Source organism: Enterococcus canintestini (assembly GCF_001885735.1).
GTDB classification, from domain to species: domain Bacteria; phylum Bacillota; class Bacilli; order Lactobacillales; family Enterococcaceae; genus Enterococcus_C; species Enterococcus_C canintestini.
Window position 1 is genome coordinate 1 of the sequence record NZ_JXKG01000008.1, and the last position, 57,671, is coordinate 57,671.

General features: G+C 36.1%; 57 protein-coding genes and 1 riboswitch (1 of these 58 running past the window's edge). Of the genes, 9 read left to right on the plus strand and 48 right to left on the minus strand.

Going from position 1 to position 57,671, the window contains the following annotated elements:
* Positions 1-549: 549 nt before the first annotated feature.
* The 12 genes from RU96_RS06185 to RU96_RS06240 all read right to left on the minus strand — a co-directional run bounded on the left by RU96_RS06185 (position 550) and on the right by RU96_RS06240 (position 13,012).
* Positions 550-732: a hypothetical protein gene (locus tag RU96_RS06185; protein ID WP_071864671.1), complete on the minus strand. Its 183-nt coding sequence runs from the start codon at positions 730-732 to the stop codon at positions 550-552.
* A gap of 93 nt (positions 733-825) precedes the next feature.
* Entirely contained in the window at positions 826-1,479 is a 654-nt protein-coding gene (locus RU96_RS06190; RefSeq protein ID WP_071864672.1) for an HAD family hydrolase, read from the minus strand.
* Between the two features lie 12 nt (positions 1,480-1,491).
* A complete protein-coding gene (locus tag RU96_RS06195; protein ID WP_071864673.1) occupies positions 1,492-4,221 on the minus strand; it encodes a sigma 54-interacting transcriptional regulator in 2,730 nt (909 codons plus the stop codon).
* Positions 4,222-4,328: 107 nt separating this feature from the next.
* Positions 4,329-5,306: an SIS domain-containing protein gene (locus tag RU96_RS06200; protein WP_071864674.1), complete on the minus strand. Its 978-nt coding sequence runs from the start codon at positions 5,304-5,306 to the stop codon at positions 4,329-4,331.
* Positions 5,307-5,360: 54 nt separating this feature from the next.
* On the minus strand, positions 5,361-6,173 hold the full coding sequence (locus RU96_RS06205; RefSeq protein ID WP_071864675.1) for a PTS system mannose/fructose/sorbose family transporter subunit IID: 813 nt from the start codon (positions 6,171-6,173) through the stop codon (positions 5,361-5,363).
* Positions 6,174-6,188: 15 nt separating this feature from the next.
* Complete coding sequence (locus RU96_RS06210; protein ID WP_071864676.1) at positions 6,189-6,971, minus strand: PTS mannose/fructose/sorbose/N-acetylgalactosamine transporter subunit IIC; 783 nt, start codon at positions 6,969-6,971, stop codon at positions 6,189-6,191.
* 18 nt (positions 6,972-6,989) lie between these two features.
* A complete protein-coding gene (locus RU96_RS06215; RefSeq protein WP_071864677.1) occupies positions 6,990-7,460 on the minus strand; it encodes a PTS sugar transporter subunit IIB in 471 nt (156 codons plus the stop codon).
* Positions 7,457-7,873, minus strand: a complete 417-nt coding sequence (locus tag RU96_RS06220) for a PTS sugar transporter subunit IIA (protein ID WP_071864678.1) — start codon at positions 7,871-7,873, stop codon at positions 7,457-7,459. The genes RU96_RS06215 and RU96_RS06220 overlap by 4 nt, the downstream gene beginning before the upstream one ends.
* Positions 7,874-8,123: 250 nt before the next feature.
* Positions 8,124-10,589 (minus strand): glucosaminidase domain-containing protein, encoded by a 2,466-nt coding sequence (locus RU96_RS06225; protein WP_071864679.1) that lies wholly within the window; start codon positions 10,587-10,589, stop codon positions 8,124-8,126.
* Positions 10,590-10,833: 244 nt separating this feature from the next.
* Complete coding sequence (locus RU96_RS06230) at positions 10,834-11,349, minus strand: GNAT family N-acetyltransferase (RefSeq protein WP_071864680.1); 516 nt, start codon at positions 11,347-11,349, stop codon at positions 10,834-10,836.
* Positions 11,350-11,363: 14 nt separating this feature from the next.
* The gene (lepB, locus tag RU96_RS06235; RefSeq protein WP_071864681.1) at positions 11,364-11,873 is read right to left on the minus strand and encodes a signal peptidase I; all 510 of its coding nucleotides are present in this window, start codon (positions 11,871-11,873) and stop codon (positions 11,364-11,366) included.
* 206 nt (positions 11,874-12,079) lie between these two features.
* A complete protein-coding gene (locus RU96_RS06240) occupies positions 12,080-13,012 on the minus strand; it encodes a dihydroorotate oxidase (protein WP_071864682.1) in 933 nt (310 codons plus the stop codon).
* A 189-nt stretch (positions 13,013-13,201) separates the two neighbouring features.
* Here RU96_RS06240 and RU96_RS06245 point away from each other — a divergent pair, with 189 nt between their 5' ends.
* Positions 13,202-13,537, plus strand: coding sequence for a metal-sulfur cluster assembly factor (locus RU96_RS06245; RefSeq protein ID WP_071864683.1), 336 nt, complete (start codon positions 13,202-13,204; stop codon positions 13,535-13,537).
* Between the two features lie 69 nt (positions 13,538-13,606).
* Here RU96_RS06245 and RU96_RS06250 read toward each other — a convergent pair whose 3' ends face one another.
* The 4 genes from RU96_RS06250 to RU96_RS06265 form a co-directional block, all read right to left on the minus strand.
* On the minus strand, positions 13,607-14,515 hold the full coding sequence (locus RU96_RS06250) for a YitT family protein (protein WP_379924002.1): 909 nt from the start codon (positions 14,513-14,515) through the stop codon (positions 13,607-13,609).
* 129 nt (positions 14,516-14,644) lie between these two features.
* Complete coding sequence (locus tag RU96_RS06255) at positions 14,645-16,993, minus strand: helicase C-terminal domain-containing protein (RefSeq protein ID WP_071864685.1); 2,349 nt, start codon at positions 16,991-16,993, stop codon at positions 14,645-14,647.
* Positions 16,994-17,201: 208 nt separating this feature from the next.
* Positions 17,202-17,573 (minus strand): phage holin family protein, encoded by a 372-nt coding sequence (locus tag RU96_RS06260; RefSeq protein ID WP_071864686.1) that lies wholly within the window; start codon positions 17,571-17,573, stop codon positions 17,202-17,204.
* 52 nt (positions 17,574-17,625) lie between these two features.
* Complete coding sequence (locus RU96_RS06265; RefSeq protein ID WP_071864687.1) at positions 17,626-18,321, minus strand: B3/B4 domain-containing protein; 696 nt, start codon at positions 18,319-18,321, stop codon at positions 17,626-17,628.
* A gap of 133 nt (positions 18,322-18,454) precedes the next feature.
* Here RU96_RS06265 and RU96_RS06270 point away from each other — a divergent pair, with 133 nt between their 5' ends.
* From RU96_RS06270 to RU96_RS06280, 3 genes are all read left to right on the plus strand, one after another.
* Positions 18,455-19,087 carry an MBL fold metallo-hydrolase gene (locus RU96_RS06270; protein ID WP_071864688.1) on the plus strand — a complete coding sequence of 211 codons (633 nt, stop codon included), beginning with the start codon at positions 18,455-18,457 and terminating at the stop codon, positions 19,085-19,087.
* Between the two features lie 47 nt (positions 19,088-19,134).
* Entirely contained in the window at positions 19,135-19,842 is a 708-nt protein-coding gene (locus RU96_RS06275) for a histidine phosphatase family protein (protein ID WP_071864689.1), read from the plus strand.
* 198 nt (positions 19,843-20,040) lie between these two features.
* Positions 20,041-20,874, plus strand: coding sequence for an undecaprenyl-diphosphate phosphatase (locus RU96_RS06280; RefSeq protein WP_071864690.1), 834 nt, complete (start codon positions 20,041-20,043; stop codon positions 20,872-20,874).
* A gap of 54 nt (positions 20,875-20,928) precedes the next feature.
* Here the strand turns inward: RU96_RS06280 and RU96_RS06285 are convergent, their stop codons facing one another.
* Positions 20,929-21,552, minus strand: a complete 624-nt coding sequence (locus RU96_RS06285; RefSeq protein ID WP_071864691.1) for a DUF47 domain-containing protein — start codon at positions 21,550-21,552, stop codon at positions 20,929-20,931.
* Between the two features lie 20 nt (positions 21,553-21,572).
* Positions 21,573-22,556 carry an inorganic phosphate transporter gene (locus RU96_RS06290; RefSeq protein WP_071864774.1) on the minus strand — a complete coding sequence of 328 codons (984 nt, stop codon included), beginning with the start codon at positions 22,554-22,556 and terminating at the stop codon, positions 21,573-21,575.
* A gap of 242 nt (positions 22,557-22,798) precedes the next feature.
* On the opposite strand from RU96_RS06290, the gene rpsT reads away from it, so the two are divergent.
* Complete coding sequence (gene rpsT / locus RU96_RS06295) at positions 22,799-23,053, plus strand: 30S ribosomal protein S20 (protein WP_071864692.1); 255 nt, start codon at positions 22,799-22,801, stop codon at positions 23,051-23,053.
* Positions 23,054-23,118: 65 nt separating this feature from the next.
* Here rpsT and holA read toward each other — a convergent pair whose 3' ends face one another.
* The 8 genes from holA to RU96_RS06335 form a co-directional block, all read right to left on the minus strand.
* On the minus strand, positions 23,119-24,141 hold the full coding sequence (holA, locus tag RU96_RS06300) for a DNA polymerase III subunit delta (protein WP_071864693.1): 1,023 nt from the start codon (positions 24,139-24,141) through the stop codon (positions 23,119-23,121).
* A 45-nt stretch (positions 24,142-24,186) separates the two neighbouring features.
* Positions 24,187-26,280, minus strand: a complete 2,094-nt coding sequence (locus tag RU96_RS06305; protein WP_249024156.1) for a DNA internalization-related competence protein ComEC/Rec2 — start codon at positions 26,278-26,280, stop codon at positions 24,187-24,189.
* Between the two features lie 145 nt (positions 26,281-26,425).
* Positions 26,426-26,911, minus strand: a complete 486-nt coding sequence (locus RU96_RS06310; RefSeq protein ID WP_071864695.1) for a ComE operon protein 2 — start codon at positions 26,909-26,911, stop codon at positions 26,426-26,428.
* Between the two features lie 24 nt (positions 26,912-26,935).
* Positions 26,936-27,559, minus strand: a complete 624-nt coding sequence (locus RU96_RS06315) for a helix-hairpin-helix domain-containing protein (protein ID WP_071864696.1) — start codon at positions 27,557-27,559, stop codon at positions 26,936-26,938.
* 161 nt (positions 27,560-27,720) lie between these two features.
* Positions 27,721-28,335: an HAD-IA family hydrolase gene (locus RU96_RS06320; RefSeq protein ID WP_071864697.1), complete on the minus strand. Its 615-nt coding sequence runs from the start codon at positions 28,333-28,335 to the stop codon at positions 27,721-27,723.
* Positions 28,336-28,347: 12 nt separating this feature from the next.
* Positions 28,348-29,691, minus strand: a complete 1,344-nt coding sequence (locus RU96_RS06325) for a PFL family protein (protein WP_071864698.1) — start codon at positions 29,689-29,691, stop codon at positions 28,348-28,350.
* 16 nt (positions 29,692-29,707) lie between these two features.
* A complete protein-coding gene (locus tag RU96_RS06330; protein ID WP_071864699.1) occupies positions 29,708-29,974 on the minus strand; it encodes an ACT domain-containing protein in 267 nt (88 codons plus the stop codon).
* A 99-nt stretch (positions 29,975-30,073) separates the two neighbouring features.
* Positions 30,074-30,742, minus strand: coding sequence for a 2,3-bisphosphoglycerate-dependent phosphoglycerate mutase (locus RU96_RS06335; protein WP_071864700.1), 669 nt, complete (start codon positions 30,740-30,742; stop codon positions 30,074-30,076).
* 177 nt (positions 30,743-30,919) lie between these two features.
* On the opposite strand from RU96_RS06335, the gene RU96_RS06340 reads away from it, so the two are divergent.
* Positions 30,920-32,275 carry an MATE family efflux transporter gene (locus RU96_RS06340; RefSeq protein ID WP_071864701.1) on the plus strand — a complete coding sequence of 452 codons (1,356 nt, stop codon included), beginning with the start codon at positions 30,920-30,922 and terminating at the stop codon, positions 32,273-32,275.
* An 83-nt stretch (positions 32,276-32,358) separates the two neighbouring features.
* Here the strand turns inward: RU96_RS06340 and RU96_RS06345 are convergent, their stop codons facing one another.
* The 6 genes from RU96_RS06345 to RU96_RS06365 form a co-directional block, all read right to left on the minus strand.
* Positions 32,359-32,727, minus strand: coding sequence for a P-II family nitrogen regulator (locus tag RU96_RS06345; RefSeq protein ID WP_071864702.1), 369 nt, complete (start codon positions 32,725-32,727; stop codon positions 32,359-32,361).
* Positions 32,724-33,479 carry a DUF1538 domain-containing protein gene (locus tag RU96_RS06350; protein WP_071864703.1) on the minus strand — a complete coding sequence of 252 codons (756 nt, stop codon included), beginning with the start codon at positions 33,477-33,479 and terminating at the stop codon, positions 32,724-32,726. Before RU96_RS06350 ends, RU96_RS06345 begins: the two co-directional genes overlap by 4 nt.
* Positions 33,476-34,159 carry a DUF1538 domain-containing protein gene (locus tag RU96_RS06355; protein ID WP_071864704.1) on the minus strand — a complete coding sequence of 228 codons (684 nt, stop codon included), beginning with the start codon at positions 34,157-34,159 and terminating at the stop codon, positions 33,476-33,478. Before RU96_RS06355 ends, RU96_RS06350 begins: the two co-directional genes overlap by 4 nt.
* Positions 34,160-34,429: 270 nt before the next feature.
* Entirely contained in the window at positions 34,430-35,062 is a 633-nt protein-coding gene (locus RU96_RS06360) for a 3D domain-containing protein (RefSeq protein ID WP_071864705.1), read from the minus strand.
* Positions 35,063-35,410: 348 nt separating this feature from the next.
* The gene (locus RU96_RS13040; RefSeq protein WP_169818345.1) at positions 35,411-35,548 is read right to left on the minus strand and encodes a hypothetical protein; all 138 of its coding nucleotides are present in this window, start codon (positions 35,546-35,548) and stop codon (positions 35,411-35,413) included.
* An 85-nt stretch (positions 35,549-35,633) separates the two neighbouring features.
* Positions 35,634-36,593: an L-lactate dehydrogenase gene (locus RU96_RS06365; protein ID WP_071864706.1), complete on the minus strand. Its 960-nt coding sequence runs from the start codon at positions 36,591-36,593 to the stop codon at positions 35,634-35,636.
* Between the two features lie 145 nt (positions 36,594-36,738).
* A riboswitch (Fluoride riboswitch) is annotated at positions 36,739-36,811 on the plus strand.
* Between the two features lie 102 nt (positions 36,812-36,913).
* Here RU96_RS06365 and RU96_RS06370 point away from each other — a divergent pair.
* Together RU96_RS06370 and RU96_RS06375 are read left to right on the plus strand one after the other, a co-directional pair.
* On the plus strand, positions 36,914-38,200 hold the full coding sequence (locus RU96_RS06370) for a chloride channel protein (RefSeq protein WP_071864707.1): 1,287 nt from the start codon (positions 36,914-36,916) through the stop codon (positions 38,198-38,200).
* Complete coding sequence (locus RU96_RS06375) at positions 38,184-38,528, plus strand: hypothetical protein (protein ID WP_071864708.1); 345 nt, start codon at positions 38,184-38,186, stop codon at positions 38,526-38,528. Before RU96_RS06370 ends, RU96_RS06375 begins: the two co-directional genes overlap by 17 nt.
* A 98-nt stretch (positions 38,529-38,626) precedes the next feature.
* Here the strand turns inward: RU96_RS06375 and nifJ are convergent, their stop codons facing one another.
* The 16 genes from nifJ to RU96_RS06455 all read right to left on the minus strand — a co-directional run bounded on the left by nifJ (position 38,627) and on the right by RU96_RS06455 (position 56,970).
* A complete protein-coding gene (nifJ, locus tag RU96_RS06380) occupies positions 38,627-42,169 on the minus strand; it encodes a pyruvate:ferredoxin (flavodoxin) oxidoreductase (protein ID WP_071864709.1) in 3,543 nt (1,180 codons plus the stop codon).
* A 372-nt stretch (positions 42,170-42,541) separates the two neighbouring features.
* The gene (locus RU96_RS06385; RefSeq protein ID WP_071864710.1) at positions 42,542-42,985 is read right to left on the minus strand and encodes a flavodoxin; all 444 of its coding nucleotides are present in this window, start codon (positions 42,983-42,985) and stop codon (positions 42,542-42,544) included.
* Between the two features lie 313 nt (positions 42,986-43,298).
* Positions 43,299-44,237, minus strand: a complete 939-nt coding sequence (ribF, locus tag RU96_RS06390) for a riboflavin biosynthesis protein RibF (protein WP_071864711.1) — start codon at positions 44,235-44,237, stop codon at positions 43,299-43,301.
* Between the two features lie 4 nt (positions 44,238-44,241).
* Entirely contained in the window at positions 44,242-45,165 is a 924-nt protein-coding gene (truB, locus tag RU96_RS06395; protein ID WP_071864712.1) for a tRNA pseudouridine(55) synthase TruB, read from the minus strand.
* Positions 45,166-45,264: 99 nt separating this feature from the next.
* The gene (gene rbfA, locus RU96_RS06400) at positions 45,265-45,612 is read right to left on the minus strand and encodes a 30S ribosome-binding factor RbfA (protein ID WP_071864713.1); all 348 of its coding nucleotides are present in this window, start codon (positions 45,610-45,612) and stop codon (positions 45,265-45,267) included.
* Between the two features lie 19 nt (positions 45,613-45,631).
* On the minus strand, positions 45,632-48,268 hold the full coding sequence (gene infB, locus RU96_RS06405) for a translation initiation factor IF-2 (RefSeq protein ID WP_071864714.1): 2,637 nt from the start codon (positions 48,266-48,268) through the stop codon (positions 45,632-45,634).
* A gap of 12 nt (positions 48,269-48,280) precedes the next feature.
* The gene (locus RU96_RS06410; protein WP_071864715.1) at positions 48,281-48,583 is read right to left on the minus strand and encodes a YlxQ-related RNA-binding protein; all 303 of its coding nucleotides are present in this window, start codon (positions 48,581-48,583) and stop codon (positions 48,281-48,283) included.
* On the minus strand, positions 48,576-48,872 hold the full coding sequence (rnpM, locus tag RU96_RS06415; RefSeq protein ID WP_071864716.1) for an RNase P modulator RnpM: 297 nt from the start codon (positions 48,870-48,872) through the stop codon (positions 48,576-48,578). The genes RU96_RS06410 and rnpM overlap by 8 nt, the downstream gene beginning before the upstream one ends.
* 15 nt (positions 48,873-48,887) lie before the next feature.
* Positions 48,888-50,093: a transcription termination factor NusA gene (gene nusA, locus RU96_RS06420; RefSeq protein WP_071864717.1), complete on the minus strand. Its 1,206-nt coding sequence runs from the start codon at positions 50,091-50,093 to the stop codon at positions 48,888-48,890.
* Positions 50,094-50,111: 18 nt separating this feature from the next.
* A complete protein-coding gene (rimP, locus tag RU96_RS06425; protein WP_071864775.1) occupies positions 50,112-50,585 on the minus strand; it encodes a ribosome maturation factor RimP in 474 nt (157 codons plus the stop codon).
* A gap of 138 nt (positions 50,586-50,723) precedes the next feature.
* Complete coding sequence (locus RU96_RS06430) at positions 50,724-51,071, minus strand: DUF2752 domain-containing protein (protein WP_071864718.1); 348 nt, start codon at positions 51,069-51,071, stop codon at positions 50,724-50,726.
* On the minus strand, positions 51,056-51,472 hold the full coding sequence (locus RU96_RS06435) for a DUF4234 domain-containing protein (protein ID WP_071864719.1): 417 nt from the start codon (positions 51,470-51,472) through the stop codon (positions 51,056-51,058). The genes RU96_RS06430 and RU96_RS06435 overlap by 16 nt, the downstream gene beginning before the upstream one ends.
* 155 nt (positions 51,473-51,627) lie before the next feature.
* Complete coding sequence (gene thrS, locus RU96_RS06440; RefSeq protein WP_071864720.1) at positions 51,628-53,568, minus strand: threonine--tRNA ligase; 1,941 nt, start codon at positions 53,566-53,568, stop codon at positions 51,628-51,630.
* 287 nt (positions 53,569-53,855) lie between these two features.
* Complete coding sequence (locus RU96_RS06445) at positions 53,856-54,032, minus strand: 2-hydroxymuconate tautomerase (RefSeq protein ID WP_071864721.1); 177 nt, start codon at positions 54,030-54,032, stop codon at positions 53,856-53,858.
* Positions 54,033-54,170: 138 nt separating this feature from the next.
* On the minus strand, positions 54,171-55,994 hold the full coding sequence (locus RU96_RS06450; protein WP_071864722.1) for a heavy metal translocating P-type ATPase: 1,824 nt from the start codon (positions 55,992-55,994) through the stop codon (positions 54,171-54,173).
* A 112-nt stretch (positions 55,995-56,106) separates the two neighbouring features.
* Complete coding sequence (locus RU96_RS06455) at positions 56,107-56,970, minus strand: aminoglycoside 6-adenylyltransferase (RefSeq protein ID WP_071864723.1); 864 nt, start codon at positions 56,968-56,970, stop codon at positions 56,107-56,109.
* A gap of 133 nt (positions 56,971-57,103) precedes the next feature.
* Between RU96_RS06455 and helD the strand changes: the two genes are divergently transcribed.
* Positions 57,104-57,671: the start of an RNA polymerase recycling motor HelD gene (helD, locus tag RU96_RS06460; protein ID WP_071864724.1), read on the plus strand. The gene runs 1,712 nt beyond the window's last position; only the first 568 of its 2,280 coding nucleotides appear in the window; the start codon lies at positions 57,104-57,106; its stop codon lies off the right edge, out of view.

The window sequence follows — 57,671 nt, forward strand, 5'->3', positions numbered from 1 at the left end:
TTCAGTTTTCAAAGGTCTACATCAGCTGTTAAAAGAATGTGTTTAGAAATCAACTTACTGTCGTTTCTCATTTATTTAACCGCTTGATCGTTGCTTTTTAAATGTTTCAGCAACTCTTATATCTTATCAGCTGACATTTTGTTTGTCAACTGTTTTTTTCAAAAAGCTTTGAAAACTTTTTGAAATGATATTTCATAAAAGTGCTACTCATTAAGCAACTTCGTTAGTTTAGCAATCATTGTTACAATTGTCAACAACTTTTTTCAAAAATATTTCAAGTTGTTTTCAACTGTGTGACTGATTCGTCAACGTTGATTAATTTACCACTTCTCCGGCTTTGGGTCAATGATTTTATTTGCTCAATACATCGAAAAAAAATCAAACTGAAAATCATTTTTTTGTTTCATTCGCTTTTTTTGCGCTTTCATACTTATAAAATCCAGTTATCCGAGACTTAATAGTCTCAAAACATTCATTTTGTTCTTTATTTAGCTATTATAATTCGTTAATTTTTTTCACAAAAAAAGGAGACTCTCATCTCCTTAAGACTTATTTATCTCGTGTTAAAAAGCGTATACGTTTGTCTTCATCGCGATAAATAATTGTTTCTTCATTCAAATACGAAAAAGTCAATTGCTCTAATTCCGGTTCACTGATCATTTTTTCGTATCCGGTAAAAATATCATGAATATATTTTTTATAAGCATGCTTTTTCTTCAATCTTTTTTTCATGAGGCACCTTCCTTTTTCAAATCATTGTCATCTTACCAAATGTAGAGTTGATTGGACAAGTGATTTTCGCAAATTGCAATTATCTTATGAAGGTTATGTGTTCCTCGTAATTTTATACTTACTACAATTTTCCACCACTTTAATCACATCAGACAGATTATCTATAATTAAATCTGCCTCATTTTGGTTAATTGGAAAATCTTGTTTTAATGCTATCGTATATAGTTGGGCAGCTTTGGCCGAAGCTATTCCTACTGGTGAATCTTCCACCGCAATATACTTATCACACTGTAAAGCTTCTTTTGAAAGCAGGTAAATTTCAGGATGTGGTTTACTTTTTGTCAAACTTTCACCTGAAATGATAAAATCAAAAAAAGATTCTAAATTATTTTGATTTAACATCGCTTTGATTTCGTTTTCTGGAGAAGAGGAGGCTAACGCTATTTTTATTTGATTGTACTTTAAGTAAGCTAAAACTTCCTTTACATCACATCTTAGAGCTTTCACAAAATCAAGCGGATGTGCTTTGCGATACTTTTGATATTCTTTTTTTAAAATTGCCCGATTTTCTACGTCTGGAACTAATACTTGCCAAATCCCATCTTCTGTTAATCCAACAAAGTCAAGTTTATCTTTTGAGCCCGGAGTTAGTTTTTTTTCCTTAAAAAAATTCATTCGGCGTTCAAAATAAAAACTTTCTGAATCGATTAAAACCCCATCCATGTCAAAAATTACACCTAAAGTCATTGTAACCTCTCCTTAACCATTAATAATTTCGTGAATTAGACGCAATTCTAAATCAGAAATCTTAATGGTATATTCGTTTTCAACGTTTCGAAAAGCGCGATGGATCAGTTCCATCTCAGAACCCGCCTGTTCCATATAAGGTATTAAGTCTGTTTGTTCATCTACGCTTTCTTTCCTTAAAATTCGTTCAATCATACAGCAGCAATGTAAATAAAGTAAGAATAATTTGCTGTTTGACAATGTAATTCCTAAATTTTCTTCTGCTAAAGAAACAGCACTTTGCACTAGTCGCAAAAGCTTAGTCGCATCTAAAATGGTTAAATTCTCTATAATTTTATTAATTGAAAAACTAAACATCAACTGTTCTTTCAACGCTTTATCACTAATATCAAAATAGTCTTTTAAAATTGAGACAAATTTTTCGATGTCTGTGCCATTAATTAAGTGGTCCAACCCAATATAAGGAATTTGTTGAATTTTCGGATTTTCTGTTCCTACAATCATTACGACTTCATACATTTGAAAAGGATCTTCGTAAAGTTTATTTTTTTCTAGTTTATGATAGTCATATGGAATAATCGCCAATTCCTCACAATAATCTTCCAAACAATGTTCTAAAATTTCTTGAATTTGGATAGCTGATCCCATTCCGGTATAACAACAGGTTAAAATAGCTTGCTTTTTTTCTTGTTTTGGTAAAATTAATTGCTTTTGAACTTTATTTTCAATTTCAATTTTTTGACTAATTTCAGAAATTGATAACTGACTTTGAAGCAAATGACCAATTTCCAAGACTAACGGTGTCGAAACATAATCGATAATTAGTAAAGGACCTCTTAGCTTATTTTGTAATCGTTCTCCCAGTTGATTTAAAGAACCCATATCCACTAACAAAATTAAGCCCGCATCGGTCCGATAATCGTTAATAAAACGAATAACTTGTTCTTCTACTTTATCTAATGTGATATTTATTGGCATATCATAAGCATGAAAAATATTTTGTTTTAACATCCTGTTACCAACATTTGCCATGCTGCTAGCAGTGGAATAGCCATGAGCTAAGATAATGCTTTTAATTTCCTTTTCTCGTGGTGTTATTTGCAAACCGTGAAAGTAAAAAGAAACAAATATTAAGTCTTCATCTTTAAAATCCTGATCCAATTGTCTTGAGATATGCCCTAAAACTTTTTTAGCATACCAATATGAGGTATCCATTGAACTAGAAATAAGGTGTAAAAGTTTATCTTTAATGGTTTGCCACTGGTGATTTTCAGCGATAGCATCTGTATTATTTTTCCGATAGAGGTATTGAGCCAATGCAATAACACGGTTTCCATCTTGATCAAAGCCATAATTTTCATGCATCCAATCAAAAGTTTCACGAATTTGGTAGGTCAAAACTGAATAAAAAGATTCTTCACTTGCATAATTATCTTTAAAAATAAATTCATCCATTAAGTTATTCACACGATTTACCATTGTTTCAATAAAATCTTTAATAGTTAAATCTTGTGTTTCTACTTTTTGATAAAGTTGACGCATCTGCTCAAATAACTGTCGAATTTGCTTAGCTTCAAAAGATTCTAAAAAGACTTGATTGGTCGTATGCGGTAAATATTGTCGATCCGGCAAAGCTTTAATCGTCTTTTTTAGTTGTCCCTTTAAACGCAATGCATTTTCAGAGGGTAAATCTTTTAAACGGACACGAATAGCCTTATTGTTTTGATTTTTGGCAAATGCACTGCCGCAAACGTATTTGACAATATTCTTAATTTTCCCAACATTACCTTCTAAATCGCTATTTAACAAAAAATCGATAAGCTGATAACTGACATCCACTCTTTTAGATAAAATATTGGCTTCATTAATAAAAAAAGTATCAATTAATTGCATTCTTTCAGACTGTGGGCGTTGTTCATAGTTAGGTAATGAGACAATAACTGGCAAACGACGTATAAAGGTCGGTAAAAAAGTCTGATACACGTTTTCAGTCGTAGCAAAAATTAAACGGACATTGGCTTTTCGTTTGATAGCATTATCCCCCATTGGCGAAAATTCACCAGTATCCATAAAAGTAAACAACTTTTCTTGTCCTTCATCTGATAAGCGATGGACTTCATCTAAAAATAAAATACCGTTATTAGCTTTTTCAATCAGACCAACGTGTTCCTTTTCTGCCCCAGTAAACGCACCTTTAACGTGGCCGAATAAGGCCGAAGACAACAGTTCTGGATTATTAAAGTACTGTGCACAGTTATATGCAATAAAAGGAGCGTCTTTTAAAATGACTTTTTCTGAAATAGCATATTCGTGAATTTTTTCAGCTAGAAAAGTTTTTCCCGAACCACTACTACCGGATAAAAGAATAGGTAATCCATTATCAGGATATAAAATAGCTGTTTTTACTTGGTCGATAGCTTCTTTTAAACTCCCCCTAGCTCCAATCACTGTTTCTAAAACATTTTGTTTTTCTAATTCAAATAATTCTTCCCAACTTTCATATTCTGATCCTTTCACTACAATTCCAACTTCAGCGAGGACTGCAATGTGTAAAAAAGAAACTGGATAGCCTTTAACTTTTACAAGTATCCCTTCTTTTAAACCTTGGTTTAAATAAGAACTAGTTGTACTGCGGTTTAAGCCAATATTTTCACTAATAACAGAAGCTGAAAAGTCAGCTTTATCATGGTTTGGATAATCCCGAGTTATTTTTTTGATATATTCTTCTACTTTTTGATTCATGATAAACACCGCCTAAGTTCTTTTCTTAAAATAATTGTAAGAGATTTCACAATAGCTTTCAAGCTAATGAAAGAAAAGCCGAGGCAAATGCCCCAGCTTATGAAAGTTTAATACTCTAGTTTCCACATATAACGACGTTTAGTTAACGGATGTTGTCGTGCTTTTGCAAGCTCTTCGGCATAGACACGAAAAACTGCGGTAATAACAAATGGATTAAAGTAATCCAAAACTTCCTTATCAATTTCAGCAGACAATCCCCAGTCTAACGCATCCACAACTTCTGTTTTCGCATCAAAACGATCTAAGAAAGTTAAGGCGCGTGCATCGATTGCGCGTGTACGTCCATCGTTCATCAATAAGATGAATGGAACGTTCTTATCTGTAATTTCAAAAGGACCGTGGAAAAATTCTCCAGCATGAAATGTCCCTGAATTAATCCACTGCATTTCCATTAATAGACAGATTGAGCTAGAATATGCTACTTCATGTGTGGCACCTGAACTCATCACATAGATAACTTTTTCATCTTTAAAACGTTCAGCAAATTGCTTCGCTTGAAGACGCGCATTTTCAGCACTTACTTGTGATAAATCATAAATCTTACTAAAACCAGCCATCATTTTATCATAGTCTGCATAACCTTCGATTTGGTTTAATAACTCGACTGCCAGTTGCAAACAAAAACCTGTTTTTTCAAGTTTTGCAGCATAATTTTCAGAAAAGCGATGATAAATGACGTAATCTGCATCTTTTGTTAGCGGTGAGTCAACGCTACGTGTTAAACTAATAACTGTGGCACCTTTTTCTTTGGCTACTGCGTTAGCTTGGACAGTTTCAGGAGTGGTACCTCCTAATGAAGCTGAAATAACAACAGTATGCTCGTCGACAGAACGAGGTGTCGCATAATTGAATTCATTGGCGGTAAAATGACTTACACGTAATTGATTGGCATTTTGATCTAAAAAGTATTTGGCTGGGTACAAATCAGCTTTTGAAGCACCACACCCTACAAATACAATTGATTTCACTTCTTTATTGCTGACAATCTCTTTTACAATCTCTTTTGGACTTAACTTTGAATTCATGTTTGAATTCCTCCTCATAGCTTTATTATTTTTAACCTGAATCAGGTTTGTCCCTTAACTAAAAATTCCGCAGACACTTAGTAAGATCCCACCCACAATACAAATGGCTAACATCACCCCAGTACGGACTTTCTTTTGCAATAACCAATACATAAGAAACGTTAACCCTAATGGAATCAATTGTGGCATAATATTATCTAAAACATCTTGTAAGACAAAAGCTTTCCCAAATTTCAAAGGGGTAGTAATGCCAATCATACTGGCAATCATCGCACCAATTACCATTAAACCGACAATCGTACAAACATACATAACTTTATCCATCAAACCTTCTTGATAAAGTTTGGCAAGATATTTATTACCAGTGTTATATCCAATTTTCCCGCCATAATAAGTCACCAAAAACGATGGCACAAACGAGATAATCATTGCCAAAATTGGCCCTAAAATACTACCTTGTTGCGCTAAATTAATCCCAAAACCAAAAGCCAACACCCGCACTGTTCCTTGGAAAAAGGAGTCCCCGATGCCAGATAACGGTCCCATTAAAGAAGTCTTCAATGCACCAATTGCTTCAGGGTTGAAGTTTTCTTGGTCTTCAGCATATTGCTCTTCCATTGAAGCGGCTAATCCTAGTACAAATGCGCTGGTTTGCGGCGTACAATTGTAATAAGCCATGTGTCGTTCGTATGCTTCCATTTTTTTGTGAGCATCTTCTGGTTTAGCGTAAATTTTGTCAATAATTGGTGCAATCCCATACATAAAACCCATATTCATTTGACGTTCATAATTCCACGAAGCTTGAATTGCCCATGAGCGCCAGAAGAACTGCCAATACTTCCAACTATTTGGATCTTTTTTCGTCATTTTTTAAACTCCTTTCTACAAGTCATCTAAAGGGTCAGGTTCTTGGGACGACATTGTTCCTTTATTGCCGCCACCAAAGTTCACTTGAGCCATTACAAAAGCGACAATACAAGCAAATGCTGCCACCCCTGTTATACTTAATCCCGAATAAGCTGTGATTAGAAATCCTAACAATAGAAACGGAATCATTTTTTTAGTTAACATAGTCTGCAATAATAAAGCAAAACCATAAGCCGGTAATATTTTACTAGCCAGCGTCAATCCATTTGTTAACCAAGCCGGAATGCTATCGACAATACTTTTAACTAAATCAGTTCCAAAGTAAATTGCTAAGAAAATCGGGATAAAATACATTAGCGAATACAAAACAGAACCATAGACGATATGTATTCGTCTAGCACTGCTAAATTTTCCTTCAGAAATTAAAGTATCCGCTCGGTGTGTCAAATTAGATAGTACCGTTCGCATTAAAATACCTAACATTTGGCCTAAAACAGAGATCGGAATAGCAATCGTTAATGCTGTTTCGGCATTTGATCCAGATAAAATAGCAAAAGCTGTCGCAATAATAGAAGCCATATTCATATCTGGTGGTGCTGCAGCACCAATATTTACTAGACCTAAAGACATCAACTCCAACGATGCCCCAACCATTAATCCTTTTTCTAAATCTCCCAATACTAAACCAACCAGCGTACTGACAATCAAAGGCCGTTCAAAGTTCAGTCTACCTAACAGTCTGGAGTCCAGAATACAAAATATTCCGATTAAACCCAGGGCAATCGATTGAAACAACATAATGCAAACCCCTTTCTTTTAAATCATTGTATTTAAATCTTCTTTTTTAGAAGTTGGAACTTGCTGCATAAATTGGGCAATTCCCATTTCCTTCAATGCTTTGGCATCTTCAATTTCATTTTCTGTTAAAAAAATCGCGTTACTAAATTGTTTAGCTCCTTCTTTTTTTATGATGCCTCCATAATTAATGGCATTAATTTTGGGATAGCCTGTGCAAAATTTACGTACATCTTTAGTATTTCCGAAAATCATCATGATATTCTCGTTCAATGTTTCAACTTTTGCCATTTTGCTAAGGGTGTTGTCAACAGTAAAAATATTTAATTTTATACCTTGTGGTTTGGACAACTCTAGTGACATTTTCTTAAATTCATCATTTGCGGCTTCATCATTGACAACAATAATCCGGTTTATTTGTAATGATTTACTCCAAGAAAATACAACTTGTCCATGTAATAATCGATGATCAATGCGTACCAGTTTAATCATAGATCATCCCCTCCTTTTCCAGTTGTTTGTAATAGACGACTGCAATCAATTAAAGAATTTTGACTTTCTGTAATAATCGTTTGTAAATCACTTGCATTAATTTCACCCACTTGCGTTGCAATCGAAACCACCAGTGGAAGATTCATTCCGGTGATCAGATGTATTTCAGGGTTTTCTTTTAAAAGTGTTAGCATTTCGTTGTTTACGCTACCGCCTAAAATATCGGTTAGAATAAACAAATTTTTTGTCCCCATTTTTTTGATGAAACGTTGCATCTGTTTTTCAATTGGCTCATCTTCATCACGATAAGCCGATAGTGCGTAAATATTATCTGTTGGTCCTAAAATCATTTCAGCAGTTTGTTTTAAGCCTTGGGATAATTCGCCGTGACTTGCTAGAATGATAGTATTCATATTTTCTTCCCTCCTTACTGACACTTTATTAGAAGCAAGATGCGTGCCAATTTCTGGCGATGTGAAAAAAAGCGGCTAATACGCATTTCTCCCAACACTTCCAACACAATTTACTTTTACTTAAATAGTGTTGAGCTATCTTCTGCAAAGTGTTGAGATACGAAGATGTTGGATCTTTTTAGAATAAATTTCTCTAATTTTGCTAAAAAAAGACAGCCATCAAAAATTGATGACTGTCTTTTTTATCTAATTATCTTGGTGCAATATATGTTACGTTACTTGAACGCGCGATACTATTTGGAATGATACGATAAGAAATAGTTGTTGGGCTGATAACATTTCCTTCAGAAACTAAAATCCCATCAGGACCTACTGCTTCAACAAAAGCAACGTGTCCATACGTTGTACTAGAGCCAGCTATACCAGGATGAAAACTTACAGCATAACCAACCTTTGGCGTACTCGTGGTTTTATAACCCAGTTTTGCTCCTTTTTGGCCCCATTCTCCGCCATTTCCCATAAAGTTATCAACGCGACCACCGAGTTGTGTAATCCGATTATAAACATACCACGTGCACTGACCGACTGGATAAGAACCAGAAGTATTGTAGTTTTTACCATCATAATCTGGAAAAATCATTTTGTTACGGTAATACGTAGGAATATTTTGGCGCGATTGGATAACTACACCCGTTTGAGTGCCTTCTGGTGTTTTAGGCTCATCAAATTGCGTCAAATGATATGCAGCAATAATTGAATTTAGCTTGTTACTATATTGCGTATCGGTTGCGTATTTTCCCATCAAATGATCGGTAGCTTGTAAATAATTACCCGCTTCAGAACGCCAAGCTGCTTTATAAAAGCTGTCATTACCAGCAATGCCACCACGAATTAGTTCAACATAATCTTTTAAAGACTCTTTATAGCTCGGATAACTTCTAAAATTCGCTGTAATTTGATACAATTCACCATTACCATTATCTTCCATTGTCTTCATCGCCACCGATGAACCAGCGTGAGAGCCCTTAATGCCGAATAAATTATAATAAGGAGCTCGTGATAAGCCGCTTGCGCCAGATCCGCTTTCTAAAATAGCTTGCGCAATCATTACAGAGGCAAAAACATCATATTTTAAACCTAACTCTCTGGCATCATCTGCAATGGATTCAATGAAACGTTGCGTAATTGGGTTAACTTTGAAATCAATCGTAGCAGCATAACTATCTAATGTTTCTTGGCCTTTTTCAGTTAAGTTTAAATCTGTTGGCATACTTATAACGACGTTTGGATTTTCTGACACTCCATATTTTTCACTTAAAGAAGAGGTTGTCTTTTCATCTGCTTTATCAGCATCATCGTTAATTTTCACCACACCAGCATCGTTTACTTCATAGCCTTGAAGTGTAAAGATTTGAACGCCGGGTAGCTCTGTTTGTTTGTTTTCATTATTTTTTTCTTTATCAGCATCTTCTTTTGCTTCTTCTGTTAATTGGCGTTGCTCTTTTAAAGCCTCATGATTTTCATCTGTCGCTAGCATGTATTTCCCTTGGCCCAGATATAGCGCAACCTTATTTATTTTTTTATCGTTTTGCCAAAAAAGTAAATCGCCTGGTTGGGCTTTTTCTAGAGTTGTCTGCTGACTTGCTTTTATCATTTCATCGTATGTTTTGCCTAACGTGATTCCAAAAATTTCATGATATAAGTAGTTTGGTAAGCTTAAGTTATTAAAAGCTTCCGGTGCTTTACCGTTTTTTTCAAAAGGTTTATTCAACGTCTTTAACGCCGCTGCAATCAAAGCTGCCTGTTTTTTATCTTTAAAGCTACTCAATAATGGAAGCTCAAACCCATTTAAATTAGAATCAGTCAAGCTGTCTACGACTAAGTCTTTATCTAATGATGTTGCATTTTCTTTTTGACTAGGTCCTTGATTTGCAGGTTTTGGTGTCTTAGCTTGAGTGCTATCTGTTTTGGGCTTGTCATTATTAGTTGAAGCGCTTGGTTTATTGGGCTTATTTGTAGTAGATTGATTAGGCTTTGGTTTTGGCGTTGGCACAGGATCTGGTTTTGGCTGTGGCTTAGGTTTTGGATCTGGTTTTGGTGTGACTACTTTTTCTAGCCCATCAATTGCTTTTTGTAAGTCAATTTGAACAGCCGCCACTTGCTCATTTGTTGCATCTTCATTTTTTGAAATCTGTGTTGCCAGATCAATTTGTGTTTTTAAGCTCTTAAAAGAAGCTGGTGTGTAGTCACTTTCTTTAAAACTTGCAGCTTTAGTTAGTAAAGCTTGTAAATTAGTTTTATCAGCTTTAAGCTCTAAAGCGTTTCTTACGATTTCTATCTCATTAGTACATTCATCAACTGTTTGTTGATCAGATTCAGTAGCAACAACTAACTCACTGCCCCATTGATAAAGCTGATTTATTTTTGCTGCTGGATAAGTTGATGGTCGGTACTGTTGCGCATTAGCCATCACTTCTTTTAACAGAGTAAGTTGTTGTTCCAATTTTGTCTTATCTACAATAACCGGTGTTGGTGGAGTAACTTGTTCTTCACTTTCACTCGTTGTTGTTTCTGTTGTATTTTCTAAAACTGCCTCACTAGAACCACTAGTAGCAACTACATTTGCATAAGCAGGCGCGCTTTGGGAAAACAAAACCAACAGCACACTAAATGCCGAAAGCGCTCGTCGCAAGCGCAAACTATTTCTTTTTTTCATAGAGCAACCCCCTTTTATTACCTCGTTATTATTTTAGCACACATTCTCATGGAATTCTAAGCAAGAAGGGGATTTTTATTAAAATAACAATTGTAAAGATAACAGAAATAAAAAAAAGAATCCTACTGCCCCAAGGGAAACAGGCAGATTCAGATTCATCCGGCGTTGGTTCAGCCATTTTTAATAAATAAATTTTATTATTTTGACGCCAGTTTTCAGCAAAAAAAAGTATAAATAACTAAAATTAAGCTAAAACTAACTGATAAGCATTGCGCACCCCCGCTGGAATCGGAAAATGGACTTGACCACAGTAAAAAAATCCCAAAGCTTCAATCGTCTTAATCATCGGCTTATTATCAGGATATGTATCGATTCTAATATCTTTGTAGCCTTGCTCCTGCGCTACTTTGATTAGTGCAGTTAAAAATTGACGCGCGATACCTTGTTTGGTGAAATCTCTACTGACAGCGACACGATGAATGGCAATATAGCCCATTTCATCCTCATAAGACCAAGCACCCGTTATTTCACTATAGACAGGATCAACGCCTCTTATAAGACTAGCTACGGCAACTATTTTTCCTTTCAAAATGGCAATAAAACAAAATTGATTGGCAATATCTTCTGCCATTTGCGCTTCACTAGGGCCATAACCATTTTGCCACTGTGGCAGTCCTTGACGCTTTAAAAAGGCACGTCCATCTTCAATTACTTCCATAATTTCAGGAAGATTTTTTTGTGTGGCTAATTGTATTTGCATTTTATACTCCTCATTTAAAATAGTCGAAACGAACTAATCGGATAAAAACGTAAACGAAATGTCCCAATAATCTCGTCGCGATGAATCGAACCAAAATTACGACTATCGGTTGAGTGATCCCGGTTATCTCCTAAAACAAAATATTCACCCGGGGGAATTTGATAAATAAAATTATCCATTTCCCAAATCATATCCTCGGTTTTAAAATTTTCTTTTGTCGCTTTATTGTTAATATATAGATTATTATTCTTGTATTCAATCTTTTCACCTGGCAAGCCTACGACGCGTTTAATAAATTTTTCCTCTTCACTGAACTGATCCGGATTGTTTAACACTACGATACTAAAGCGTTGCAATTTCCCAATTTTCAAAGCAAAGCCTCGATCACTGTCATAAAGCGTTGGTGCCATGGAAGACCCGTCAACGATTACTGGTGAGAAAATGAATATTCGAATGATTATTAATATGGCAATAAAACCGCCGAAAATCCCGATATCCCGCAACGATATCTTCATTTTTTTCATAAACACCATCCTTTGACAGGTTCGATTTATCCAAAAAAGTTAAAATAAAATTAAAATATCATTAACTAACATAGTGGGATAAATGATAACATGTATCTCTTCATAATAAATATATAATATCCCCACTACCATTTCAATGAATATCCTTATATCGATAAATAAAAGAGATTGCACCGTAAAAGTACAATCTCTTTTATTAAAATATTTTAAACGATAGCTTTTAATTTGCCACGAAATTCAGCAATTGTTTTATAGCCTTTTTCTTCCATGATAGCCATTAGTTCTTTTTGTAAACGATCAAAAATGGCCGGCCCTTCTTTTTGCAATTGCGTTCCAACTTGTAGCATAGTTGCCCCACAAAGTAAATGTTCATACGCATCTTGTCCAGTTAAAATGCCACCAGTGCCAATAATTTTAATTTCAGGTTTAAGACGTGTATAAAAAGCACGAACATTTGCTAAAGCAGTTGGCTTTACGTATTCACCGCCAATTCCCCCAAACCCTTCTTTAGGTTTAATGACAACTTGATCACTATCTGTGTCAATGTATAAGCCATTGCCAATACTATTTATTGCATTCACATAACTTAAAGGATATTTATTTAATATTGCTGCCATTTGATCAAAATGAGCCATATCAAAGTACGGTGGTAATTTGACCCCTAATGGTTTAGTAAAAAAGTCAAATACTTGTGCTAATGTTTCATATGTCAATTCAAAATCATAGGCAACTTGGGGTTTACCAGGAACATTGGGGCAAGATAAATTTAATTCTGTTACCCCTTTAAAGTCACTGGCTTCGATTTTTTTAAGCATGGCAATATTTTCCGCTACACTCATACCCGCCACTGAGAAAAATACGGGGCGACTTGTCTTTTCTTGTTGTTTTAACGCATACTCCAAGTAATAATCAAAGCCTAGATTTGGCAATCCCATTGAATTAATACTGCCAAGAGGAACATCAAAATAGCGTGGTTCCGGATTACCTTCACGTTTTGCTGGCGTGGCACTTTTCATAATATATGCACCAGCGTTTGAAGCAGCTAATTCATCAAGCTCGTTAGTCGTCATACAATGAACACCAGATGCATTCATAAACGGGTTGGAAAAATCAAAATCTAAGAAATTAGTGGTTAACACAAAATCGCCTCATTTCAATTTGGTTGGACTTAGCATAGCTACTTTTTAGCTGAATTTCAATAGTAAGTTTCAAAATGTCTCCAAATCCAATTCCTTCGTTCGTCTTTACTTAATTTTAGAAAACAGATGATTTACAAATTCGAAAAAACAAGTTATTATTTGAAAAGAATTCTAAAAGGGGTTGCTGTTATGAACGAAACGCGGACGACACAAGAAATTGAAGAAATTAAAGAACGCATTTTAACTGCTTTAGAAACTGTGATTGACCCTGAATTAGGTATTGATATTGTCAATCTTGGTTTAGTATATGATATTGAATTTGAAGGCGAGACTGGTGAAACTGTCATTAAAATGACATTGACAACGATGGGATGTCCTTTAGCAGATATTTTAACTGATCAAATTCATCAAGCATTAGCTGAAGTACCAGAAGTTACCAAAACCGAAGTTAAATTGGTTTGGTATCCAGCATGGACGACTGATAAGATGAGTCGTTATGCCCGAATTGCATTAGGGATTCGTTAAGATCATTTGTCAAAAAGAGGTATGTGTGACATGTAATGTTGTCACACATACCTCTTTTTGCTAATTCATTTATTTATGTCCTTTTTTCTTCGTCATTTTAATTTCTGGAAAAACACCGGTTGCTTTAAAGGTACGCTGATCATCTTCACTAGCAAAACGACCAATAATCGATTGAGTTGGAACAAAATCAACAAACGCGTTTTCATCGACCTCTAAAATAGCTTGTTCTAAATCATAGACTTCATACCGGGTAACAACCATCATAATCATTTTACCTTCCACACCAGAATAGCCCCCCATCGAAGGTAATAGTGTCATGCCGCGAAAAACATGTTCAGAAATATTTTGGCCCACTAGATCAGGTTTGGTAGTAATAATAAAGGCAGTGACTTTTTGATGACTGGTATGAATTGCATCCACCACATGGCTCATCGCATAAATCGAAATAATGGTATATAACGCACTTTCCCAACTAAAGATAAAGCCGGCAATCAAAACGATAATGCCATTTAGTAGCAACATAAAGTTTCCGACTGTTTTCCCGGTAGTGTTGGATAAAATTAACGAGACAATATCTAAACCGCCAGTCGTAAAACCAAATTTTAAAGATAAGCCACCACCAACACCTAATAGCACACCACCTACAATAGCATTCATTAAGATATTATTTGTGACTTCACCTTGCGGAACGATAATGGTAAACAACGAAACGCTAATAACATTCATAAAACTCCAAAAAGTTGCCGCTTTACCTAACTTTAAAAAACCAACAATAAAAATTGGAACGTTTAATAGGAAAATAAAAATCCCAGTATCAAAAGTAATACCGAAATAGTGGTGTCCTAAAGAAACCACTATTTGGGCTACCCCATTCATACCTGCCGCTAAAACCTGAGCGGGAATTAAAAAGAAGTTCAGTGCCACAGCTGCAATTACGCCTGATAGCAAGACAACTCCAATTTTTTTCATCATTTCCATTTGTAGATGTTGCTGCCAAACTTTTGTCACAACCCTCAAACTCCTTTTACAATAAATTTATGGTAATGCCGTAACCGGCAATTTTATTCCCTTTCTAATATAGCAGTTGTCGCTTTGAATGCAATCTTTTTAATCATTTTTTTGTTCCCAGAAATGTAATAAATTCGACTTTAATTCTTGAGGATTGTGAATTGGTAAAAAATGATGCCAGTGAGGCGGAAAAAGACTCAGATATTCAGGACTTTCAAAACGTTGATCGACTAATAACACCACACCATAATCCTTTTGATCGCGAATCACACGACCAGCAGCCTGTAAAACTTTATTCATCCCCGGCAGACGATAAGCATAGTCAAATCCTTTTTTACCACCATAATAATCTTTTAGTAATTCTTGTTCATGGTTCATCTGCGGCAAGCCGACTGTTACAATCATACTTCCAATTAAACGACTTCCTTTTAAATCAATTCCTTCTGAAAAGACTCCGCCTAACACACAAAAACCTACTAAAGCAGTTTGGGGATCAGAAATAAATGCCGCTAAAAAATTCTCCTTTTCTCCTTCTGACAGTTCATTATTTTGAATAAGAGTCGCAATCTCAGGATAGGCTTTTTTAAAAGCAGTTGCGACTAAATCTAAATACGCATAAGAAGGTAGAAAAACAAAATAATTTCCTTTTTTAGCCATCACCATCTCATAAATTGCAGCCACTAGATTTGTCAGGCTGTTTTCCCGTTGTTTATACGTGGTCGGGATGTAATCTAATATAAAAAGTGCTTGTCGTTCAGGCAAAAAGGGACTCGGCAAACGGTAACGCAACGCTTCTTTTCCCCCACCTAAAACTTCTTGATAATAAGTAAGTGGGGTAAAACTAGCGGAAAATAAAATAGCCCCTTTGCCTTTATTTAACATTTGATTTAAAAACGGAGCAGGATCTAAACAAAATTGTTTTAGCGTAACGTCACGATAATTACGCGTAACAGTAGTAATGTAGTGATCATCGTAAAGCTCACTAATCTTCAAATAATTTAGCACTGTAAAATAATAATTTAACGCAATTTCTTGCGCTTTATCTTCGGGATTTTCTCCTAACCATTCATGGAGCTTTTCACTGACTTTGTATAACTGCTTGTTAAAACTATCCGCAGGTGGCTTTTGGGCAAAAAAATGTTCTTTCTTTTCTGTCACCGCTGTTTCAATTAATGTAAATTCATCGTCTAATCTTATTAGACTCCGTCGCAGTTTTCGATCTTTTTGCGGTAATAGCCCTAGCAAGTGTTCTCCGCTTTGACGCGTAATCTCTGCTGAATACATCTCTTTTGAACGAGCAACAAGGTTATGAGCTTCATCAATTAAGAAATAATGCTTTTCATTTTCTTCTTCAAAAAAGCGACGTAAATAAACCGTCGGATCAAAAAGATAATTATAATCACCTATAATAACATCACACCACAGACTAACGTCTAATGATAATTCAAACGGACAAAGTGTATGCTTTTTTGCATAGGTTTCAATCACTGAACGGGTAATCTGATTTTCATGGTGTAACAAATCCCATAACCCTTCGTTAATTCGATCGTAATAGCCATCTGCAAAAGGGCAATGCTCTGGAGTACAGTTACGCTCAGTTAAAAAACAAATTTTATCTTTAGCAGTTAAGGTGACGCTTTTTAGTTGCGCCTTGTCTTCATTACAAAGTGCCTTTAGCGCATCTTCTGCCACTTGCCGGGTAATTGTTTTAGCCGTTAGATAAAAAATACGATCATCATCTTCTTCACCTAATGCTTTCAGCGCTGGAAAAAGTGTTGAAATCGTCTTACCTGTTCCAGTCGGCGCCTCAACAAATAAACGTTGTTGTGTTTTTAACGTTTTATAAGCGGCCACCGCTAACTCTCTTTGTCCTTTACGAAATTCATCGTAAGGAAATTGCAGCAATTGTAACGAAGTATTTCGAACTCGACGCCAATTGTTTTGAAATTCCAACCATTTTTGATATTCACCTGTTAATTGCGTAAAAAAATCAGCTAGTTCTTGAAATAAAAAAGTACGCACTTCTTTTGTAACCTTTTCTTCGATAGTTTGAAAATAAGTTAACTGTACTTTAATAGTCGCTAAATCATGTTGGACTGCGTAAATATACGCATAAACCATTCCTTGGTAGAAAAATAATTCTTTTTGTTCTGGTGCTAATTCCTCAAAGGGCGTTTCTGATGTTTTAATTTCATCAATAACATACTCTAACCCATCTTTAAAGATCCCGTCCGCTCGGCCTTCTACCGTTAATTCATCTTTTGCTATTTTTAACGTATATTTTAAAGCGACTTCTTTTTGATAGTCATCACCTGCGGCTTTTTGTAACCGGCGATGAATCTTAGCACCTTCTTGAGCAGTATGATTGCTAGTATGACGACTGTCGATACTGCCTCTTCGTAAAATAAATTCCACTAGTTTTCGAACTGACACCCGCGCATGCTGCAAAAGACCACCTCCTATGACTAAAAACTGCATCGCTTTTAATTTTTTAAGGGTTGTAAAATTATCTAGTAATAAAGTTGTATTTTTAAAATACAACTCAATTTAACAGAAATCACTACGAGAAACAACTCATGTTTTTAGCTAATAAAAAAACACTGACAAGTCCTTTGTCAGCGCCATTTTTCGTGTTCTTTTAAAAACTAAAACAATTTTATTTGCGTTTTTTTAATTCGGCTAAAAATTTTTTAAAGATAGTCGTGTCTATTCCTAACTTACGGTAATTTTCTAAAATCGATTCAATTTCCAACCACAAATAACCTAAATAAAAAACCCATAACATTGCAACTCCTGTACTAGCAGGCAAAATAAACGCCACAGGTATAAAAAAGAGCAACAAAAACATACTCGCAAGCTTACGGATAATCCCATTAATGCCAATGCGGGAAGATATGGTTTTTGTCCAGGTAGCCGCAAGCATTCCACTAAAAAAATCAAAGATCATTGCCACTGCTAAAACCGCTACAACATTAAAAATCCCTGTACCCTGCAAAAACACAAGAAATTGCCAAAATTGTTGATACATATCATCTCCTCCTTCACCTTAACAACGAGGAAAATGAAGTTAATGTCAAAAATTATTCAAAAAAAGTATCTGCTTTTTGGGTCACGACCGCAATTTCATAAGTCGCATTCGGACATATTTTTTGAATGTTATCACAAACGCGTGTTAAAGCAGCAACTCGTATCATAACATTCGTATTGGCATTTCCCTGCATAATTAATAAAAGATTTTTCGTCTTTTGTGTAATTTTATAATCCTCTCCGTCTCTTGCATCAAGATAAGCCATCACACCTTTTTGATCACGATAAAAAATATCTCCGATTTCGACTTGCTTATTTTTTGATCCAATTGGTGTAAAAGTTGTCGGTTCACTCGCTCGCGTAAATTCAACAAAATCTGTAATCGTATCATAATCGTGCGCACCAATGGCTAAAAAAGAATGGAGTGCTTCGGCATTATACAAATCAACAATGCTGTTAACACGTGGCAGACTCCCACGACGCTGAATATTTTTAATTAAGGCTTCTGCTGTGGGAGGATTTTTCTTCACACTTTTACCAATTTTTTGCATTTTTTCCCGATAACCGGCGATAACGGAATGCACGCGAATTGCCTCGCGGTCGTATGCAGCGGCTAGGTCCTCACTTGTAGCAATATATTTTTCTAAATCTGCTGTTAGTGGCGCATTGGGATCCACATTGCTTACTTTGGCTAAGACAATTGCCTCCATCCCTAGTTCCACTAAGCTATCTCGTAAATAAAATTTCACATCTCTCACCCTTTCAAAGCGCTTTTTCTTTTATCATAGCATAGGACACTTTAGAATTTACTTAGACATCTCCCTTTGTTTGTTTTCTTCTTTAAGCTATACTGGAAGTGAGAACCAGTGTGGAGGCGAAAAAATGGAAATTATTAAAATTTCGACAGGTGCAATTGAAGAAAATTGCTATCTAGTCGTGAAAAAAGAACACCTACTAATTATTGACCCTGGTGCTGATGGTCCTTTAATTATGCAAGAGATTAAAAAATTAAAGGCAAAACCGGTTGCTATTTTATTAACCCATACCCATTATGATCATATTGGTGCTGTGGATGACTTACGTGAATACTACAAAATTCCAGTTTATGGTAGTCCTTTAGAAGCTGATTGGTTGCAAGATCCAATTATGAATCTTTCAGGTTTAGATCGTCACGATGATATGGAAAACATTATTGTCGCACCAGCCGATTTTTTATTTGAACTAAAAGAATATACCTTAGGGGAAATGACGTTTAGTGTTGTACCTACGCCAGGACATTCGATTGGCAGTGTTAGTTTTGTTTTCGATGACTTTGTGATTAGTGGTGATGCACTCTTTCGCGGTAGTATCGGACGAACTGATTTACCCACTGGCAATTTAGAGCAATTATTAAATAGTATCAAAACAGAACTTTTCACTTTGCCAGATGAATTCCCTGTTTACCCAGGTCACGGTGAAGCGACGACTATCGAGCGAGAAAAGAAAACGAATCCTTTTTTTAAAGGAATGTTTTAAAGCATAAACTTATAATCGAAATTAAATTATAAAAAGGAGATCTTCAGATGGAAAAAGTTGAATTATATGTCATTCGTCACGGTAAAACAATGTTTAACGCACTACAACGGGCACAAGGTTGGTGTGATACCCCACTAACAGAAAAAGGTGCGGAAATGATTCATTATTTAGGCCTTGGCTTAAAAGATATTGATTTTGTGGAAGCTGTTTCTAGTGATTCTGGTCGCGCAATTGAAACAATGCGCATTATTTTAGGGGAACATCATGCTGGCAACAACATTTCTTATTCAATCGATAACCGTATTCGCGAATGGTGTTGGGGTTCATTAGAAGGTGGTTATGATTCTGAGATGTGGGGAGTCTTGCCCCGCGTATTAAACTTTAAAGATAGTGAAGAAATGTGGGAAACAAATATTTCTTTTGAAAAAATTGCTGAAGCTGTAAAAGATGCTGATACTGCAAATTGGGCAGAAGATTTTGAAACGATTAAAAATCGTGTCTTTTCTGGTTTCGAAGATATTGCGCATCGGGTGCAAAAAAAAGGCGGCGGAAAAGCTGTCATTGTTTCCCATGGTTTTACAATTGCCTTTTTACTAAATCTAATCGATGCCAAACAACCCGTCCGTGTCGATTTACAAAATGGTAGTGTCACTCGCCTAACTTATGATGAGAACGGTAATTTTACAATTGAAGAAGTTGGTTCGACCGCTTTTATTGAAGAAGGACAAAAGATTTCAAAAAATCTTTTAGCTTAAAACCGCAAAAGAAAGAGTTTATAAAAAAATATTTTTATTTGAGACAGTCCGTCAAAAGATTTTACGGATTGTCTCTTTTTTGTAAAAGACTCAATAAAGCAATTGGTTTTCCAAATATTTCAATGTATACTATAGCCTGTAATCTTTTTATCGGACTAACTCCCGATTATAACTTTATCTTAAGAAAGGAATGAAAGCATGTTTTTGCTTAACATTTTAAAAGCAATTATTCTGGGGATTATTGAAGGCATCACAGAATGGTTGCCAATTAGTAGTACCGGCCATTTGATTTTAGCAAATGAATTTATCAAGCTACAAGAATCAGAAGCCTTTATGACCATGTTTAATGTTGTCATTCAATTAGGCGCTATCCTCGCAGTTATTTATCTTTACTTTAATAAATTAAATCCTTTTTCTCCTAGTAAAAGTGAGATTGAGAAAAAGGATACTTGGAATCTTTGGTTTAAGGTTATTGTAGCTGTTATTCCATCTGTTATTATCGGCTTACCTTTGGACGACTGGTTAGATGCGCATTTCCACAACTTCTTCTCCGTTGCTTTAATGCTAATTATTTATGGAATTGCCTTCATTATCGTGGAAAAACGTAATAAAACGGCAACACCTAAATGTACCGATTTAAATAAATTCACTTATAAAGCCGCATTAATCGTCGGTATGTTCCAAGTATTATCTTTAGTTCCTGGGACTTCTCGTTCTGGTGCAACAATTTTAGGTGGTATTTTAATTGGCGCTTCCCGTTTTGTTGCAGCTGAATTTTCATTTTTTATGGGCATTCCAACTATGATTGGTGCTAGTGGCTTAAAGATTGTCAAATTTATTTTAAATGGCAATAGCTTTAGTTTTCAAAGTACAATCGTTTTATTAGTCGGAACAGTAGTCTCTTTTATAGTTTCTGTTATCGCAATTAAATTCTTAATGAATTACATCAAGAAAAATGACTTTACCGTCTTTGGATGGTATCGGATTATTTTAGGTATCATTCTAATCGGTTATTGGTTAATCGCAATGTAACATAAATAAAAACGCAAACTTTCTCTTAATTAAGAAATAGTTTGCGTTTTTTGTTTAAGTATTTTTAATTACCATACCGTCAATAATATCTACTGCTGCTTCACTGGCATTAACAATTTGTTCGAATCGATCATAGACATCTTTCCATTTAATAATTTCTAAAAGATCTGTTTCTTCTGTGAACAAGCCCTTTTTTAATTTAGAATAAAGACGATCAGATTCTGATTCAACACGATTTACTTCATCGATCATTTTTTTCAATGTTTTGGAATGTTTAAACTTAGGGAATTCCAACATCGCAGTATGAACACCATTAGCCGCTACCAATACTAATTGGGCAAACTCATCCGTTTGGGGACGCATTTTAGTAATGGCCAAATTTTCAAATAAATAAGTTAGCGCATTGATTCCATCTAAAATATCGTCAATGCGTTCAGCGATAATTAAGATATCTTCGCGATCAATCGGTGTGATAAACGCGTCGTACAATTCATTGGTTAGCTCTGTGACGATCTTATCGCCTTCTTTTTCTAAATCATGAATTTTTTCCGCTTCAGTTATTAAATTTTCTGCAGAATAGTTTTTAACTAATTGCACCAAAACTTCAGCCGCAGCTGCAGCATTTTTAGTCAAATGTGCCATTGCATCTAAAAAATCATATTGTTTTCTTCGTGCCATTTTTAAACTCCTTATCTAAATTAAAAGATTGCGACAAATAATTTCGCCATCAAATAAGCGATTAAACCACAGCCGGGAAATGTCATTACCCAAGCAAAAATCATTTCTTTAACGATACGCCAGTCCACACTAGAAAGCCTTCTTGAAGCACCTACTCCCATAATTGCGGTGGTTTTTGTATGTGTAGTTGAAACAGGAATCCCAAATACTGAGGCCAAAAATAAAACAATGGCCGCACTAATATCAGCAGAAAAGCCTTGGTATTTTTCTAGTTTTACCATATCCATCCCAACTGATTTAATAATCTTCATACCGCCAACTGAAGTTCCAATCCCCATGGTAATTGAACAAAGTGCCATTACCCATAGTGGAATAGTAAAGCCGCCACCGGTTTTTTCAGCCAAATTATTATAATAAAGGCCTAGCATAAAGACCCCCATAAATTTCTGACCGTCTTGCGCCCCATGTAAAAAGGCGTTCGCCGCCGCAGCGGTTGCTTGTCCAACTGTAAAAAATTTATTGGCTTTTCTTCTGGGAACATCGCGAAAAATAATGACGATGAGCTTGGTAATTAGAAAACCGCCACCAAATCCTAAAATTGTTGAAACAATAAGTCCAAATAATACTTTGAGCCATTCTTGTCCATTTACTGCTCCTAGCCCGCCTAAAGCCATCGCTGAACCAGTCAATCCCGCAATTAACGCATGCGATTCACTAGTCGGAATACCAAAATACCAGGCTGCTACAGCCCATACTACAATTGAAAAAAGCGAAGCAGCCAGTGCTACTTGTGAAGCTCCAATATTTCCTTGGGCGTCAAAACTCACAATATTACTAATTGTTTCTGCCACTTGGGCATTAAAATATGTCATAACAAGCGCGCCGAGAAAATTCATCAATACCGCAATCCAAATGGCTACATTTGGTTTTAAAACCCTAGTTGAAACTGCTGTTGCAATGGCATTTGGGGCATCGGTCCAACCATTGACAAATATAACCCCCATCACCAAAGTAATCGTTATCACTAATGCTATACTCAAAAAAATCACACCACCATAAAGCAGATTTGTTTTTTACGTTTGTATCATAGCATATTTAATTTTTGTATGTGTACTTTTTTTAACTTTTTCTGTTAAGTAAAATTTCTTTACAACTTTTATTGCATTGGATACAATGTTTGGGTATAATGACTAGTGTTGATTTGTATGACTTGTCATGCAAAACTTTTTATTCGGAGGTGAAACTTATGCCAAACATTGAATCTGCAATCAAACGCGTGAAAACTAGTACTGCTGCTAACGCTAAAAATTCATCTCAAATGAGTGCTGTGCGTTCAAGCATCAAAAAATTCGAACAAGCTGTTGAAGCTGGTGCTGATAACGTAGAAGCTTTGTATAAAGAAGCTAGCAAAGCAATCGATATGGCCGAAACAAAAGGCTTGATCCACAAAAATAAAGCTAACCGCGATAAAGCTCGTTTAAGCAAAAAAATCGCTAAATAGTCTTAAAAAGCGTTGCAGCCTAGGCTGCAACGCTTTTTTTATTATTGTCTTTTTGACTTTTACTTTTAATGGGCAGATTTTAATACAAAAAGCTGGAATAAAAACTCTTTATCCATTTGGCCAGTCTTTACCAGATAATCATTTTCTACTAATTCATCATACAAGTCCATTAGTTGTTTTTCATCGTATTTACGTACCTGCTGCATCGCAAGTTTAACGCGGTAAGGATGAACTTTTAAAGTTTGAGCGATATTAGCTTGTTGATAGCCTGCTTTTGTTAAAATTTTTGTTTGCAATAATAAGCGTACTTGACCAATCAAAATCGCATTAATTTTAATTGTCTCCTCACCTTGCAAATGTAAGTCCTCATAGATCCGCAACGCTTTGTCAGCATCACCTCTTAAGACATTTTCTGTCAATTCAAATATATTATTTTCTAATGACTTGGGAACTAATTGCAAAATGACCTCTTTTGTTAACGGAGCACCATTAGCCCCATATAAGAGTAATTTATCTAGTTCTTGCATAGCTTTTGTTAAATCCATTTCAGTTAGTTGCATGAAAGTATCAAAGGCCACTCTATCTAACTGGATATTTTCAGCTGTTAAGGTTTGACGAATGTAACGTTCTACCTCTTGTTCTTTTAAAGGCTGTACATCGATTACAACCGCCTGTTTTTTTAACAACTTACTTACTTTTTTGCGCTCATCCAATTTTTCATAAGGTGCGATAATTACTACTACCCCACTATCTGATGGCGCTTTTAAATAACTTAAAAAATCAGTTAAATCTTGATCAATGACATTACTCTTTTTTTCAGCTGTTAAAAACAACGGATTTTCAGCGATGATTAGCCGCTTATCTTCTAATGAAAATAAAGACGGCGCTTGCGCTTCTGCAACTACTAAATTTAAAGGATCTTGCTCTAAATCAAAATAAACCAAGTCTAAATCGTCTTTTTGTAACTGCAGGCGTTCCATAAAAGCCTGTTTGATGCGGTCTTGTAGGTAACTTTCTGTTCCTAAAACCAGATACAAAGGCGCTAATGGCTTTTCTTTAATAGCTTGTAATGCTTCTTGAGCTTTCATAATCGTTCTCCTTCAAATACTCTTTTTCTATCCTACCATTTCCTTTTAATTAGAGCTAGCGGATTCTTCTATCACTTTAGGCATTGCTTTATCTTGAAATAAATGCCAGCTGAAATAAATCATCCCTTGTTGATCGGTACGTAAAACCTGAACGTTTTTAACTTGTAAGGTTGTTAAAACCTCATCATGAGGATGGCCAAAACGATTATTTAAACCGCAAGAAATAACGGCTGCATCTGGGGATATAGCCTGAATAAATTTTAACGATGAAGAAGTTCGGCTGCCGTGATGACCTAACTTCAATACGTCACTTTTTAATCCATGGTATTTTCTTACTAGCAATTCTTCTCCTGCTTGATGTAAATCACCTGTCAATAAAAAGCGTTGCTGTCGCATTTGAATTTGTAAAACAAGCGAGTCTTCATTTTCTCCTTTACCTTCAAGCGGAGCAAAAACGCGGATAGGAAAATGGTCGTTAATCAGATACTCTCCTTTAACTACACGTAAATTTGTTTTAGGGGGTAATTTTTTTAAAGTCTTTTGCAAATTTTGATGCTTTTGACTACCAGCCCCCAAAATTAAATTATCCACTTTAAACCGTTTTAAGACCTCGTCTAAGTCTCCCATATGATCAGTATCTCCATGAGTAATAAAAATCTTATCAATCTTAGTAATTCCTAACGCTTTTAAAAGTGGAATCAGTGTATTTTGAGCGTTACTATTTTGAACTTTTTCTTGCCAATTTTCACTCTGAAATGATAATTTCCCACCAGTATCAATTAAGACAACTTCTCGATTGAACGCCGACTTAAACAAAATCGCATCTCCTTGGCCGACATCAACAAAAATCGCCATTAAGGGAAAAAATAAACGATTGATCATAAAGGGGAGTAAAATTAGTCCCACAATTAGCCAATAAGTGTGTTTTTTTTGATAGACAAAAATGCCACTTAATAAAAAGAAGATGACAAAAATTGGTGGCAGCCAACCTATCGGCAATGTAAACGTACTAAGACTTAAAAGACTTTCAAAAAACTCGATAAATTTTTCAAACAATAGCACAAAAATGTTTACAGGTGTAATAAAACTCATCATTAATAAGATAAAACCTACTGGCAATAAGAAAAATTTAAACAGTGGCAATAAAAGGACTGTTAAAAGACCGCCTAAAAGTGGCCATTCATAAAAGTAATAACAAATAATTGGCAAAGCTAATAAAGTCAGCCAATAACTTTGTTTCACTTGGCCTAAAAAAGTCGTTTCTTTAACGGTTACTAAAAGTAACAACGCCATCACAAAAGATAGTTGACCTGCAGTTTGAAAAATTAGTAAAGGATCTTTAACTAAACACAGTAAAAAAACGAGACTAAATTTATCTAACGGTGAAAATGTAAGGGGAATTAGTTGAGTCAAGATGCTTAAAAAGAAAAGTGTTGTGGCGCGAAAAATACCGATACTTCCCCCCGTTAGAATTATTAAGATGCCTGCAAATAACAACAACGGTAACACACTCGCTTTTAAGGTCAAACGTAATAGTTGGAGAATACTCAAAAAGGCTCCTAAAAAAAGATGAACATGTAACCCTGAGATACTAAAAAAATGTAAAATACCAGTTGGTGACAACGTAGCTTGCGTTTCTTTAAAATCTTGATCTTTATAGCCTAAAAATAATGCGGCTAGATATGCTTTGGTTTTCTTAGGAAATTTCTCCTTTAGGTGTCTAATTAAAGCTGCACGTATTTGACAAAAGTTAAACGTCTTTTTTTCGTGCCACTTTAATTTTTCAATATTTAACGTGCCACAATAATGCTGACTTCTTAAATAGTTCTTCTGATCAAAGCCCCCAAGATTACGGCGACTGCGCCCTTTAGTAACTTCGCCCCAGACGGTAACAAAATTTTGATTAAAGTTTTTGTTGTTAACAAAATCTTTTTCCGTTTTATTTTTTAAACGGTAATAACAACTAAAATTTTCTTGTTGCTGATTTTTAGCACTAAAGGTTAAACTGTCGCCATTAACCTTTAGACTATCTATTTTTATTTGAAGTAAGAATTGTTGTGGTCCGTGATAAACCTGATCCGTTTTTTCTAAGATATTAATTAGACGTGGTACGATAAAAAGACTGCAGAGGCCAATCACTAAAAGCAATTTAAAATGGCGACTACAGTAAAAATAGCTACAATATAAAAACAAAAGCAATAAAAACAGTGGTTGTTTATAGTAGATACTACAAATAATTAACACCAACCCCAGACTCGGGAAAATCCAGTAGTTGGTTAAGTCTTTATTCAGTTAATTCGTTTAATGAACCAAAAGAAAGTTTTTGAAAATATTCGGGCTCTAATACAACTTTTTGCGCAGTAGCGCCAACTTGGTTGATTAATTCGACCGCATACGGATCGTTGCGATAATCATGTAAGTAATAAATTTTACGAATACCAGCTTGTAAAAGAGCTTTAGTGCATTGTAAACAAGGAAAATGGGTAACATAGACTTCTGCCTGATCGGTAGAAATACCCAATTTAGCACATTGTAAAAGTGCATTCATTTCAGCATGGATGGTCCGAATACAATGATTATCTACGACGTAACAGCCATCATCAATACAATGGACATCCCCGCTAACTGATCCATTATAGCCCCCTGCGATAATGCGTTTGTCTTTTACTAAAGTGGCACCCACTTCAAGTCGCGTACACGTGCTTCGTAATGCTAAAAGGACTGCCTGTGCCATAAAATACTGGTCCCAAGGAATTCTCTGATCAGTCATAACTTTGCTCCTTTAAGATTTTATTTATATTGTAATCGATGCACGTAATTTTTCAACCGTCTTTTCCCCGATTCCCGAAACTTCTTTTAGTTCTTCAATTGATTTAAAATTACCATTTTCTTCCCGATAAGTTAAAATTGCTTCTGCTTTTTTTATCCCAATTCCAGATAACGTTTGTAACTGTGTTAAATCTGCTGTATTAATATTTACCTTTTCATTTGACGTAGCGCTTGCCATATTACTACCTTCAGTATCATTTACTTCATTAGTCTGTAGCTGTTCTTTTTTATTGGGGACATAAACCATCTGTTGATCTTGAAGTTTTTGGGCTAAATTAATTTCTTTTTGTTGCGCCTCTTTTGTAAAGCCACCAGCTAGCTGCACCAATTTTTGCATTCTAGCATCATTGGAAAGCTCGTAAACACCAGGTTTTACCACTTCTCCTTTAATATCAACAGTAATGGTCGGGCTTTGACTTTGACTGGTTTTAGCTTCACTACTTGTCGTACTCGTAGTATTTGTTAAATTTTCCCATGATTTTTCTTCATTTTGTTTGTGCCAAATAAAAAAGATCCCCACTAGCAACAGGCAAATGCAAACTATTCCCCCAACAAACAACTGATTTTTTTTATTCGCTAAAAAGTCCATTTTCTCCTCCTTTCACATTTAATTACGCAATAAAAGACGCTAATATTTCAAACTTCATAAAAATAGCAAAAAATCGTCAAAGATTAGATTTATTATCTCATCTTTGACGATTGCTTCAACATATCCGTTTATCTGCATATCTATAGGCTTTTTTAAGTAAGTTACTTATCAATTAAATTTTCTAACTGTAAAAAATCGGTCGCATAATAATCAGCGACAATATTTTTTAGCAAACCTTCATTATCAAAAAAACACGTTTTTAAGCCCGCTTTTTTTCCCGCCTCAATATCTAAAAGTCGATCACCTACCATCACAGTTTGCATTTTTGGCAAATGATATTTTTTCACTAGATAATTTAGTGCCGCTGGATCAGGTTTTCTGGCAAAATTATTTTCTTCTCCCACAACTTCAACAAAAAAATCAGTTAAATGATAATAATTCAATAATTTTTTCGTCGAAGAAACTGTACGATGAGTCATGATAAAATTGCGACCACCATTTTTTTGCACCGCATCTAATGTTTCTGCGACATGATCAAAAGGATGAGGCCACTTTTCCATGTCATTTTCATACTGATGAAAACGTTGCGAAAAATCATTAAAATCTAGTTGATAGCGCTGGGTGACAGCCTTTGAAGATTTTTCTTTTAATAGTTGATAAATCGTCTCTTTATCTGCAAATATACCTTCTTCTTGTAAAACTTTCAAAATTGCTTTTAACATGTTGGGGTAAGTATCAAATAGCGTACCATCAAAGTCCCAAATAAAATCTTTCATAGCCACCAACCTTTAGTTTTTAAATGAATGAATTGGCGCTGGAATTCGTCCACCCCGGGCAATGAAATCACTACTTTTGGCTGGATTAACTTTCATTACCGGCGCGCGACCTAACAAACCACCAAATTCCACCATATCGCCTACTTTTTGTCCTTTAGCTGGAATAATTCGTACCGCAGTTGTCTTGTGATTAATCACTCCAATAGCTGCCTCATCGGCAATCATAGCTGCAATCGTTTCAGCGGTTGTATCCCCTGGAATAGCGATCATATCTAATCCCACAGAACAAATTGCCGTCATAGCTTCTAATTTTTCTAAATTTAACAAGCCATTTTCTACGGCTTTAATCATTCCCGCATCTTCAGAAACCGGGATAAAAGCACCTGATAAGCCACCAACATGATTACATGCCATTACGCCACCTTTTTTAACTGCGTCATTTAAAAGGGCAAGAGCAGCGGTTGTGCCGTGAGTACCGACAGATTCTAATCCCATTTCTTCTAAAATAAGGGCCACACTATCTCCCACAGCAGGTGTTGGTGCTAAAGACAAATCGACGATTCCAAACGGTACACCTAAACGCTTTGAAGCCACTTGTCCCACCAATTGTCCCATTCGTGTAATTTTGAAGGCAGTTTTTTTCACCGTTTCAGCCACCACATCAAAGGATTCCCCTTTAACTTTTTCCAAGGCTCGCTTCACTACACCTGGACCACTAACACCAACGTTAATTTCACAATCTGCTTCACCAACACCATGAAAAGCTCCCGCCATAAATGGGTTATCTTCAACTGCATTAGCAAAAACAACTAATTTTGCACACCCCATGTCTGATGCTTCAGCCGTTTTTTTGATTGTTTCTCCCATTAATTTAACAGCATCCATATTAATTCCAGCTCGCGTTGAACCAATATTGACAGAAGAACAAACAAATTGCGTTTCCTTTAGGGCTTCAGGGATCGAAGCAATTAACGCTTGATCGGCTCCTTGGTAACCTTTTTCAACCAAAGCAGAAAAACCGCCGATGAAATTTACACCTAATGCAATTGCGGCTTTATCCAAAGTTTTAGCAAAAGGAATACAATCATTAGTCCCGCTTGCTGCGGCAATGAGTGAAATTGGCGTGACCGAAATTCGCTTATTAATAATTGGAATACCAAATTCTGTTTCAATCTCTTCGCCAACTCTAACCAAATGACGTGCTTTTGTGGTGATCTTGTCATAAATGTTAGCACAAGTTTTATTGACATCACCGCTGATACAATCTAGTAAAGAGATTCCCATTGTAATCGTTCGTATGTCTAGGTTTTCTTCTTCTACCATGCGAATGGTTTCTAAAATCTGATTTGTTTCCATGGTCTAAACTCCTTACTTATAATTTATGCATTGCATTGAAAATTTCTTCGTTTTGAATGTTGATTTTCACACCCAATTTCACCCCGACAGAATGCAATTCTTTTTTTATATTTTCAAAATCGGCATTTTGTTTTAATTGCAACATCATAGTCATTGTAAAATATTCTTCCATAATTGTTTGTGAAACATCCAAAATATTAATATCCAAATCCGCCAGTTTTTGGCTTACCCCAGCAATGATTCCTACTTTGTCTTGGCCAATTACAGTTAAAATAGCTTTCATATAAAAATACCTCCTGTTTTTTCAGAGTATAACAAAAATACAATTTCCTTACGATAAAAAAAAGAACAAAATAAATCTTATTAAAAGAATAGTTCGGATTTATAGCATGGTTTTCTTAATAAGTGCCAATTTATCATTAAATTCATAGACAACTGGTTGTGCATTAGGAATAACAATAGTATCCAATTGATTATCAGGTACTTCTTCTAAATATTTTACTAGTGCCCGTAAACTGTTACCATGTCCTGCTACTAAAATATTTTTTCCAGCCAATAGAAGCGGTGCTATCTGATCTTGCCATAATGGCACAACTCGTTTTTGTGTTTGTGCTAAACTTTCACCTTTTGGAAGATCTTTTGAGCCTAACCCTTGGTAGCGACGATCAAAAGTTTGGCTACTTTCTAAAGGTGGCATCTCCCAATAGCCACGGCGCCATTTTTTTACTTGTTCAACTCCGTAAAGAGTCGCCATTTCATCTTTATTTTTACCGATTAACGCCCCATAATGCCGTTCATTTAAGCGCCATGTTTTTGTGACCGGCACCCATAATTGCTCAGCTTCTTCTAAGACTAATTGACTGGTTAAAATGGCTCTTTTTAAAACCGAAGTAAAGACAGCATCAAATTGAATATCAGCTTTATGAATTTTCTTGCCCGCTTCTTTTGCTTGCTGTTTACCTTTTTCCGTTAATGGAACATCCAACCAACCAGTCCAGTAATTTTCAAAATTTGCGATACTTTCACCGTGACGTATTAATACAACTTTCATCTTGTTGCCTCCTCTTCTTTATTATCCCAGCAATAAAAAGAAATGTCATGAAAAAAGTGAAAATTCTTGCAAAATCGCCTGAAAAAAGCTTGTATTTGATAACTTTTATGCTACCATTTACTTTACTTAGACAAACAGTTAAAAATAATAAATATTCAAAAAATTAGGAGTAATTACATGAAAGATTTGACAACCGGAACACCTGCCAAACTGATTTTTATGTTTACCATTCCATTGTTTGTGGGAAATGTTTTTCAACAATTTTATAATATGGTCGATATGATTATCGTCGGTCAAACTATCGGCAAAGATGCTTTAGCTGCTGTTGGATCTACCGGAAGTATTACGTTTTTAATCATCGGTTTTGCCCAAGGTTTAACTGCAGGGCTATCGATTATTACTGCACAACGATTTGGTGCTAGAGATTACAAAAGTGTCAAAAAAAGTTTTGCAGCAAGTCTTGTTATTAGTTTAGTCGTCACCCTTATTTTAACCATTCTAAGCTTAGTCTTTTTGCGGCCCCTACTGGTTATTATGCAGACACCACCAGAAATTCTAAATCAAGCCCAAGAATTTATTTCTGTTATTTTAGGGGGAATGTTTGCCGCCATGGCGTTTAACCTTTTAAGCAATATGGTCCGTGCTTTAGGGGATAGCCGCACGCCACTATTCTTTTTAATTTTTGCAGTTATCATTAATGTCGTGCTCGATTTAGTTTTCATTACCCAATTTAATATGGGCGTTGCTGGTGCTGGTTATGCTACTGTCATTGCACAAATGTCAGCTAGTTTAATGTGTTTTATTTATATTAAGCGACGAATTCCACTGTTACAAATTAGTAAAAGTGACTTTAAGGATTTGAAAGAAGAATACCGTGTTCATCTAAATGCTGGACTGCCAATGGCTTTTCAGGCTTCAATTATCGCAATTGGCGCTGTTGTTTTACAATCAGCCATTAATAGTCTTGGTACAGATGCAGTAGCAGCGCAAGCAGCGGCCGGTCGAATTGATCAATTTGCAACCCAGCCAATGATGAGTTTTGGGGTTACGATGGCGACGTTTACTGCCCAAAATTATGGTGCAAAAAAATATGGTCGTATCTTAGAAGGTGTTAAACAGTGTTTAATCATGAGTATTATCTTTAGTATTATCGCCGGTATTGTCGTGATTACATTTGGAGATTCTTTTGTCGCTTTATTTGTCAGTCGTAGTGAAACCAAAGTTTTTGAACTATCACGAATCTACTTTCTCATCGTCGCAAGTTTATATTGGATATTAGCGATTTTATTTATTTTGCGCTATACCTTACAAGGATTAGGGCAAACCAAAATCCCAACCATTGCCGGTATTATGGAATTGATCATGCGTTCGTTTGCAGCAATTGTTTTAACCCATTATTTCCAATATCCCGGTGCAGCAGCGGCATCACCCCTTGCTTGGGCGGGATCTGTCATTGTCTTATTATACTCCTATATTAAAGCTATGAAAGAATTACGTCGCTTAGATGAAGAACAAAAAATGCAGTTAAATTAACGAAAACACACCCGTAATCTGTTTTTACCCTATGATAAAATAGGACAAAAATAGATTGCGGGTGTGTTATTTTTTATAAGTAATTAATCGAGTAATTGATCCATATCGACAACTCTACGATAAGAGTTAATTTCTGTAATCCCCATTACCTTATCAATATCGATACTAAAACAAATACCGTTACCCGGTTCATTAATTTTAATGCCTCTACCAATGGCATCCATCACTTCATTCGTGAGACTATCTGGCACCAAGGTTAATACAATATCTTTTTCAGGTTCAATTTCAATTCCAAAAAAGCGTCCTTTATCATGCGAACCAGATCCTTTACCGTGAAGTAAGGTTCCTCCATTTGCGCCAGCCTGTTTGGAATATTCAATGACAGCATCGCCTATGCCACGTTCCACAATAGTAATAATCATCTCAAGATTCAATGCTACTGGTTTGTTCATTTTTCAGCCTCCACTTTCACTACTTTTTGTTCCGCTCTTCTTTTATAAATATATCCTAACGCAAGTGTTGATAAAATCGGAGTTAAAGCAATTAACGCTACTACTCCAAAACCATCAATTAACGGGCTCCGTCCTTCAATTTCAGCAGCAATCGCCACTGCCATTGATAAGATGAAAGTTGAACACATAGGTCCAGTTGCAACCCCGCCATTGTCAAAAGCCATTGCTAAAAACATCTTATCTACTTTTCTACCTAAAATAAAAACGAGGATATAACCCGGAATAAGAAAATAATACAAGCTAAAGCCTGCTAATAAGCGCCACATGGACAAACTGACAGCCGCACCTATCCCCAGTGAAACAACAGCTAACAAGACTTTACTGCGGACGGTTCCGCCACTTTCTTCTTCTACTTGTTTTACCATTACATGAATCGCCGGTTCAGCAAAACCAACTAAAAAGCCCATCAAAAATCCTAATGGAATTAAAATCCAGTTATAATCTAACTTGGCAATTTCACTCCCAAGATATTGTCCTACCGGCACATATGCAATATTTACACCATGTAAAAATAGAATTAAACCCACTGTGGTAATTAGAAAACCTTTCAAGATTTGAATAAATTTTTTCTTCTTCAATTTAAAACTGGTGAAATTCAACAAGACAAAGAGAAAAACAATGGGAAAAATTGCCAGTAATACTTCTTTAATCATCGTAGTAAAACCACTAAATACTTGTTGGAGAAAACTCATTGGAAAATCACCCCCAACACCATCACAGCTAAAATTGGCCCTAAAGAAGAAACGCCCACCATGCCAAAGCTATCATTTTCACCTTTTTTCTGATGAATCATACTGGTTAACCCACTCGCCAACGCTAAAATAAATGGTACCGTAACTGGTCCAGTTGTTACCCCACCAGCATCAAAAGCAATTGGCATAAATTCTGGACTAGTGAAAAACGAGGCAATAAACACAGCCACATAGCCTAATAACATCATCTGATAATAAGATAGACGAAATACTGTTCGTAATAACGCAAAAGCTAAGAAAATCCCGGTTCCGACACTGACAACACCAATTAAAACAGCTTTAGTGATAGCGCCTTCAGAAATTTCAGTAACTTGTTGTGCTAAGACTTGAACAGATGGCTCTGCTATTGTAATCCCAATTCCAATTGAGAAACCCAAACTAATCATAAGTGCTAAGCTCCGGCGTTTAATCATGTATTCTCCTACCAATTCGCCCACACGTAACATGGAATACTCGGCACCAAATAAAAATAGTGTCATTCCAATCATCATGATTGCTGCGCCAATAATAATGGTTGCTAAGTCTTCAGCGGGTAATGGTGCAAAAATAAAGGTCAAAATGACAATCAAAACTGTCATCGGTAAAATTGCAACAATCACTTCTTGAAAATTTTTTCGCATACAGTCCCTCCTTAAAAAATTTTGGACTACTTGAAAAAGTACCCATTACCTTAAGTATACATGAAAATAACAAATAAAATACAAAACTATGTACATTTTTTAATAAAACAAACTGTAAACTCATTTATTTATTAATCAAAGTGGAACGATTATGTTTCTTCACCAGTATGGAGGTGAAATTTTAATACTTATTCTTAAAAATTTAGCTACATATAAAAATACCCCAGCTACTTTTCAAAAAAAGTGAAAAGTAGCTGGGGCTTACATGATTTAGTTATCTAAAATAGTTACTTGTACTTGACGACGTCCCCAAGACTCACATTGAGCCGCAGTTGGAAAATGGACGTCAATGATATTACCTTGAATTGCTGAACCAGTATCGACAGCGTAAGCTTCGCCATAGCCTTCAACATATAAATGTGTCCCTAATGGAATAACACTTGGGTCAACAGCCACCGCCATTGGATTTTCCAATAAATTTTGTCCCGTTGCTGTTACTGTACCACCACCTAGTGCATCGGCTGGATCAGAACTATAAGCTGTTGATTCCATCGTAATTGTGCGACCAGAATAGGTAGTATTAGTGTTTTGTGTAGCTGTTTCATTTTGGCTTACTGATTGTGAAGCTGACGTATTATTGTCTTCAGAAGCACTTGTTGCTTTGGCGTCTGTATCAAATTTTAATACTTGACCATCGATAATTAAATCGACATTTTGAATGTTATTTGCTTTTGCAATTGTATTTACGTGATTTGTATCACCATAATATTTTAAGGAGATACTTGTTAATGTGTCAGAGCTGGTTACAGTATGGCTTACTTCAGCAGCATTGGCATTCATACCAAAAGCTGCAAAGCCAGCTAAAACGGCAGTTGTGGCAAAAAGTGATTTTACTAATTTCATATATGAGTTGCTCCTTTGTTATCCAATATTCGTCTCAAACGACTTCCATATCATAACAAGGAGTACACGCTCATAGGTGACAACAACTTAACAGAATGTTTCAAATTCAAAATAATTATTACAAAAAACCAAGTTTATTTATAACCACGTGTTTAATTGCTTTAGTACCTAGGAAATTTGGACTTGGAAATTTTCTGACGATTGTCATATAACAACTTTATCTTTCTCAACAATAATTAAGAAACTTTTAAACGCGCTTAATTGCTCCTTTTTCCTTAGTAAAAATTACAAAACTGTTAATTTATTACCGCTAGATTAGCTATATCTCAACTTAAAGCCAAAATTGACTTATTTTTTCTTAGCTTGAACTTTTATAATTTTTTTTATTACCAACGTCCCACAAACAATCAGTGTGACTGTTTGGATCAGCTTATCAGATAGATCTAACTGATAATGAAAATTTTTATTTTCCACCTGTACTTTCACTCTTTTTCCTCCTAAACAAAATCCACCAAACACTCTTGAATTTCTAAATAGTCAACCATTACGATATTATTTACATTGTAAGGGATTAATTTTCGTATTTTTGAATTTTTGCTGTGTATTCACGAATAACATTAGCAGAATGTTGGAATTTTTCTTCTTCTGTAGCGGTCATATGAATTTCTAAAATATCAAAAACCCCAGAACGATTCAATACAGCTGGTACACCGGCAAATATTCCTGTCTGGCCATACTCCCCTTCCAACAAAGTCGAAACCGGGATGATGGAGTTTTCATCATATAAAACGGCTTTAATAATCCCCACACAAGCAGATGCAATCCCATAATAAGTGGTTCCTTTACGATTATAAATTTCCCAACCTTCTTGGGTTGTTTTATAGACGATTTCATCCAAGTCCACGTCTCCAACAAGTTCTGCGTTGTCGGCGATAATATCTGTAAAAGATTTACCCGCAATTGTGACCGTTGACCAAGGAACCATTAAAGAATCACCATGTTCACCTAAGGCATAAGCATAAACACTTCTAGGATCGACATCCACTAAGTCTGCTAAAAAGTTTTGTAAACGGGCGGAATCAACTGAAGTTCCCGAACCAATGATTTGATTTTTTGGTAAACCAGAAAGTTTATAAACCAGATGAGCTAGCATATCGACTGGATTTGAAACGACTACAAAAATACCATCAAAACCACTTTTCATTACCGGTTCAACGATTGATTTGGCAATCTTTGCACTAATATCAAGCGTATCTAGACGTGTTTGACCAGCTTTTGGTGGTGCTCCGGCTGTGATAACAACGATATCTGCATCGCTACAATCAGTATAAGTTCCAGCTTTTACTCTAACATTTCGACCTAGAAAACGAATGGAGTTTCTTAAATCTCTGACTTCACCCGATGCTTTTTCCGCGTTAATGTCTACCATCAACACTTCATCACAAACTCCTTGTGTAATTAAGCTAAAGGCTGTTGAAGAGCCTACTAAGCCACTACCAATAATGGCAACTTTTGATTTATTTATCCGCATATTTTCACCTCATAATTATTTTAAATACATCATCATGTTATCAAAACATTGGCTAACTGACAAAACATTGACGTTTATCATTTTCAAAAAAATTTCAGAAATTTTCTTGACTCTCCACATTCTTTTGGCTAAACTAACTACAGTTAAATATTTTGGGAATGATGCTCTCCCTTGGCTTTGTCCAAAACCGCTTTCAAGCTAATGACTTCTACAAGTTTATTTGTAGAACCATTAGCTTTTTTTGTTTTCATTTTATTTTTTTAATCGTTCACAGTTAGCGCGTTAAAATATTTAACAAAATTATCTCTAGGAGGATTTAAATGGATAAACAGGCAATAGTCAAGATCATAAAAGAAAGTGGTACTTTTTATAGCGCAGTTATAATAGTTGCAATCGTCACAGGTATTGTTTCTCATTTTTTACTGGCTGGTCTAGCTTGGGTAGGAAATTTTCGTGAGCAGCATGCCTACTTACTATATTTTTTACCACTTCTTGCAATTTTGACTGCTTACACCTATCAAAATTATGGCAAAAATGCTGGTAAAGGAAACAACCTCATTATTGAAAGCATCCAAACAGAAGCAAAGGTTCCCTTGCGGATGGGCTTTTTGACTTTTATTTTCACTCTTTTATCTCATTTTTTTGGTGCTTCGGTTGGTCGTGAAGGCAGCGCCGTTCAAATTGGCGGTGTAATTTCTAATAAATTAGGTGAGTCTTTAAAACTCACTAATAAAAGTCGCAAATTACTAATTCACGCTGGTGTTAGTGCTGGTTTTAGCTCAATTTTTGGCACACCATTAGCAGGAGCCTTTTTCGGTATGGAGATGGCCTATATTGGAAAAATTGAACGGAATGCACTTCTATCTTGTTTTACTGCCGCTTATATCGGAAATTTCACTGCTCTTGCATTGGGGACAACCCATAGCCATCATTTCATTTCAAAGGTAAATAATTTAACCCCACAATTTATTTTAGTTTTTTTATTAGCTGGTATTGTATTTGGTCTGGCAGGACGCTTTTTTGCCTTTTTAACCCATCGCCTAAAAAAAATCTATCAGCAAGTTTTTGCTAATTATTTACTAAGAGCCTTTATCACGGCGCTCATTGTAGTTTTACTCATGTTAATTTTCCAAGGACAAAAATATGAAGGTTTAAGTTTATGGATGATGGATGATGCTTTTGCAGGACTAGCAACAGTGAAACAAGCTTTATTCAAATTGTTCTTTACTAGCTTAAGTTTAGGAGCAGGTTTTCAAGGCGGAGAAGTTACCCCCTTATTTGATATTGGATCTGCCTTGGGTTCTGGTATTGCAAATGCGTTCCATTTATCGCCAAGTTTATTTGCAGCAGTAGGTAAGATTTGTGTCTTTGGTTGTGCTGCTAATGCTCCTTTAACAACTATTATGCTGGGGATTGATTTATTTGGGTCTGAGATGATTCCTTTTTATGTTGTTGGAACTTTTATTAGTTACTTTGTTTCAGGGCATCAAGGAATTTACACTGCACAACTGATTATTCGGCCAAAATCTCGCTTTTTAAAACATCAACAAGGCTATCGTCTATCAGATCTTCCTTTAAAAGGAGTAACAAATGAAAATCAACACTGAAAAAATCACACTGACTAAACTATTTGGTCGAAAACGAATTCATACAATTAACTTTAATGAGACAGGCGAAAGATACTTTCACATTAAAGTTCACAATGGAGCAATTCTAGTCATTCATAACAGCTATAGCATGGATAGTAGCAACTGGGTGGCTACGCCAAAGAAGGTGACAAGTTATAAATCGCAGCATCTTATAAAAGCCGGCGAAGAAAAAATTATTAGCTATACGATTGGAAAAATCCATAATCGCCATGATAAAGTTTTTATTATAAATCATCATTTATTTAAACCAGCACTTTTTTCTATTTGTGAAATTAAAAAAAGATAAAATTTAATCTCATTTTATACATGACTATAAAAAGAACCTTGAAAGCCAATTAAAAATTCAGCTTTCAAGGTTCTTAATATTAATAGTGAAAAAATTTTTTATTTATTTAAATCGGCTAACTGGCTGTAAACACCTGTTCTTTCTTCCATATCTTGAACCGTTTGTTCCAGCATTTCGTCCACTTCTTCAGTAGAAGTTTTAATATTACGTAAAGCAGAAAAACGCACTTGATTTTCTAAAAACTCATTCATCTTTGTAAAATCAACTTTTTTAAAGTCAATTCGCATTGGATCTTTCCCTTCTTCACGTAAACGTGGATCGTAGCGATACAGTTGCCAATAACCACTCTCAACGGCATCCTTACTTTCTTTAATCGACTGACTCATACCACCTTTTAGACCGTGATTAATACATGGAGTGTAACCAATTATAAGGGAAGGACCAGGATAGCTTTCCGCTTCCAAAATTGCCTTCAATGCTTGTTTAGGATTAGCTTCAATTGAAATTTGAGCGACGTAAATATCTTGGTAAGCAATCGCCATCATACCTAAATCTTTTTTCTTGGTCTTCTTACCACCAGCAGCAAATTTAGCAATCGCAGATGTTGGCGTTGCTTTTGACATTTGCCCACCGGTGTTGGCGTATAGTTCGTTATCCATGACAAAAATATTTACATCTGCGCCAGTTGCTAACACATGGTCGATACCGGAATAGCCAATATCATAGGCCCAACCATCGCCACCGACAATCCACTGACTTGGTTTAACAAACATATCTTGATATTCCAATAAAGGCGCAACAGCTAGCTTATTTGTTTCTAATTTCAAAGCGGCAATAACTTTTGCTGCTCGTTGTTGTGTGCCTTTTCCATCATGTACGTGCTCTAGCCAATCTACTAATAATGCTGCCGTATCAGCAGAAACAGCATTTTTTTGCAAGACATCTTCTACTGCACTGGCTAAACGTTTCCGTTTAGTTTCATTGGCGATATACATCCCTAAACCAAATTCAGCGTTATCTTCAAATAAAGAATTTGACCAAGCAGGTCCACAACCATTGGCGTTAGTAGTATAAGGGGTTGCAGGAGATGAGCCACCCCAAATAGAAGAGCATCCTGTCGTATTGGCAATCATCATGCGATCGCCATACAGTTGCGTTAATAGTTTAATGTATGGCGTTTCACCACAACCGGCACAAGCTCCGGAAAATTCTAGCAACGGTTGCTCAAATTGCGAACCCTTAACAGATTCTTTTTTCACAGGGTTGGCTTTTTGACGCAATGTCATCGCAAAAGCCCAGTTCATCGCTTCATCTTTCATCTCTTCGTAAGGTCGCATAACTAAAGCTTTGCCTTTAGCCGGACAAGCTTCCACGCAAAGTCCACAACCGGTACAATCTTCTACTGATACTTGAATACGGTACTCTAAACCATCAGCACCCCGCATTTTACGTGTGATAAAGCCTTCTGGCGCTTCTTTTTCTTCTTCTTCATCAGCAAGGAAAGGACGAATCGCAGCATGAGGACAAATAAAGGCACATTCATTACATTGAGTACAAGCATCTGGTAACCACTGCGGTACTTCTAATGCAATACCGCGTTTTTCATAAGCAGCCGATCCCATTGCCATTGTGCCACCTAACATATCATTATCCATTAAATCTTTAACAGAAAGACTGTTACCTTCTTGACGATTAATCGGTTCTAAAATATTACGAATATAAGCAGGTTTATGGGCATCATCTTCTGATTTTCTCACCCGAACTTCAACATCTGCCCATTCTGTTGGTACGTCAACTTTTATTAAAGATTCAAATGTTTCATCAATGGCCTGCCAGTTATTTTCGACTAATTTCATGGATTTTTTGCCATAAGCATTTTGAACTTCTTGTTTTAATAATGGTAAAAATGTATCTCTGTCCATGATATCTGTCACTTCAAAAAAAGCAGCCGAACAAACGGTATTAATTCGCCGTCCGAGCCCGTTTTTAATTGAAATATCCATCGCATTGATAATATAAAAATTAATATTGTGCACGGCTAAATATTTTTTCAAATGACTTGGTAAATTTTTCTTTACTTTTTCTTCGTCCCAGACAGTATTAAGTAAGAAAGTACCGCCATCTTTTAACCCTTTTAATAAATCGTACTGATGAATATAGGCGCTATTGTGACAGGCAATATAATCAGCAGACTCAACATTATAAGTTGAACGAATTTCGTGATCGCCAAATCGTAAATGAGAAATGGTCAACCCACCAGATTTTTTTGAATCATAGGCAAAATAAGCTTGCGCATATTGATCGGTATTGTTACCGATAATTTTAATTGCTTGTTTGTTTGCTCCTACTGTCCCATCTGAACCAAAACCCCAGAATTTCGCTTGAAAAGTGCTAGGAGATGTTAAATCTAAAATTTCTGATTGTGGTAAAGATAGGTGGGTAACATCATCTTTAATCCCGATCGTAAATCGATATTTCAATTGATCAGGAGGTAACAATAAATGATCAAAAACCGTCACAATTTGATCTGGCGTAACATCTTTTGAGGCAATTCCATAGCGACCGCCGATTACAATTGGGCGATTGATATGACGATATAAGACACTTTGGACATCTAATAATAATGGTTCTCCATCTGAACCAGGTTCTTTGGTACGATCTAATACAGCAATTCGCTCGACTGTTGCCGGTAAGTTTTGCAATAAGTTTTCAGCTGGGAAAGGACGGTACAAATGAACATTTAAATGTCCGACTTTGCGCCCTTGTTTATTAAGGTAATCCACAGTTTGTTGAATTGTTGGAGAAACAGATCCCATCGAAATAATAACTTCAGTAGCCGTAGGATCGCCATAATAATTGGTTAAATCGTAATTTGTTCCACGTAAGTCATTAATTTTCCCCATATATTTTTGTACTATCGGCAAAATATTATCATAGTATTGATTAACCGTTTCTCTTTGTTGAAAATGAATATCAGGATTTTGTGCTGTCCCTGAAACAGTGGGATGGTTTGGATTCATGCCACGCTGACGGAATTTTTGCAATTCTTCCCAATTTACCATTTCCTTTAAATCTTCATAAGCCAACACTTCAATTTTTTGCAATTCGTGACTAGTCCGAAACCCGTCAAAGAAGTTCATAAATGGTAGACTACCTTCAATCGCTGCCAAATGCGCTACAGCTGATAAGTCCATTACTTCTTGCACACTAGATTCAGCCAGCATACAAAAACCTGTTTGTCTTGCCGCCATTACATCGCTATGATCACCAAAAATGGATAAAGCATTTGTCGATACAGCGCGTGCCGCAACGTGAAAAACAGTTGGCAAAAGTTCCCCTGCAATTTTAAACATATTGGGAATCATCAAAAGTAAACCTTGTGATGCAGTATATGTGGTAGTTAAAACACCTGTTTTTAAAGAACCGTGAACAGTACCCGCTGCCCCTGCTTCTGACTGTAACTCTACTAAATTAACAGGTTCACCAAAAATATTACGTTGTTGGTTAACAGAAGACCATTCATCGACCATTTCCGCCATTGTTGAACTTGGCGTAATCGGATAGATGGCAGCAACTTCTGTAAAAGCATAAGAAATATAAGCTGCAGCGGTGTTCCCATCCATCGTTTTCATTTTTTTCATTCCGTTCACCTCACTTAAAATTATGACAAAAAGTCATAAATACTTTGCTATTATACATGGAGTTTTTAGTTTTGGATATAGTTGTCTATTTGCCTTAGAGTAATTTTACCAGCACCCATCGCCAAAATGACTGTCGCTGTTTCTGTAACGATATCTCCACTAGCAAAGGTATTAGGAATATTTGTTTCACCTGTTGTGAAATCAGCAGCAATAAGTCCTGTTGATTAAGTTGTAATTGTTTAAAAAGTATCTCAATAAAACGCAGTTAGCGCCTTGAACAATTCCTGCAATGGCGTAGCTACTTTTATAATAAACGCGCTGCCATTTCTCATTCAATACGTCGCCGACCTTGATTCAATCAGACTCCTTTTTTTATGCTTGTGTTAAAGCTGTTACAAATGCTTTTAGCACCTCTTCATCTTCATCATCAGCATCATTTTCAATTTTGACTAATTGTGCCCCGCGTTTTGCACCGGTTTTTTCAAAAGCTTGATCAAAATCAACCGCTGCTTGACAGAAATAATCTGGATATAATTCACTATCACCAGATCCAACTACGCCAAATACTTTTCCTTCTAATTCAAAATCAGGTAAATCATCATAGAAGTCTTCTAAATCAAAAGGAACTTCACCATCACCATCAGTATAAGTTGCTACTACGCAAATATCTGCATCGTCAAAAGTTGAATCATCCGCATCGTCTGCTTCAATTCTTTCTACCTCGATTGCTAAATCTTTAAAAGCATCTTCTAAAATTTCTGAAATTCCCTCTGTATTTCCTGTTGCACTTGCATATACGATTTTTGCTACTGTCATTATAATTCCTCCTTGGATATTTGAAATATTCTTAAAGTAAATTCTTTATAGTAATTAATACTTAATCACATTTTACTTCATTCTAGATAAGAACTAAACAAAATTCAGCATTTTTTTCAGCTCCCCAAAAACAAAATAACGTATTTTATTTTTATGTAATCTAGATACTTTTTATTATAACCTATTATCCAAATATTCGAATAATGATTTTATCATCTCTTTCATAGCTTTGTCTCTTGCAATGAGAACAATTTAAGTCGATAAAATTGTGCTTACAAAAAAAGAAGCCTACTTTTAGTAGGTTTCCTTTTATTTAGTTATTAAAATAATTACGAGTATCCTTTTCATCTTGATTGAGCTGTTTGACTAGACCATCAGCACCAGCAAATTTTACTTGTTTGCGAATAAGATGATTAAACCGAACGCGTACTGTTTCACCATAGATATCTTTATTGAAATCTAAAATAAAAACTTCAACTGTTAATTTGCGCCCTTCACCAAACGTATCATTATGGCCAATCGAACTCATCGCTTGATACCATTTATCAGCGACTTTAATTTCAGAAACATACACACCTTCCATCGGTAAACGAACGCTATTTTTAAAACGAATATTTGCCGTCGGATACCCCAGTGTGCGGCCACGGGCATCTCCGTGTACCACTGTTCCTTCAATTTCATAAATGTAGCCGAGTAATTTTGTTACTTCTAGCATATTGCCTTCATCTAATAATTCACGGATTCGAGTTGAACTAATTTTATCCCCTGCTAATGTTTCTTTTGGGACAGTGACAATTTCAAACCTTCCTTTGGCATACTCAGGTAGATGTGAAACATCTGCTATATCTTTCGGCCCGTAAGTATAATCAAAACCACTAACAGCAGCTACAGCGTGTAACCCCACAATATACTCATCTACGAATGTTTGCGGTTTTAAGTGGGCAAAATTTGAAGTAAATTCAATCTCATATAAATAATCGACACCAAGTTCTGCCATATGATACTCTTTTTGTTTTAAAGAAGTTAAATACTTTTGATTTTCGCCTTCTTGTTTTTTAAAGACGACAGAAGGATGTTGATTAAACGTCATCACAGCAAGTTTAATCCCTTTTTGTCGAGCTAATTCTTTGCCAGTCAAAATAACTTTTTGATGGCCCCGGTGAACGCCATCAAAAAAACCTAAAACTAAAACTACCGGCTCACTTGGAATTTGTTCTTTTGTATAAGGATGATGAATTTGGATAATTTTCACAATACTATACCTCAGTTCGTAACATTTTTAACGGTTTCAATTTATTTTTTTCTTTTGGATTGTTCTCATATAAAGCTACAACTTTTTCCTGATAATATAAAGCAATTGGTTTTTTAGGCATAGAATCTAAACCAAAGACTTCAGGAGCTAAGCGCATACCATTTTTTACTTGGAGCCATGTTTTTTCGTTAATGGTAATTTTGTCAAAAGCTGATAGCCCATATTCTAGCGGCAATAAATATTCACTAATCGTATCCTCTGCAACAGCTTGCGCTACTTGAGCTAAAGTTAGTGCTTGGGCTGGCTTTAGTCCGCCACTTTCCAAACGAGTTAAATCAGACATGTGAGCAGCTACTCCTAGTTTTTTACCAGTATCTACTGCTAAAGTACGTACGTAAGTTCCTTTGCCACAAACAACTTCAAAACGCCAACTTTGAGTTTTATTTTCTTTGTCATATTCAGGTTCACTTATCCGGCGAAAACTTTTAATCTGGGCTTTACGTTTCGGTCTTTCTACTTCTAAACCAGCCCGCGCATATTCATATAATCGCTTTCCATTCACTTTAACAGCAGAATACATAGGTGGAATTTGTGTAATCTCGCCTTCCATCAATTTCATAATATTATCAATCTCATTTTGGCTAAAAGGAGTTTCAATCGGCGTTGTTGCAACTACTTCCCCTGAGGCGTCTTCTGTTGTGGTTGCATAGCCTAATGTAATTTCTCCGGTATAAACTTTACCACTATCTTGCATGAATTCAATCACCTTAGTTGCTTTACCAATACAAATCGGTAAAATACCATCCACATCTGGGTCCAAAGTCCCACCGTGACCAATTTTTTTCGTTTTTAAAATCTTACGTAATTTGAATACACAGTCATGACTAGTCATGCCACGTTCTTTCCATAAAGCTAAAATGCCGTCCATTCTAACTCCTCACTATCTCTAAATTCATTTCAACTGCCCTATTATAGCAGAAAAAAAGCCTCTTTAAAAAGTTTTCCTTTCTAAAGAGGCTTCTTTATCTTAATCCTTGTGTAAATTACGGATCATTTCGTCGATTTTGTTACCATATTGCACAGAGCTATCTAATTCAAAAGAGATTTCCGGTGTTTTATATAATGTTAACCGTTGGCCTAATTCTCGTCGAATTAAACCACTCGCTTTTTCTAAACCCGCTTGTGCTTTTTGTTTATCAGAAGCTAAGTCAGATAAAATACTATAAAAGATTGTTGCTTGTTGTAAATCTCCTGTTACCCGGACATCTGTAATAGTGACATCTTGCACCCGTGGATCGCGTACTCTTTTACGTAAAATATCGTTGACTTCTCTTAAAATTTCATGGGCAACACGACGGTCACGATAATTGGCCATCCTTATCCCTCCATTTATCTTAGTCGTTTTTGATTTCTTCCATTACATAAGCTTCAATCACATCGTCAACTTTCAAATCATTGAATTTTTCGACCATAGCGCCACATTCAAAGCCTTGTTTTACTTCTTTAACATCATCTTTAAAGCGTTTCAAGCTCGCAAGGACGCCTTCGTAAATCACGATACCATCACGAATGACACGGACACCACTGTCGCGGCGAATAAACCCATCGGTTACATAGCAACCGGCAATCGTACCAACTTTTGAAACTTTATATGTTTCGCGGACGATCATTTGACCAGTAATTTTTTCTTCAAATTCTGGGTCAAGTAAGCCCTTCATCGCTGTTTCAATTTCTTCGATTGCTTTATAAATGATACGGTGTAAACGAATATCAACCGTTTCGGCATCTGCTTGTTGTTTTGCTTGTGGCGTTGGGCGCACGTTGAAGCCGATGATAATCGCATTACTTGCAGCTGCTAAGGTAACATCACTTTCATTAATAGCACCAACAGCAGAATGGACGATATTAACTCGTACGCCTTCTACTTCAATTTTCTTCAATGAAGCAGCAAGCGCTTCTGCTGAACCTTGTACGTCTGCTTTAATAATCACGTTAACTTCTTTTAATTCGCCTTCTTTTAGGCTTTCAAATAAGTTATCCAATGTCACACGGCTATTAGAAGCACGTTGTTCCATCAAAGCACGTTTTGCCCGTTCTTCACCGGCAGCCCGCGCTGTTTTTTCATCTTCAAAGACGACAAAACGATCGCCTGCTTGAGGAACATCATTTAAACCAGTAATTTCGACTGGTGTCGCAGGTCCTGCTGATTTATCCCGTCGGCCTAAATCATTGGTCATTACCCGTACACGGCCATAAGTATTTCCGACTACAATTGGATCGCCCACATGTAAAGTACCTTGTTGCACGAGTAATGTTGCCACTGGGCCTTTACCTTTATCCAAACGAGCTTCAATTACAGTACCAATGGCTCTTTGGGTTGGATCTGCTTTTAAGTCTTCTACTTCTGCTACAAGTAAAATCATTTCTAATAATTCATCGATGTTTTGACCAAATTTCGCTGAAATTTCAACAAAAATTGTGTCGCCACCCCAACTTTCAGGAATTAATTCGTATTCACTTAGTTCTTGCATTACGTGTTGTGGGTTAGCACCAGGTTTATCAATTTTATTCACTGCAACAATAATTGGCACTTTCGCTGCTTTGGCGTGGTTAATCGCCTCAACAGTCTGTGGCATAACGCCATCATCTGCTGCAACAACTAAAATTGTAATATCTGTAATACTTGCACCTCGAGCCCGCATACTTGTAAAGGCCGCGTGTCCTGGTGTATCTAAGAAAGTAATTGGTTTCCCATCAATGTCAATTTGATAAGCACCAATATGTTGCGTAATCCCGCCAGCTTCACCACTTGTTACTCGTGAGTGACGTAGTGTATCTAGTAAAGTTGTTTTACCATGGTCAACGTGACCCATAATCGTCACAACTGGTGGACGTGGTACTAAGTTTTCGGCTGCAACTTCTTCTGCTTCAAAGAATTTGTCAATGTCGGCAATATCGACTTGTACTTTTTCTTGAGGCTCAATTCCATAATCTGTCGCCAAAAGTTCAATTGTATCTTTGTCTAGCGCTTGGTTTTGGTTAACCATGACACCCATCATAAATAATTTTTTGATGATTTCGGCTGGTTCACGGTGAATTTTTTTAGCAATATCAGCTACATTCATGCCTTCTGTATATTCTAATACTTCTGGCAATTCTCTAAATTTACGTGGTGGTACTGCCGGTTTATTGGAAACTTGTTGTTTTCCTTTTTTACCTTTTTTCTTAAACTTATTACGGTTTTGTTGATAGCCACCTTGACGATTTTGTTGACCATAATTTTTGTTACGATTATCGTTACTACGGTTACCCGCTTTATTACCATCTGCTTTGGCAGCTGGTTGAGTATTTGCAGGTTTTGCGGCTGGTTTATTAGCGTTCGTAGCAGGTTTTGTCGTAGTACGTTGTTGTGTTGCTGGTTTTTTATTTTGTGTCGGAGCTTGTTGTGCAGGTTTTGTCTGCTTGGTTTGGTTACTCCGTTTTTGATTATTATTATTAATAGGCTTTTGATCCTCCGTTTTTTTATTAGCTGTTTTTTGATTTACTGGTACAGTTTTTTGTGATGTGTTTTCAGTTTTATTTGAAACAGCTTTAGCTGAAGGTGTTTCAGAATGATTGAAACGATTATTTTGCTCAGCTTGTGTTTTATTTACAGTCCCTTGTTGACGGTTGTGCGTTGCTTGATTTTTCTGTTGCCCTTGTTGGTTTCCTTTATTTTGACCTTGTTTGTGGCCTTGTTTTTGGTTTGGATTATTCCGATTTTGGAATTTCGGATTATTCCGTTGGGTAACAAATTTTTTATGCTCAGGTTTTTTTGCTTCATCTGGGTTAGCTGGTTGGGATGCAGGTTTTGGAGCATTGTCAATACTTTTTGTTACACCAACAGCTTGGCGTAACTTTTTCTCCTCAGTATCTGAGATTGCTCCCATATGATTTTTTACATCAAATCCTAAAGATTGTGCCGTATCCACCAATTCTTTACTCGATTTGTTGATTTCTTTTGCAAGTTCATAAATTCGTTTTTTTCCCATGCAATCACCTTCCTAACCTTGTATTAATTCTCCTATCTTTTTGGCAAAGCCCGCATCTAAAATACCAATTACCATCCGGGGTTTACCAATCGCACCTCCTATTTCCAAGGCGGTTAAACGATCATTATAGGGAATTTTATAATAAGTGCACTTATCACTTATGTTTTTGTGGGTATTTTTACCAGCATCTGTGGCAATTAATACCAAACGAGCTTTGTTGCGACGAATCTCTTTTAACGTTAGTTCTTCGCCAGTGACCAACTTTCCAGCGCGCATTGCTAAACCTAACATGTTCAATACCTTGTTTTTATCCATTGCCAAATAACTCACGACGGGCTTTTTGATGGGTAACATAATCAAGAAGTTCTTGATAAAACGCATCAGTCAGTGGTGTTTCTAAGACCCGATCCAAGATTTTTTTATCCCAAGCTTTTTGTACTTCTGCTGGCTCAATTGCAACATAAGCACCGCGACCTGGCATTTTACCAGTGGGATCAATCGAAACTTCGCCTTCTTTTGATCGAGTAATGCGAATCAGTTCTTTTTTTGGTTTCATTTCACCGGAAACAACGGATTTACGTAAAGGAATCTTTCGTTTCTTCATGAAATCGCCTCCTGATTAATCCTCTTTTTCTTCATCAAAAGCAATATTTTCATAATCATCACTTGTCATATCGCTATTTTCAATTACTTCATCAACAGAATCGATTGCATTTTCATCAACTGTTTCTTCAGTTACAAACTCGCCTTCATCGATATAGTCGCCTTCTTCTAATTTGGCATAAAATTCTTCCATATCAGATTCAGCTTTAATATCAATTTTATAACCAGTTAATTTGGCTGCTAAGCGAGCATTTTGACCTCTTTTACCAATCGCAAGTGATAGTTGATAATCTGGCACAACAACGGTACAAGCACGGGGATTATCCAAATCAAAAATAACGTCTTGTGCTTCAGCTGGATTCAATGCATTAGCAATATAAATAGCTGGATCTTCATCCCATTCGACAATATCCATATTTTCGCCTTTTAATTCGTTAACAATTGCTTGAACTCGCTGACCTTTAGGGCCGACACAAGTACCCACAGGATCAATATTAGGGTCATCTGAACGCACTGCAACTTTTGAACGATCGCCAGCTTCTCTAGCAATGCTAACAATCTCTACAGTACCATCATAAACTTCTGGCACTTCTTGTTCAAATAAACGGCGTAATAAATCTGGATGGGAACGACTAACAAAGACTTGTGGACCTTTTGAAGTATTTTCAACCCGAGAAACATAGACTTTAATACGATCATGTGGTTGATAAAATTCGTTTGGCATTTGATCTTGTTTTGATAAAACAGCTTCGATTTTACCCAAATTGACATAAATGTAACGATTGTCTTGTCTTTCAACAATACCTTGCATAATATCTTTTTCATAAGCTGAAAATTCATTATAGATAATCGTTCTTTCTGCTTCTCTAACGCGCTGTAAAATAACTTGTTTGGCTGTTTGCGCTGCAATTCGGCCAAAATCTTTTGGCGTTACTTCAAAACGAATTTTGTCACCAATTTCATAAGCTGGGTTGATTTTGATTGCTTCTTTTAAAGAAACTTCTAATTGGGAATCCATGACTTCTTCTGTTACTTCTTTGACAGCATAAACATGAATGTCACCTTTTTTTTGATTGAATTCTACTTCTACGTTTTGGGCTTGGCCGTAGTGACGTTTATAAGCTGACACTAAAGCGGCTTCTAGTGCTTCAATCACGATTTCTTTTGAGATGCCTTTTTCAGCTTCTAAAGCATCTAATGCATTCAACATTTCTTTACTCATCTGCTTGGAACTCCTTTTTTAAAATTGAATAGCTAAACGGGCTTTGGCAATATTCTTACGATCAAAAGTCAGTTCTTTTTCCCGCGTTTTAATTCTGATCTTTAATACAAGTTCAGCTTCATTTAAAGAAACTAAAAATCCTTCATATTGCTTTTGTCCTTCAACTGCTTGATATAATGAGATGTGGATATATTCACCCACGGCTTTTTGATAATCGGCTTCTTTTTTCAGTGGACGCTCGGCACCAGGAGAAGACACCTCTAGAAAATAAGCTTGAGGAATTGGATCTGGATCCATATTATCCAACTTTTCACTTAGCTTTTCACTTACATAGGCACATTCTTCTATATCAATGCCGCCTTCTTTGTCGATGAATACTCGCAAAAACCAGCTTTTTCCCTCTTTAACAAACTCAACTTCGACTAATTCAAAATTTTGTTCATCCAAAATTGGAACAACTAAATTTGTTACTGTTTCTACCACTGTACTCAACAATCATCGCCTCCTTGACCAATTCTTTTCATTAAAAAGAGTGAGGGAAAAAATCCCTCACTCCACTAAGTATCATTACCGTTATACATTCTAACATATTTTTTTGAAAATCACAACTGAAAGCAGAAATAGCGTTATTTAAGTAGCAATAATTTGCCACAATCGCGGCAAAAAAGCATTAAAATTGAAATCCAATGGTGCTTGATGGGGAAAATACTGAACCATTCGATATGAATAAACAACTAAAAACAGACTTATAATTCCAATCCACCAATATTTATTAGTCAAAAGCCGTGCAATAACCGCTTTTTTTAAACTAACTCCATAGAGTAAAACCAACAAAATAATTACCCAAAAAAGTGGATGATAATAAAACGCTGTCGTAATATCCCCCTGTGCCAAATGAATAAAAGCACGCGTCATACCACAAACCGGACACGGCAGACCTGTCACAGCTTTTAAAGGACATTCTAATAATCCGACCATTCATCGTCTCCTTGACTCTTCATATTTATCACGCCTTGATTTAAATGATCATAAACATCATTTAAGTCAGATTGTAAAATTGCCATATTAATCACGGCTAGGCCAAAAATACGCAAGACAATAAATAATAACTTATTGTCACTACGATAAGGTCGCAGTGCTCTTTTTTGCGCAGCCATCACCAGATCATTGATGCGATACCACCAATAAAACATATATAGGCCACAAGTAATAAGTCCAAAAAATAATGTCCATCCTGGTTTTAGCCGATAGTCACCAGTTAAATCATTTAAATCTCGGTTGGTAGTATAAATCCAATAGATGCCATAAATGCCACCAGTTAGTAGTGTAAATAAAATCACAGCTATTACAGAGCGTTTTTGCCAATTGGTTTTCATCATAGTCGCTATTTCCTTTCGTATCTCACTATGTAAAAGAAGCTGCCGCCTCTTTAACTTTATTTGATAAAATAATTTTTCCTGTTTGAAAATTCGTTTGAACTTTCTTAAATTACTTTACCATAAAAGAGTTAAATTAGGCAGGACAGCTTAAAAATTTATACGCGACTGTAGTTAGCTACTTCTGCTGCAATTGCATCCACAAAAATATTTAGTTCTTCAACTGAAGTTTCTTTACTTCCATAACGACGAACGTTTACAGTTGCATCTTTTACTTCATTATCCCCTACAACAAGTTGATATGGAATTTTTTGTGTTTGTGAAGCTCGAATTTTATAACCCATTTTTTCATTTCGGTCATCGACTTCAACCCGAATTCCTTTTGCTTGTAGACGTTCTTTGATTTCATAAGCATAATCAGAATGTGCTGCAACAGAAACTGGAATAATTGTTGCTTGAATTGGCGCTAACCAAGTTGGAAATGCACCTTTGTAAACTTCTGTTAAATAAGCTACAAAACGTTCCATTGTAGAAACAATTCCGCGGTGAATAACGACCGGACGATGAGTATTTTCGCCATCTTCACCGACATAAGTCAACTCAAAACGTTCAGGTAATAAGAAGTCTAATTGAATAGTAGACAAGGTTTCTTCCATCCCCATCGCTGTTTTCACCTGCACGTCAAGTTTTGGTCCGTAAAATGCTGCTTCTCCTTCAGCTTCAAAATAGTCTAAGCCTAATTCATCCATCGCTGCTTTTAACATTGTTTGCGCGTTATCCCACATTGCATCATCATCAAAGTATTTTTCAGTATTGTTAGGATCACGATAACTCAAGCGGAAACGATAATCTGTCACGTTGAAGTCTGCATAAACCGCAATCATCAAGTCCAAAGTCCGTTTGAATTCATCTTTAATTTGATCCGGACGCACAAAAGTATGGCCATCATTTAATGTCATTTCCCGTACCCGTTGTAAACCAGATAAGGCACCAGATTTTTCATAGCGATGCATCATGCCAAGTTCTGCAATTCGAATTGGTAGTTCCCGATAAGAATGAATATCATTTTTGTAGACCATCATGTGATGCGGACAGTTCATTGGACGTAAAACAAGCATTTCGCCATCGCCCATATCCATCGGTGGGAACATATCTTCATGATAATGATCCCAGTGACCAGAAGTCTTATATAAATCAACATTGGCCATAATTGGTGTATAAACGTGTTGGTAACCTAAACTTACTTCTTTATCGATAATATAACGTTCAATAATCCGGCGAATTGTAGCACCTTTTGGTAACCAGAAAGGAAGTCCTGAACCAACTTCTGGTGAAACCATAAATAAATCTAATTCTTTTCCTAATTTACGGTGATCGCGTTCTTTTGCTTCTTCTCTTTGTTTAATAAATTCTTTTAGATCTTTTTTATCAAAGAAAGCTGTCCCATAAACACGTTGCATCATCTGATTATCGGAATTACCACGCCAGTAAGCACCCGCAACAGATAATAGTTTGAAAACTTGAATACGACCAGTTGAAGGAACATGTGGGCCACGGCACAAATCAACAAATTCTCCTTGACGATAGGCTGTAATTGTTTCATCTTCTGGCATTTCATTAATTAATTCGACTTTATAAGGGTCTGCATGAAACAAATCCAATGCTTCTGCTTTTGATAAAACCAAGCGTTCAATCGGTAAATTTTCTTTCACGATTTTCATCATTTCTGTTTCAATTGCTGGTAAGTCTTCGGCTGTGATTGGATGTTGACCGTTATCAGTATCATAATAAAATCCACTGTCAATCGCAGGGCCTACGCCAAAGTGAATATTCGGAAATAAACGACGGGCCGCTTGTGCCATTAAATGAGCAGCAGAATGGCGAAGTAAAGGTAACGCTTCTTCATCAGCTGGGGTAATAATTGCTAAGGTAGCATCTTCATTAATTGGACGATTTAGGTCTACTAATTCGCCATTAACTTTTCCCGCCAAAGCTTTTTTTGCTAAGCTATTAGAAATACTAGCCGCAATATCTTTTGTTGTACTACCTGATTCAAATTCTTTTTTTGCACCATCAGGAAATGTAATTGTAATTGCCATAGATAATTCCTCCTTAAATAATAAAAAAAGTCCTAGCGCTATAATAGCACTAGGACGTGATTAACGTGGTTCCACCTAATTTTAAGACATATTTTCGTCTTCTCTTTTGCCGCTAACGGTTGCCACCGCCTAAGATTAATTAGGAATAAGTAAAGTGGTCATCCTTTGGTTTTCTGTTGGAAAACTTTCAGCAGTTGTCTTCCTCTCTGTTACAGACTCTCAAAATCAGTTGGCTTTACAAGTTGAATATATTTAAACACTTCTTTTAAAAAAATGCAAGAATAAACTTACTTAAATTCACCATTAACAGCATAAGTACCTTTTTTCATTTCATTAATAATCACATGAATATGTTCTTTTGGCGCACCGGTATTCTTATGAACAGCTTCAGTAATATCTTTCATCATTGCAGTCAATTGTTCTTTACTACGTCCTTCAACTAATTCAACATGGACAAATGGCATATTATTCACTTCCTTTTTTAAATTACCTCTATTTTAACCTTAAACAAGTCAAAATGTCCCGCACAAAACTGAAATTATTGCATAAAATTTGAAACTTTATTTTCGATATTTTTTATAAAGATACTCTATTAGCTTATGCTAATGGCCTAAACTTAATTTTTTCCTGGTATCTTTATTTTTACGATCGTTTTTGGCCCGTAATGCACTTAAAATGGAGACCGTATCAACAACCTCTTGTAACATCGCACCGATTAACGCAGGAATCACCCCCGTGCTAGCAACTAGCATCAAACCAACACAGATAAAAATTCCGATTAAAACTGATTGTCGGGCGATTTTCATTGTATCTTGCGAGATACTAACCGCTGCTGCAACGCTACTTAAATCATCCTTCAAAATAACAGCATCTGCACTTTCAGAAGCCGCTGAAGAACCGTGAGCTCCCATAGCAATACCGACATCAGCAATCGCTAAAGCTGGCGCATCATTAATACCATCACCGATCATCACTAACGGCCGATCTGCTTTAGTGATATTTTTTAAAACGTTAATTTTATCTTGTGGCAGACATTCGGCATGAACTTCTTTAATTCCAACTGCAGTAGCTGTTAATTCTGCAATTCCTTTACGATCGCCAGTTAACATAATTTCCTTATCGACACCTAAATTACGTAATTGGGTAATCGTAGTTTGAGCTTCTGGCCGTATTTCATCTGCAAAAGTTACACTTCCGATGTATTGATCATCTAACGATGCAAAAATCATCGTAGCATCACCAGCAGAAATACTAGCGTGGGCAAATTCTGCCCGCCCAATTTTGATGACTTTGCCATCAATCTCACCTTTTACACCAGAACCAACAACTTCTTCTAAGTTTTTAACCGGTACTAATTCTACTCGTTTGGTAGCATAAGAAACAAGTGATCGCGCTAAAATGTGCAGTGATTCTTGTTCGGCACTGGCAAGATAGCTCAAAAATTTATCTTCTGGAAAACCAGCTACAGGATTTATCGCTTCTACTGTTAATTGGCCTTTGGTAATGGTACCTGTTTTATCAAAAGCAATGGTCTTAGCTTCGGCAAGTTTTTCGATTGTAGTACCTGTTTTCACCACAATACCATTACGACTTGAACGACTCATGCCTGCTACTAATGCAACTGGAGCTGCTAAAATCAAAGGGCAAGGAGAAGCTACGACTAAGACTTCAGCAAAACGGACCGGATCTTTCGTAACAAACCAGGCAATCCCCCCAATAAGATACGCAATTGCAGTAAATGGCACAGCGTAACGGTCTGCCATCCGCACAAAATGAGCGGGTTTTTCTTGCGATTCTTTTACAAGTTTAACGATTTGTTGATATTGTGAATCTTCAGCTAGTGAAGTTACTTGATAAACCAAAGTTCCCTCACCATTTATAGCTCCAGACATAATGTCATCTCCGCTATTTTTATCCACTGGCCGAGATTCACCAGTTAAAGAAGATTCATCGACACTACCTTCTTGTAAGGCAATCCCATCAACAGGGACAATTTCATGGGGCTTAACCACTAAAATATCGCCAACTTTAACCTTATCTAAAGTTAAATCTTCTAAGCGATCCCCATTTTTTCGATGCGCAACTTGAGGAGAATTATCTAATAGAGATTGTAATTCACGGCCTGCTTGACGACTGGCATAATCTTCTAAACTATCTCCGCCGGTCAACATGATTAAAATCATCAAACTCGCCCAGTATTCCCCAACTGCTAAAGTAGCGACAATAGCCGTAATCGCTAAAATATCCACACCATAACGGCCAGATCGCAATGTTTTTACCATTTCAATTAACATGGTAAAGGCCATGAAGCCACCCACAATTGTTACGAGTAGATAGGCCCACTGTCCTTGTTTCAAAACAAACTCAAAAAGACAAGCTATGACTCCTACCACTAAAGTTAAAAAGAATTTTTTAAAATGACTCATTTCCATCCCCTACTTTCCCAACTTGAATAGTTCAAGCTTCACTTAAAGGATAACTTGCTTATTTCCAAATGAAAATAGAAAAGTGCTAAATGAAAAAAAGAATCATTTACAATTAGCTTTGATCATCCTGATGCTGCCAATTGTGACTGTATTTCTTCACAGCATTGGCTGTTTTAGCATCATAAAAAAAACCACTCATTTCAGCAAATTTTACAGCTGTTTGATGAAAAAGGTTTTGGGTTTTATAAAGACTCTGCCAGATTTTTTCACCAGTAGTAAAATCCAGCAAATCAAGCAGTGATTGTCTTATTTCATCAGACAAATAATTTAGTAAATACTTATCGTTTTTGCCAATACTAACGCTACATCCTTGTTCTAAAGCAACTTGCCAACTCAGCAAACGACGTAATTCCTTTTGACAAATGTTATAAAGATGATCAGTAGCATATAACCATTCCTTACGCCATAGACCTTTAACTACATAAGTGGACACCCACCAAAACTCATTACAACAATCTGTAAATTCCGCTTGACTCGGCGCTTTTTGAAGATATAAGGAATCAGGATTTGTTTTCTTAATATCTGCAAGTAAATTTTGAGGATCCCACAAAGGTAAAACTACTTTTTCTGTTTTTAACCAATCTGGCAGATTTTTTATAGGACAAAGCATTAAATCAATGCGGTTATTATCTTCAAATAACATTAAAAAGGTAAAACAATCTCCTAAAGTAGCTGGGAACAAAGTCATTTCCTCAGGACATTGCATAATTAAAATTTCACCAAAAGCTTTTAACCAACTGCGCTCTTTTAATAAACTATCTTTTTCATCTACTAAGTAAACGACATCATAATCTTGAAATATATCTTTGGGGACGTGAGGATTTGCACGCGAGCCAGAAAGCGCTACGCCTTTGACCTGAGGTAATTTTTGAGCTACTTGTTTTATTAATGCTAACATTTCATCTTCCTTACGCATTGTTTCTTCCTTTCTCATTTACATAAAATTTTAAAAAAACTTTGAAAGCAGTAACCTTTTTTTCAGAGTCGAACTTGTGCTATAATTTTATGGCGTGATTTTATCACACACATAGGAAATGGAGGCTTGTTTAATGGATGAACGTGCCAAAGAAAAGCAGCATGTCGCATGGACTGTTGCACTTATTCAAAATGAAGAACAACTAATTAAAGAACAGCAACAACAGCTAAGTGGCAAGATGCAAGCCGAATTAAAAGAAGTTGCCGATCACCAAATCCGAGGCGGTTCCGATGAGTCTTTTTATGAATCTGCAATGGAGTATCGCCAACATGAGCAAGAACTACTCTTGAAGTATCACACAGCCGAAAGCCAAGTAAAACGTTTAAAAACACTTAATACAATGGAAGGAAATCCTTATTTTGCGCGGATTGATTTTAAAGAAGGACAAGAAAATAAAGAAACACTTTATTTAGGTATTGCTTCTTTACGGGATAAAAATCAAGAAACCATCGTCATCGATTGGCGCGCACCAATTGCCAATCTTTATTATGAAGGTGAATTAGGTCCAGCTTTTTATGAAACCGACCACGACCGATATGAAGTAGAACTTTTATTAAAACGCCAGTTTAAAATTCAAGATGGGCAAATGCTTTCAATGGTGGATACTTCTGAAGTAATTAATGATGAATTTTTATTAGAGA

Excerpts from the sequence above, each read along its gene's own strand:
- RU96_RS06315 (WP_071864696.1), bottom strand. The coding sequence starts at position 27,559 with ATGGACTTTTTAGCGAATAAAAAAAATCAGTTGTTTGTTGGGGGAATA.
- thrS (WP_071864720.1), bottom strand. The coding sequence starts at position 53,568 with ATGGCAATTACAATTACATTTCCTGATGGTGCAAAAAAAGAATTTGAA.
- RU96_RS06340 (WP_071864701.1), top strand. The coding sequence starts at position 30,920 with ATGAAAGATTTGACAACCGGAACACCTGCCAAACTGATTTTTATGTTT.
- RU96_RS06185 (WP_071864671.1), bottom strand. The coding sequence starts at position 732 with ATGAAAAAAAGATTGAAGAAAAAGCATGCTTATAAAAAATATATTCAT.
- RU96_RS06250 (WP_379924002.1), bottom strand. The coding sequence starts at position 14,515 with ATGGAAATGATGAAAAAAATTGGAGTTGTCTTGCTATCAGGCGTAATT.
- RU96_RS06360 (WP_071864705.1), bottom strand. The coding sequence starts at position 35,062 with ATGAAATTAGTAAAATCACTTTTTGCCACAACTGCCGTTTTAGCTGGC.
- RU96_RS06385 (WP_071864710.1), bottom strand. The coding sequence starts at position 42,985 with ATGACAGTAGCAAAAATCGTATATGCAAGTGCAACAGGAAATACAGAG.
- RU96_RS06450 (WP_071864722.1), bottom strand. The coding sequence starts at position 55,994 with ATGAGTCATTTTAAAAAATTCTTTTTAACTTTAGTGGTAGGAGTCATA.
- lepB (WP_071864681.1), bottom strand. The coding sequence starts at position 11,873 with ATGAAAAAAATGAAGATATCGTTGCGGGATATCGGGATTTTCGGCGGT.
- RU96_RS06455 (WP_071864723.1), bottom strand. The coding sequence starts at position 56,970 with ATGCGTAAGGAAGATGAAATGTTAGCATTAATAAAACAAGTAGCTCAA.
- RU96_RS06280 (WP_071864690.1), top strand. The coding sequence starts at position 20,041 with ATGTTTTTGCTTAACATTTTAAAAGCAATTATTCTGGGGATTATTGAA.
- RU96_RS06210 (WP_071864676.1), bottom strand. The coding sequence starts at position 6,971 with ATGTTGTTTCAATCGATTGCCCTGGGTTTAATCGGAATATTTTGTATT.
- RU96_RS06245 (WP_071864683.1), top strand. The coding sequence starts at position 13,202 with ATGAACGAAACGCGGACGACACAAGAAATTGAAGAAATTAAAGAACGC.
- truB (WP_071864712.1), bottom strand. The coding sequence starts at position 45,165 with ATGGACGGCATTTTAGCTTTATGGAAAGAACGTGGCATGACTAGTCAT.
- RU96_RS06430 (WP_071864718.1), bottom strand. The coding sequence starts at position 51,071 with ATGGTCGGATTATTAGAATGTCCTTTAAAAGCTGTGACAGGTCTGCCG.
- RU96_RS06330 (WP_071864699.1), bottom strand. The coding sequence starts at position 29,974 with ATGAAAGCTATTTTAACTGTAATTGGCCAAGACAAAGTAGGAATCATT.
- holA (WP_071864693.1), bottom strand. The coding sequence starts at position 24,141 with ATGAAAGCTCAAGAAGCATTACAAGCTATTAAAGAAAAGCCATTAGCG.
- RU96_RS06205 (WP_071864675.1), bottom strand. The coding sequence starts at position 6,173 with ATGACGAAAAAAGATCCAAATAGTTGGAAGTATTGGCAGTTCTTCTGG.
- RU96_RS06320 (WP_071864697.1), bottom strand. The coding sequence starts at position 28,335 with ATGAAAGATTTTATTTGGGACTTTGATGGTACGCTATTTGATACTTAC.
- RU96_RS06195 (WP_071864673.1), bottom strand. The coding sequence starts at position 4,221 with ATGAATCAAAAAGTAGAAGAATATATCAAAAAAATAACTCGGGATTAT.
- RU96_RS06445 (WP_071864721.1), bottom strand. The coding sequence starts at position 54,032 with ATGCCATTTGTCCATGTTGAATTAGTTGAAGGACGTAGTAAAGAACAA.
- RU96_RS06370 (WP_071864707.1), top strand. The coding sequence starts at position 36,914 with ATGGATAAACAGGCAATAGTCAAGATCATAAAAGAAAGTGGTACTTTT.
- RU96_RS06285 (WP_071864691.1), bottom strand. The coding sequence starts at position 21,552 with ATGGCACGAAGAAAACAATATGATTTTTTAGATGCAATGGCACATTTG.
- RU96_RS06200 (WP_071864674.1), bottom strand. The coding sequence starts at position 5,306 with ATGAATTCAAAGTTAAGTCCAAAAGAGATTGTAAAAGAGATTGTCAGC.
- RU96_RS06435 (WP_071864719.1), bottom strand. The coding sequence starts at position 51,472 with ATGATGAAAACCAATTGGCAAAAACGCTCTGTAATAGCTGTGATTTTA.
- RU96_RS06345 (WP_071864702.1), bottom strand. The coding sequence starts at position 32,727 with ATGAACAAACCAGTAGCATTGAATCTTGAGATGATTATTACTATTGTG.
- RU96_RS06230 (WP_071864680.1), bottom strand. The coding sequence starts at position 11,349 with ATGCAAATACAATTAGCCACACAAAAAAATCTTCCTGAAATTATGGAA.
- RU96_RS06410 (WP_071864715.1), bottom strand. The coding sequence starts at position 48,583 with ATGGATAAAAACAAGGTATTGAACATGTTAGGTTTAGCAATGCGCGCT.
- RU96_RS06355 (WP_071864704.1), bottom strand. The coding sequence starts at position 34,159 with ATGCGAAAAAATTTTCAAGAAGTGATTGTTGCAATTTTACCGATGACA.
- nusA (WP_071864717.1), bottom strand. The coding sequence starts at position 50,093 with ATGAGTAAAGAAATGTTGAATGCATTAGATGCTTTAGAAGCTGAAAAA.
- RU96_RS06215 (WP_071864677.1), bottom strand. The coding sequence starts at position 7,460 with ATGATTAAACTGGTACGCATTGATCATCGATTATTACATGGACAAGTT.
- rpsT (WP_071864692.1), top strand. The coding sequence starts at position 22,799 with ATGCCAAACATTGAATCTGCAATCAAACGCGTGAAAACTAGTACTGCT.
- RU96_RS06220 (WP_071864678.1), bottom strand. The coding sequence starts at position 7,873 with ATGAATACTATCATTCTAGCAAGTCACGGCGAATTATCCCAAGGCTTA.
- RU96_RS06190 (WP_071864672.1), bottom strand. The coding sequence starts at position 1,479 with ATGACTTTAGGTGTAATTTTTGACATGGATGGGGTTTTAATCGATTCA.
- infB (WP_071864714.1), bottom strand. The coding sequence starts at position 48,268 with ATGGGAAAAAAACGAATTTATGAACTTGCAAAAGAAATCAACAAATCG.
- RU96_RS06365 (WP_071864706.1), bottom strand. The coding sequence starts at position 36,593 with ATGCGGATAAATAAATCAAAAGTTGCCATTATTGGTAGTGGCTTAGTA.
- RU96_RS06375 (WP_071864708.1), top strand. The coding sequence starts at position 38,184 with ATGAAAATCAACACTGAAAAAATCACACTGACTAAACTATTTGGTCGA.
- RU96_RS06350 (WP_071864703.1), bottom strand. The coding sequence starts at position 33,479 with ATGAGTTTTCTCCAACAAGTATTTAGTGGTTTTACTACGATGATTAAA.
- rnpM (WP_071864716.1), bottom strand. The coding sequence starts at position 48,872 with ATGAAGAAACGAAAGATTCCTTTACGTAAATCCGTTGTTTCCGGTGAA.
- RU96_RS06335 (WP_071864700.1), bottom strand. The coding sequence starts at position 30,742 with ATGAAAGTTGTATTAATACGTCACGGTGAAAGTATCGCAAATTTTGAA.
- RU96_RS06325 (WP_071864698.1), bottom strand. The coding sequence starts at position 29,691 with ATGGAAACAAATCAGATTTTAGAAACCATTCGCATGGTAGAAGAAGAA.
- RU96_RS06275 (WP_071864689.1), top strand. The coding sequence starts at position 19,135 with ATGGAAAAAGTTGAATTATATGTCATTCGTCACGGTAAAACAATGTTT.
- nifJ (WP_071864709.1), bottom strand. The coding sequence starts at position 42,169 with ATGAAAAAAATGAAAACGATGGATGGGAACACCGCTGCAGCTTATATT.
- RU96_RS06225 (WP_071864679.1), bottom strand. The coding sequence starts at position 10,589 with ATGAAAAAAAGAAATAGTTTGCGCTTGCGACGAGCGCTTTCGGCATTT.
- RU96_RS06270 (WP_071864688.1), top strand. The coding sequence starts at position 18,455 with ATGGAAATTATTAAAATTTCGACAGGTGCAATTGAAGAAAATTGCTAT.
- RU96_RS06260 (WP_071864686.1), bottom strand. The coding sequence starts at position 17,573 with ATGTATCAACAATTTTGGCAATTTCTTGTGTTTTTGCAGGGTACAGGG.
- RU96_RS06290 (WP_071864774.1), bottom strand. The coding sequence starts at position 22,556 with ATGGGGGTTATATTTGTCAATGGTTGGACCGATGCCCCAAATGCCATT.
- RU96_RS06310 (WP_071864695.1), bottom strand. The coding sequence starts at position 26,911 with ATGACTGATCAGAGAATTCCTTGGGACCAGTATTTTATGGCACAGGCA.
- rbfA (WP_071864713.1), bottom strand. The coding sequence starts at position 45,612 with ATGGCCAATTATCGTGACCGTCGTGTTGCCCATGAAATTTTAAGAGAA.